The sequence below is a fragment of the Neobacillus sp. PVCKKU3 genome (genome assembly GCF_058323225.1).
In genome coordinates this window covers 57672-115342 of sequence record NZ_JBLVQN010000002.1, presented here as the reverse complement: position 1 = coordinate 115342, position 57671 = coordinate 57672, and the positions used below count along the sequence as shown (strand labels likewise).

52 protein-coding genes and 1 pseudogene (2 of these 53 cut by a window edge) are annotated in these 57671 nt (G+C 42.3%); 10 read left to right on the top strand and 43 right to left on the bottom strand.

Going from position 1 to position 57671, the window contains the following annotated elements:
• The 6 genes and pseudogenes from ACNQGS_RS02175 to ACNQGS_RS02150 form a co-directional block, all read right to left on the bottom strand.
• A protein-coding gene (locus tag ACNQGS_RS02175; RefSeq protein ID WP_491485917.1) for a malate synthase G crosses the window boundary here: on the bottom strand, positions 1-2080 show its 5' portion. It extends 98 nt beyond the left edge of the window; only the first 2080 of its 2178 coding nucleotides appear in the window; it begins with the start codon at positions 2078-2080; the stop codon falls past the left edge of the window.
• A gap of 220 nt (positions 2081-2300) precedes the next feature.
• Positions 2301-3206 (bottom strand): fumarylacetoacetate hydrolase family protein, encoded by a 906-nt coding sequence (locus ACNQGS_RS02170; RefSeq protein ID WP_491485916.1) that lies wholly within the window; start codon positions 3204-3206, stop codon positions 2301-2303.
• A gap of 252 nt (positions 3207-3458) precedes the next feature.
• A complete protein-coding gene (locus tag ACNQGS_RS02165; protein WP_491485915.1) occupies positions 3459-4199 on the bottom strand; it encodes a maleate cis-trans isomerase family protein in 741 nt (246 codons plus the stop codon).
• Positions 4200-4219: 20 nt separating this feature from the next.
• The gene (locus ACNQGS_RS02160) at positions 4220-5554 is read right to left on the bottom strand and encodes an MFS transporter (protein ID WP_491485914.1); all 1335 of its coding nucleotides are present in this window, start codon (positions 5552-5554) and stop codon (positions 4220-4222) included.
• Positions 5555-5698: 144 nt separating this feature from the next.
• Positions 5699-7104: pseudogene (gene hydA, locus ACNQGS_RS02155) on the bottom strand (dihydropyrimidinase).
• A gap of 178 nt (positions 7105-7282) precedes the next feature.
• A complete protein-coding gene (locus tag ACNQGS_RS02150; protein ID WP_491485913.1) occupies positions 7283-7963 on the bottom strand; it encodes a GntR family transcriptional regulator in 681 nt (226 codons plus the stop codon).
• 318 nt (positions 7964-8281) lie between these two features.
• On the opposite strand from ACNQGS_RS02150, the gene ACNQGS_RS02145 reads away from it, so the two are divergent.
• From ACNQGS_RS02145 to ACNQGS_RS02135, 3 genes are all read left to right on the top strand, one after another.
• Positions 8282-9670, top strand: coding sequence for a TldD/PmbA family protein (locus ACNQGS_RS02145; RefSeq protein WP_491485912.1), 1389 nt, complete (start codon positions 8282-8284; stop codon positions 9668-9670).
• A gap of 3 nt (positions 9671-9673) precedes the next feature.
• The gene (locus ACNQGS_RS02140) at positions 9674-11017 is read left to right on the top strand and encodes a TldD/PmbA family protein (protein WP_491485911.1); all 1344 of its coding nucleotides are present in this window, start codon (positions 9674-9676) and stop codon (positions 11015-11017) included.
• Positions 11018-11160: 143 nt separating this feature from the next.
• Complete coding sequence (locus ACNQGS_RS02135; protein ID WP_491486047.1) at positions 11161-12297, top strand: SLC13 family permease; 1137 nt, start codon at positions 11161-11163, stop codon at positions 12295-12297.
• 47 nt (positions 12298-12344) lie between these two features.
• On the opposite strand, the gene ACNQGS_RS02130 is transcribed toward ACNQGS_RS02135, so the two are convergent.
• Complete coding sequence (locus ACNQGS_RS02130; protein WP_491485910.1) at positions 12345-12884, bottom strand: NADPH-dependent FMN reductase; 540 nt, start codon at positions 12882-12884, stop codon at positions 12345-12347.
• Positions 12885-13289: 405 nt separating this feature from the next.
• On the opposite strand from ACNQGS_RS02130, the gene ACNQGS_RS02125 reads away from it, so the two are divergent.
• From ACNQGS_RS02125 to pabB, 3 genes are all read left to right on the top strand, one after another.
• Positions 13290-13712, top strand: a complete 423-nt coding sequence (locus ACNQGS_RS02125) for a hypothetical protein (RefSeq protein ID WP_491485909.1) — start codon at positions 13290-13292, stop codon at positions 13710-13712.
• A 338-nt stretch (positions 13713-14050) separates the two neighbouring features.
• The gene (locus ACNQGS_RS02120) at positions 14051-14632 is read left to right on the top strand and encodes an anthranilate synthase component II (protein WP_491486046.1); all 582 of its coding nucleotides are present in this window, start codon (positions 14051-14053) and stop codon (positions 14630-14632) included.
• Positions 14622-16364 carry an aminodeoxychorismate synthase component I gene (gene pabB / locus ACNQGS_RS02115; RefSeq protein ID WP_491485908.1) on the top strand — a complete coding sequence of 581 codons (1743 nt, stop codon included), beginning with the start codon at positions 14622-14624 and terminating at the stop codon, positions 16362-16364. The genes ACNQGS_RS02120 and pabB overlap by 11 nt, the downstream gene beginning before the upstream one ends.
• Positions 16365-16412: 48 nt before the next feature.
• Here the strand turns inward: pabB and ACNQGS_RS02110 are convergent, their stop codons facing one another.
• The 20 genes from ACNQGS_RS02110 to ACNQGS_RS02015 all read right to left on the bottom strand — a co-directional run bounded on the left by ACNQGS_RS02110 (position 16413) and on the right by ACNQGS_RS02015 (position 36880).
• A complete protein-coding gene (locus ACNQGS_RS02110; protein ID WP_491485907.1) occupies positions 16413-17513 on the bottom strand; it encodes a DmpA family aminopeptidase in 1101 nt (366 codons plus the stop codon).
• Positions 17514-17600: 87 nt separating this feature from the next.
• The gene (locus ACNQGS_RS02105; RefSeq protein ID WP_491485906.1) at positions 17601-18500 is read right to left on the bottom strand and encodes an acetamidase/formamidase family protein; all 900 of its coding nucleotides are present in this window, start codon (positions 18498-18500) and stop codon (positions 17601-17603) included.
• Between the two features lie 22 nt (positions 18501-18522).
• Positions 18523-19455: a metallophosphoesterase family protein gene (locus ACNQGS_RS02100; RefSeq protein WP_491485905.1), complete on the bottom strand. Its 933-nt coding sequence runs from the start codon at positions 19453-19455 to the stop codon at positions 18523-18525.
• A 38-nt stretch (positions 19456-19493) separates the two neighbouring features.
• A complete protein-coding gene (locus tag ACNQGS_RS02095) occupies positions 19494-21095 on the bottom strand; it encodes an APC family permease (protein WP_491485904.1) in 1602 nt (533 codons plus the stop codon).
• Between the two features lie 155 nt (positions 21096-21250).
• Complete coding sequence (gene mdh, locus ACNQGS_RS02090) at positions 21251-22189, bottom strand: malate dehydrogenase (RefSeq protein ID WP_491485903.1); 939 nt, start codon at positions 22187-22189, stop codon at positions 21251-21253.
• A 69-nt stretch (positions 22190-22258) separates the two neighbouring features.
• Positions 22259-22543 (bottom strand): BMC domain-containing protein, encoded by a 285-nt coding sequence (locus tag ACNQGS_RS02085; protein ID WP_491485902.1) that lies wholly within the window; start codon positions 22541-22543, stop codon positions 22259-22261.
• A 1-nt stretch (position 22544) separates the two neighbouring features.
• Positions 22545-23207 (bottom strand): phosphate propanoyltransferase, encoded by a 663-nt coding sequence (gene pduL / locus ACNQGS_RS02080; protein ID WP_491485901.1) that lies wholly within the window; start codon positions 23205-23207, stop codon positions 22545-22547.
• Between the two features lie 38 nt (positions 23208-23245).
• Complete coding sequence (locus ACNQGS_RS02075; protein ID WP_213115508.1) at positions 23246-23530, bottom strand: BMC domain-containing protein; 285 nt, start codon at positions 23528-23530, stop codon at positions 23246-23248.
• Between the two features lie 21 nt (positions 23531-23551).
• Complete coding sequence (locus ACNQGS_RS02070) at positions 23552-25057, bottom strand: aldehyde dehydrogenase family protein (protein WP_491485900.1); 1506 nt, start codon at positions 25055-25057, stop codon at positions 23552-23554.
• Positions 25058-25092: 35 nt separating this feature from the next.
• Positions 25093-25554, bottom strand: coding sequence for a hypothetical protein (locus ACNQGS_RS02065; protein ID WP_491485899.1), 462 nt, complete (start codon positions 25552-25554; stop codon positions 25093-25095).
• Complete coding sequence (locus ACNQGS_RS02060) at positions 25541-26554, bottom strand: phosphotransferase enzyme family protein (RefSeq protein WP_491485898.1); 1014 nt, start codon at positions 26552-26554, stop codon at positions 25541-25543. The genes ACNQGS_RS02065 and ACNQGS_RS02060 overlap by 14 nt, the downstream gene beginning before the upstream one ends.
• A 22-nt stretch (positions 26555-26576) precedes the next feature.
• Complete coding sequence (locus tag ACNQGS_RS02055; RefSeq protein ID WP_491485897.1) at positions 26577-27839, bottom strand: class-III pyridoxal-phosphate-dependent aminotransferase; 1263 nt, start codon at positions 27837-27839, stop codon at positions 26577-26579.
• A 77-nt stretch (positions 27840-27916) separates the two neighbouring features.
• Positions 27917-28693: a DeoR/GlpR family DNA-binding transcription regulator gene (locus ACNQGS_RS02050; protein WP_491485896.1), complete on the bottom strand. Its 777-nt coding sequence runs from the start codon at positions 28691-28693 to the stop codon at positions 27917-27919.
• Positions 28694-28772: 79 nt separating this feature from the next.
• A complete protein-coding gene (fabG, locus tag ACNQGS_RS02045; RefSeq protein WP_491485895.1) occupies positions 28773-29531 on the bottom strand; it encodes a 3-oxoacyl-ACP reductase FabG in 759 nt (252 codons plus the stop codon).
• A 231-nt stretch (positions 29532-29762) separates the two neighbouring features.
• Positions 29763-31082 (bottom strand): DUF2254 domain-containing protein, encoded by a 1320-nt coding sequence (locus ACNQGS_RS02040; RefSeq protein ID WP_491485894.1) that lies wholly within the window; start codon positions 31080-31082, stop codon positions 29763-29765.
• Between the two features lie 126 nt (positions 31083-31208).
• A complete protein-coding gene (locus tag ACNQGS_RS02035) occupies positions 31209-32840 on the bottom strand; it encodes an ABC transporter substrate-binding protein (protein WP_491485893.1) in 1632 nt (543 codons plus the stop codon).
• 123 nt (positions 32841-32963) lie between these two features.
• Positions 32964-33878: an oligopeptide ABC transporter permease gene (opp4C, locus tag ACNQGS_RS02030; RefSeq protein ID WP_491485892.1), complete on the bottom strand. Its 915-nt coding sequence runs from the start codon at positions 33876-33878 to the stop codon at positions 32964-32966.
• 17 nt (positions 33879-33895) lie between these two features.
• Positions 33896-34846: an ABC transporter permease gene (locus tag ACNQGS_RS02025; protein WP_491485891.1), complete on the bottom strand. Its 951-nt coding sequence runs from the start codon at positions 34844-34846 to the stop codon at positions 33896-33898.
• Between the two features lie 28 nt (positions 34847-34874).
• Positions 34875-35867, bottom strand: a complete 993-nt coding sequence (locus tag ACNQGS_RS02020; RefSeq protein WP_491485890.1) for an ABC transporter ATP-binding protein — start codon at positions 35865-35867, stop codon at positions 34875-34877.
• Entirely contained in the window at positions 35864-36880 is a 1017-nt protein-coding gene (locus tag ACNQGS_RS02015; protein WP_491485889.1) for an ABC transporter ATP-binding protein, read from the bottom strand. The genes ACNQGS_RS02020 and ACNQGS_RS02015 overlap by 4 nt, the downstream gene beginning before the upstream one ends.
• 216 nt (positions 36881-37096) lie before the next feature.
• On the opposite strand from ACNQGS_RS02015, the gene ACNQGS_RS02010 reads away from it, so the two are divergent.
• Both ACNQGS_RS02010 and ACNQGS_RS02005 read left to right on the top strand, forming a co-directional pair.
• Complete coding sequence (locus ACNQGS_RS02010; protein WP_491485888.1) at positions 37097-37837, top strand: response regulator transcription factor; 741 nt, start codon at positions 37097-37099, stop codon at positions 37835-37837.
• An 18-nt stretch (positions 37838-37855) separates the two neighbouring features.
• A complete protein-coding gene (locus ACNQGS_RS02005; RefSeq protein ID WP_491485887.1) occupies positions 37856-39625 on the top strand; it encodes a sensor histidine kinase in 1770 nt (589 codons plus the stop codon).
• 44 nt (positions 39626-39669) lie between these two features.
• Here the strand turns inward: ACNQGS_RS02005 and ACNQGS_RS02000 are convergent, their stop codons facing one another.
• From ACNQGS_RS02000 to ACNQGS_RS01970, 7 genes are all read right to left on the bottom strand, one after another.
• On the bottom strand, positions 39670-40863 hold the full coding sequence (locus ACNQGS_RS02000) for a M20 metallopeptidase family protein (RefSeq protein ID WP_491485886.1): 1194 nt from the start codon (positions 40861-40863) through the stop codon (positions 39670-39672).
• 41 nt (positions 40864-40904) lie between these two features.
• A complete protein-coding gene (locus tag ACNQGS_RS01995) occupies positions 40905-42092 on the bottom strand; it encodes a M20 metallopeptidase family protein (protein WP_491485885.1) in 1188 nt (395 codons plus the stop codon).
• Positions 42093-42307: 215 nt separating this feature from the next.
• Positions 42308-42778 carry an SRPBCC family protein gene (locus ACNQGS_RS01990; RefSeq protein ID WP_491485884.1) on the bottom strand — a complete coding sequence of 157 codons (471 nt, stop codon included), beginning with the start codon at positions 42776-42778 and terminating at the stop codon, positions 42308-42310.
• A gap of 161 nt (positions 42779-42939) precedes the next feature.
• Entirely contained in the window at positions 42940-44205 is a 1266-nt protein-coding gene (locus ACNQGS_RS01985; RefSeq protein WP_491486045.1) for an MFS transporter, read from the bottom strand.
• Between the two features lie 69 nt (positions 44206-44274).
• Entirely contained in the window at positions 44275-44835 is a 561-nt protein-coding gene (locus ACNQGS_RS01980) for a class I SAM-dependent methyltransferase (RefSeq protein WP_491485883.1), read from the bottom strand.
• A 107-nt stretch (positions 44836-44942) separates the two neighbouring features.
• Positions 44943-45602, bottom strand: a complete 660-nt coding sequence (locus ACNQGS_RS01975) for a class D sortase (RefSeq protein ID WP_491485882.1) — start codon at positions 45600-45602, stop codon at positions 44943-44945.
• A 56-nt stretch (positions 45603-45658) separates the two neighbouring features.
• The gene (locus tag ACNQGS_RS01970; RefSeq protein WP_491485881.1) at positions 45659-46531 is read right to left on the bottom strand and encodes an LPXTG cell wall anchor domain-containing protein; all 873 of its coding nucleotides are present in this window, start codon (positions 46529-46531) and stop codon (positions 45659-45661) included.
• Positions 46532-46767: 236 nt separating this feature from the next.
• On the opposite strand from ACNQGS_RS01970, the gene ACNQGS_RS01965 reads away from it, so the two are divergent.
• The gene (locus ACNQGS_RS01965) at positions 46768-47760 is read left to right on the top strand and encodes an NADPH:quinone oxidoreductase family protein (protein WP_491485880.1); all 993 of its coding nucleotides are present in this window, start codon (positions 46768-46770) and stop codon (positions 47758-47760) included.
• 58 nt (positions 47761-47818) lie between these two features.
• Here the strand turns inward: ACNQGS_RS01965 and ACNQGS_RS01960 are convergent, their stop codons facing one another.
• From ACNQGS_RS01960 to ACNQGS_RS01940, 5 genes are all read right to left on the bottom strand, one after another.
• A complete protein-coding gene (locus ACNQGS_RS01960; protein WP_491485879.1) occupies positions 47819-48754 on the bottom strand; it encodes an aldo/keto reductase in 936 nt (311 codons plus the stop codon).
• Between the two features lie 41 nt (positions 48755-48795).
• The gene (locus ACNQGS_RS01955; protein ID WP_491485878.1) at positions 48796-49740 is read right to left on the bottom strand and encodes a phosphotriesterase family protein; all 945 of its coding nucleotides are present in this window, start codon (positions 49738-49740) and stop codon (positions 48796-48798) included.
• Between the two features lie 16 nt (positions 49741-49756).
• Complete coding sequence (locus tag ACNQGS_RS01950; RefSeq protein WP_491485877.1) at positions 49757-50077, bottom strand: carboxymuconolactone decarboxylase family protein; 321 nt, start codon at positions 50075-50077, stop codon at positions 49757-49759.
• Between the two features lie 15 nt (positions 50078-50092).
• Positions 50093-50341: a hypothetical protein gene (locus tag ACNQGS_RS01945; RefSeq protein ID WP_491485876.1), complete on the bottom strand. Its 249-nt coding sequence runs from the start codon at positions 50339-50341 to the stop codon at positions 50093-50095.
• 133 nt (positions 50342-50474) lie between these two features.
• Positions 50475-51671: a CaiB/BaiF CoA transferase family protein gene (locus ACNQGS_RS01940; RefSeq protein ID WP_491485875.1), complete on the bottom strand. Its 1197-nt coding sequence runs from the start codon at positions 51669-51671 to the stop codon at positions 50475-50477.
• Between the two features lie 146 nt (positions 51672-51817).
• Here ACNQGS_RS01940 and ACNQGS_RS01935 point away from each other — a divergent pair, with 146 nt between their 5' ends.
• A complete protein-coding gene (locus tag ACNQGS_RS01935) occupies positions 51818-52615 on the top strand; it encodes a Cof-type HAD-IIB family hydrolase (RefSeq protein WP_491485874.1) in 798 nt (265 codons plus the stop codon).
• 110 nt (positions 52616-52725) lie between these two features.
• On the opposite strand, the gene ACNQGS_RS01930 is transcribed toward ACNQGS_RS01935, so the two are convergent.
• The 4 genes from ACNQGS_RS01930 to ACNQGS_RS01915 form a co-directional block, all read right to left on the bottom strand.
• Positions 52726-54468: an acetolactate synthase catalytic subunit gene (locus ACNQGS_RS01930; protein ID WP_491485873.1), complete on the bottom strand. Its 1743-nt coding sequence runs from the start codon at positions 54466-54468 to the stop codon at positions 52726-52728.
• A 15-nt stretch (positions 54469-54483) separates the two neighbouring features.
• Entirely contained in the window at positions 54484-55461 is a 978-nt protein-coding gene (locus ACNQGS_RS01925; protein ID WP_491485872.1) for an NAD(P)H-quinone oxidoreductase, read from the bottom strand.
• Between the two features lie 22 nt (positions 55462-55483).
• Positions 55484-56503 (bottom strand): zinc-dependent alcohol dehydrogenase, encoded by a 1020-nt coding sequence (locus tag ACNQGS_RS01920; protein WP_491485871.1) that lies wholly within the window; start codon positions 56501-56503, stop codon positions 55484-55486.
• 84 nt (positions 56504-56587) lie between these two features.
• Positions 56588-57671, bottom strand: the 3' portion of a protein-coding gene (locus ACNQGS_RS01915; protein WP_491485870.1) for a CocE/NonD family hydrolase. The gene runs 644 nt beyond the window's last position; the window shows 1084 of its 1728 coding nt (coding positions 645-1728); the start codon falls outside the window, past its right edge; it ends in the stop codon at positions 56588-56590.

Genomic DNA, 57671 nt, shown 5'->3' with positions numbered 1-57671 from the left:
GGTCACAAGCAGCCTGGAAAGCAACTGAGTCCTCATAGTTAGGCGCCATCGGACGGTAGTTGGCATCACCAGCATTTTGGGCATCAACCACTTTTGCCATCCGCTTAAGTGTCTCTACTACTTGCTCTTTCTTACAGATTCCATGATGAAGCCAGTTGGCAATATGCTGACTGGAGATCCTTAGTGTCGCACGGTCTTCCATTAAACCTATATCATTAATATCAGGTACCTTGGAACAGCCAACTCCTTGGTCAATCCAGCGGACAACATAACCGAGGATTCCTTGAGCGTTGTTGTCAAGCTCTTGCTGGATTTCCTCAGCGGTCCAATTACGGCTCGGCGAGACAGGAATTTCTAAAATATCGTCTCGTAGATCCTTAATCTCATTTTTTAATTGTTCCTGAACGCTTGTAACGTCTACTTGGTGGTAATGCAGCACATGCAGGGTGGCAGCTGTTGGCGACGGAACCCATGCCGTATTGGCGCCTGCTTTCGGATGGCCGATTTTTTGCTTCAACATTTCTGCCATTAAATCTGGCATTGCCCACATTCCTTTACCGATTTGCGCGCGGCCTTGCAGTCCTGTAGCTAGGCCATTATAGACATTTGACTTTTCATAGCTTTGCAGCCATAGCGATGACTTCATATCATTTTTGCGAATCATCGGACCGATTTCCATCGAAGTATGCATCTCGTCACCTGTTCTGTCCAGGAAGCCTGTATTAATGAAGACGATTCTTTCTTTTACTGCATAAATACTATTCTTTAAGTTTAAAGATGTGCGGCGCTCTTCGTCCATTACACCAATTTTTAAGGTATTCTTTTTAAGGCCGAGAATTTCTTCTACACGGTCAAAAAGTTCATTTGCGAATGCTACCTCTGCGGATCCATGCATCTTCGGCTTTACAATATAAATGGAACCTTTGTTGGAATTTTGATAAGTTCCGTTCCCTAGCAATGTATGCTTGGCAAGCAAACTTGTCACTACTGCATCCATGATGCCTTCAGGCACTTCATTGCCGTCCTTATCCAAGATTGCATTGTTGGTCATTAAGTGGCCCACGTTCCTTACAAACATTAGGGAACGACCCTTAAGTGAGATGATTTTTCCATCTGGCGAAGTATATTCTCTGTCGGGGTTTAATTTGCGAGTGAGTGTCTTATCACCCTTTTGGAAACTTGCTGTTAAATCACCTTTCATCAACCCAAGCCAGTTTCGGTAAACGCCAACCTTGTCTTCTGCATCAACCGCCGCTACCGAATCCTCACAATCCATTATGGTGGTTAAAGCTGATTCTAACAGGATATCTTTGACTCCTGCTTTATCAGTTTTACCGACCGGATGGCTGCGGTCCACTTGAATTTCAAAATAAAGGCCATTATTTTTCAAAAGGATTGCGTATGGCGCAACAGAGTTTCCCTGATAGCCCGCAAATTTAGCTTCATCTTGAAGGCCAACAGTAGTTCCATTGGTTAAAGCTACAGCTAATTTCCCTGATTCAACTGCATATAGAACAGCATCTTTGTGGCTTCCGCCATTCAAAGGAACGCACTTGTCAAGGAATTCTCTTGCGAATGTAATAACCTTTTCACCACGAACAGGATTATAACTTCCTTCACGTGTTGCTCCGCCGTCTTCGCTAATTGCATCTGTTCCGTATAGCGCATCATACAGGCTTCCCCAACGTGCATTTGCTGCATTAAGAGCGTATCTGGCATTATCCACCGGCACCACTAGCTGAGGGCCTGCTTTAAGTGCCACTTCTTCATCAACGTTTTCTGTTGTAACCTGAAAATCTTCCACTTCAGGCTCTATGTAGCCAATTTCTTTTAAAAATTGTTTGTAGCTTTCGGCATCAAAGTCTTTGTTTTCCTTATGCCATTTATTAATTTTGTCTTGGATTACATCCCGCTTGGCAAGTAATTCACGATTTTTTGGTGCCAGTTCTTCGATAATTTTTTCGAAATTGGACCAAAATGCAGCAGCTTCAAGATTGGTTCCCGGAAGTGCCTCATCATTGATAAATCGATAAAGGATATCAGCAACCTGTAGATTGCCCACCTTAACATAGTTGGACATGCTATAATTCCTCCTTAAAACTAGTAGTTATTTAAAATCCTAAACTATAAATGTTTGGATTAACAACCATAAATTTGAAATTAACCATTTACAGAAACCTTTATTAATACAGTCTATAATTATAAAATCTGTTATATTACACAATAAAAGATTAGCATTTTCAGAGAGTATATTCAATATTTATTTATAAATTTTCCAACAATTCAATTTCTTCATATTATTATTCTACTATGGAACTGCTATATCCTTCAGATTTAAACTTATTCTTCAAAGTGCCCAATTTGTCTATCTCAATTGAGATTTCATCGCTATCCTTTAGCCATACCTGCTGTTCTTCTGGTTTACCGAGAATGACTCCCGCTGGTGTACCTGTTAAAATGACGTCACCCGGATGAAGAGTAAAATGGTCAGAAATATAGCTTATAAGTTCCTCGCATGGAAAAATCATATTGGAAGTGGTGGAATCCTGACAAACCTCTCCATTAAGCTTCGTGACAATCCTTAAATTATTGGGATTTTCCACTTCTTCCTTACTGACAAGATACGGACCAAGCGGGCAAAATCCGTCACAGGATTTGCCTAACAGCCACTGTCCGGTTACCTTTTGAAGGTCGCGGGCCGTTAAATCATTGGTAATACAATATCCATAGATAACGGAAAGGGCTTCATCCTTCTTCACATTTTTGGCCTTTTCACCAATAATAATCGCTATTTCACCTTCATAATCCACTTGCTTTGTATTTTTTGGCAACAAGATGTCTTGCCCGTGGGACCGGATGGCTGTATTAAATTTGCTAAAGATAATTGGGACAGGCGGTAATGGAAGCCCGCACTCTGCTGCATGATCCTTGTAATTAAGACCAACGCCAATGATTTTTTGCGGTTCAGTAACACAAGGGCCAAAGGTCAATGACTCCTCTTCTAAGAATAGCGAATCCTCCATGTTAGACAAATCTAATAACTCTCGAAGCTTTTTTGGCCCAAAAGCAATTAATTCAGCCGTTGTTTTCGGCGCAGATTGAATATGGGGGAGTTTATTAACTGCTGCCTCTACGTCCAAGATTCCTCTTTCTGTTTTAATACCCAGGCACAGCTGTTCTTCTTTATAAAAATTTAATGAGATCATTGCTTTCCCTCCGTTTTTGTGAAAAATGAATTTATTTTCCAAAAAATTTTCAAGCGTTCCTTATTGTTGTATAATTTATATTGGTACTGTCATTGAAAGTGGTATACATCGGGGTTGGGGCGCCAAACTTCTGTCCCGTAAAATGTATGGAGTCGTCAGTGAAGACGAAAAAACACCATGCAGCACCCAATTTCTTCTTTAAAAATAAAGAGCATTCCAACCCCGCCAGGTTGAAATGCTCATGAAAAAGTATTAGTTGTTTACTGTTACCCTTGAAAACAGTTTTCCCCAACCCTTTACTTTGGCAGGATCGACATTGACCATTTTTAAACACTCCCAGATTAGCACGTTGATCGTGTCATACATTGGGATTTCATACTTTTCCTCATAGTATTCTACTTTTCCAACCGCTGGGAAGTTTGTACATACCACGCTTAGAGCATCTGCAGGCGTTACACACACTTCCTTAATCTGCTCCTCAATTCTTTCCTGTGAAACTTGACTGAAAGAACGGTTGAAAGTTTGGGCAAGTCCAGAAATATTAACCGTCTCTACATTACAATGCTTTTTATATTGTTCAACAATTAATTTATTGATTTCTGGGATATATGGCGTAACCATGTGGATCGTTTTAATATTATGTTCTTTAAATGCTCTTACCTGTGACAACATGGAAGTTGTGGCCGGGATACCTGTTCTTTTTGTAATTTCTTCACAAAGCTTATAATCCATATCAAAGCCAAGCCATCCGCCAGATGTCCCGTTCCAGGCAATCACATCTACTTCCGCATGGGCCAATAGTTCTGCTGCTTGCAGCATCGGTTCAAAATTAAATTGACTGAGAGCATCCTGTTCCAGTGAGATTTTTGTTACCTCAAAACGGCCATAATGGCAGGTCACTTCCGGTACATTGTATAACATCCTTGAGCAGATAGGCTCTAAAACTGTATTGGACGATGGTGTAAGCATCCCAATTTTCTTTGGTTCTGACATAATTACTTTTTCCTCCTTCATTAATTGACTGTGCCAATTTTCTTATTGTAGTTAATTAAGCTAGATACGGTTGCCAAGAGAATTCCGGCAAAGACGAATACCATAAGGGCTAAGAAATAGGAACCTGTTGTCGATACAATAATACCGATATAAATAGGTGTGATGACACCAGCAATATTTCCGGCAAAGTTCATACATCCGCCGACAGTTCCGACATGCTCGCGCTGTGAAATGGCTGCAGGAACACTCCAATATAAACCGCCCCAGCGCAGGAAGAATAGTGCAAAGGAAAGGGTCGTAATCGCCATGGTTACCGAAGTTGACTTAGATAATAGGAAAATCGAAATCGCAGTCATAATACCGGCAATGGAAAGCATGGTTCGCATAACGGTATTGTCATTGCCACCCTTTTCGCGCCACTTATCCGTAATCAAACCGCCGATAATTTCACCAATAAACCCGGCACCAAAAATGATTAAAATCGATCCGCCAATCGCTTTAATATCCAGGTTTTGTGTTTGTGCCAGATAAGATGGTCCCCAAGTCATCAGCCCGTAGAAAACGGTATTAAACGAAAACCAGCCTAGGCACATGCACCAGAAATTTCTTGCGGCTAAGTAGTCCTTTGGACCGATCTTTAGACCAGTGGCATTACGCTTATGCTCCTCATATTCTTCTTCAAGTGCTTTTCTGATATATTCGCGCTCTGCTTCATTGACTTTTGGGTTGGCATTAGGTCCGCCTTTGATAACCCTCCAGACAAGATAGGCAACAACAATAGTCAAAATACCGGCACCGATCAATGCACCGCGCCAGCCGCCAAACCAGGCCATAAAGGCAACAATAATCGGTCCGCCTACAGCTGTTCCCAGTGGTGCACCACTATCAATGATGGTAGCGCCGCGGCCACGTTCGCTTTTGCTCAGCCAAATCGCCTGCAATTTTGATGATCCTGGCATTACAGGTGCTTCCGTTATGCCCAATAACACACGGAGTGTCATCAGCATTTTCGGTCCATTGATGAACCCTGTTAATGTTTGGACAATACCCCAGCCAAGTGCTGCCCCGAACACGACTTTATCCGGACGGATTTTATCGGACAGCCAGCCAGAGGGAATTTGCATGAGGGCATATCCCCAGAAAAATGAACTTAAGATGACTCCGACGAGTGCTGGGTCTAGCGCTAGATCCTTTTGAATAGCCGGCATCGCAATCGATAAAACTGCGCGGTCCACATAGTTGATTGTGACAAGGGCTAAAAGCATAATAAAAACGCGCCAACGGACATTCGTTGGTTTTGCTGCGAGTGCCGCATTTGGATTTTTTGAAACTTTAAGACCAGTTCCACCTTGCATAAAAATCCCCCTTTAATAGATTTCATTGATTTTTCCCAAAAAACGAAACCAATGTACGATGTGTTTTGCGACTATCGAATTACTTGCGAGCCCTCACCTCCTTTCATATTCGATAACACATCGTAGGGGGTTAATTAATAAGTTTTATATTGCTGATACTGTAGACTGAACTTTTGAAAACTTATTTCTGAACAGAAACTTTCCACGGCCTTGTTCCCCAATGACATATCCGTCGCGGACAATTTCCTCGCCACGTGACAGCACCCGAGTAATGGTACCCTTGATTTCCATACCTTCGTAAAGATTGTAATCAACATTTTGATATTGTCTTTTATGAGTAATGACCCTTGAAGCATTTGGATTGAATAGAACAAGATCTGCATCGAAACCAATTCCGATACTTCCTTTCTTTGGGTAGAGGCCAAATGTTTTGGCCGGCCCAGTGGAGATGACCTCGACAAATTTTTGGAGTGATATTCTTCCCTCATTAACTCCGAAATGATAAACGATGGAGAAAATATCCTCGAGGCCAGGTACACCGTTAGGAATCTTTGCAAAATTATCTCTTCCCAAAGTCTTCTGTCCTTCAAAAAGGAATGGACAATGGTCTGACCCTACCGTTGAAATTAGACCGGCGGCAATACCGTTCCAAAGATGCTCCTGATTCCATTTTTCACGAAGCGGCGGGGAACAGACATATTTTCCACTTTCAAAATCCTGAAGTTCTAAATAGCTTTCATCAAGGACAAGATAATGAGGGCATGTTTCCGCAGTTACTTGCACCCCGCGTTTTTTTGCCTCTGCTACTTTTTGCAGTGCATCAGCACAGCTAACATGAACGATGTAAATAGGAGCCTTGGCTGCTTCTGCGATGGCAAGCGCTCTTCCGGTTGCCTCTGATTCAGTAATCGGCGGTCTTGTGTAGGCATGATAGATAGGCTCGGTATTTCCTATCGCGAGAGACTCCACAATTAATTCATCAATAATATCGCCGTTTTCCGCATGGACATTTGTGATAATCCCTGCTTCCCCCTTTTTTTCAAAATTTTATACATTTCACGGTCATTCACCATCAGCTCACCCTTGTAGGCCATAAATAGTTTAATAGAAGTAACACCTTCTTTATCTGCGAGGATTGGGAGTTCCTCCAAAACCTGATCGTTGTATTCGCTAATAATGGAATGAAAACCGTAGTCGATTAGCGACGACTCCCCCTTTTTCTTCCATTCTTGTAAATTATCAAGGAGTGACTGGCCTTTTTTAGGATTAGTAAAATTAATAATGCTGGTAATCCCGCCTGCCGCTGCCGCTCTGGTTCCGCTTACAAAATCGTCAGCCGTTCCAGTGCTTTGGAATGGCCAAGCAAGATGAGTATGTACATCTATTCCTTCGGGAAACACATATTGCCCGCTTGCATCAATGACATTGGCATCTTGGGCTGCTGCATAATGGCTTGAAATTCCGGTAATCACCCCGTTCTCAATAAGGATATCTGCCTTATAAATGTCAGTAGCTGTTACAATCGTTCCATTTTGAATAATGGTTTTCAACTTTTCTTCAATCCTTTCATGTGGATTTTTTTCAAAAAAATATTAAATGCCGACTGTCGACAGTTTATATCACCAGATTCAGCTTAAAATCTTCTGTTGCCTAGAGCAATAATATTCTGTAGTCTGTCGACAGTTTAAAATATGAGGCATTTTTTCTTGTGATGACCTTCCTATTTTTCTATTCTTTCGTGTAACTTGAGAAAATTTCCTTCAGATGCTCCAAGTCGGTTTCGAGATGTTTGTTCATCATAAATGCTGCCTTGTCTTCATCTCTTCTTTTCATTTGCGCTAAAATATCCTGATGTTCGTTATACACAATCCATTCCCTATTCTCACCTTGGAAGTTAAGGGTTCTAAAATAGTGACTTAATGAATGTAGATCTCTCAGCTGTTTCTTTAATCTTCTATTTTGGCTGTATTGAATGATTAATTCGTGAAAACGGCCATTTTCTGCAATCAAAGCCTGTCTGTTCCGCTCCCCTTCTACATCCAAATATTGCTTCGAATCAATAACTGTTTTTTCGATATTCTGCAGTTCCTGAGTTGTAGCAAGCCTTGTTGTCAATCTAGCTGCCAAGGACTCTAAAACCATCCGGCATTCGTAAATATCAACGATATCCTTTAAAGTTGGTTTATAGACAGTGATTCTTGACTTTTCATCAATGGCTAATAACCCTTCTTTTTCTAAAGCGCGGACCGCTTCCCTGACAGGACTTCTGCTGATATTTAAATCTCTGGCGATTCTCGCTTCAAATATACTATCACCAGGTTTTAAGTCCCCTTGAACAATCATTTCTCTTAGCGTGTTATAAACTTGATCGTAATATCTGACAGGTTTTTCAATTGAAAATGAATCCATTTTACTCACCACCTTCTGTAGTCTGTCGACACTTAAAAATTCATAAAACTATCAAATTTTATTACACATTGTTTATTCGTTAATCAAACTGTTATTATCCACAAAAATATAGTATCACTTTTAATTGGTAAATCCAATAACTATTATTAAAATTTTCCCAAAATTCCATCAGTTTTAAATAGATTTTTGTCGACAAAAAAATTGAAATAATTGTCGATAAAAAAACATCTTAAATGCGAAACGAAGACATACCCTCTTCCGACTATTACATTGTAGTTTGATAATAACGTAGAAAAATAAAATACATAGGAGGTCATCATGCTAAATCAATCATTAATTGAGGACGTACTGACAGCAGCTTTATCCACTGGCGGCGATTTTTCTGAGATTTTCGTAGAGGATCGGTTTACCAATAATATCACCCTTAGAAGCAGTAAAATTGAAACCGCTCTCTCCGGACGTGATTTTGGGGTTGGAATCCGTGTATTTAAGGGATTGCAAAGTGTTTATGCGTATACCACCGATTTCAGTAAGGACGGTCTGGTGAAGGCTGCGAAAAATGCGGCACAAGCCATTAAAGGAAACGGTGTCATCTCCCCTGCCCCATTTGTTCGAGAGTCGTATAGCACACTTCATCCAATCCAATTGCTGCCGCAAGAAGTAGTTAAATCTAGAAAAATTGCCGTCATGAAAAATGCTTCAGATATGGCTAAAAGCTATCACTCTAGTATTTCTCAGGTAACCGTGCGTGTAATGGATGAGGAGCAGAATGTGCTTATTGCCAATTCTGAAGGAAAATATATCGAAGACAAACGAGTCCGCTCAAGACTGGCGATACAAGCCGTTGCTGTAAGCGGCAATAAAATGGAAACTGGCTTTTACGGACCGGGTGCCCATAGCGGCTTTGAATTTATCGAAAACTTAAATCTTGATCTTTATGCCAATGAAGCAGCCAGGATTGCCGTAACCATGCTCGATGCCAACCCATGCCCGAGCGGCAAATTCCCGGTGATTATTGATAATGAGTTTGGCGGAGTCATTTTTCATGAGGCCTGCGGACATGGCTTGGAGGCTACCGCCGTCGCGAAAAACAATTCTGTATTCGCTAATCGCATCGGGGAAAGAGTTGCTCCGGAAATCGTTACGTACATTGATGATGGCACAATTCCAAATGAATGGGGATCCATTAACATCGACGATGAGGGTGAAAAGGCACGAAAAAATGTGTTAATCGAAAATGGGATTTTAACAGGCTATTTAATTGATAAATTTAATTCACGCCGGATGGGAATGGATTCTACCGGTTCCGGCAGAAGGCAGTCCTTCCGCTTTGCCCCTACCTCAAGGATGACCAATACGTATATCGCCCCAGGCAAATCAAGACCGGGAGAAATCATCGCGGCGACTGAGAATGGAATATATGCCAAGTACATGGGCGGCGGCCAGGTCAACCCAGCAACAGGCGATTACAACTTTGCCATCATGGAAGCGTACGAGGTAAAAAACGGAAAAATCGGAAAGCCATTAAAGGGTGCCACTTTAATTGGGAATGGCCCGAAAACCTTGCAGCTTGTCGATATGGTCGGGAACAATCTCGGGCATGGTGCGGGAATGTGCGGTTCCTTGAGCGGCAGTATCCCGGTAAACGTCGGCCAGCCAATGATTCGGGTAAGTGAAATCACCGTTGGCGGGACAAAGGGGGAATAAAAGATGAATATACAGGATTTTCAGGTGAAACTTTTTAAAGAAGCCGCCTCAACTGGTTTTACAGATGTTGAGGTTTACTATGAAATGAAAGAAGTTTTTGGCTGCCAAATTTTTAAGGGCGAAATCGACCAATACGAAATTGCCGAGGACGGCGGTGTTTCTTTCCGTGGTATCATTGACGGGAAAATGGGCTACGCCTATACGGAAAAATTAGATGATGCCTCTATCCCCTTCCTATTAAAAAATGCAAAAGAAAATGCTGAGTTCATGAATGACGAGGATGTGGAAGAAATATTTGCGGGCAGCAGCTTTTATGAGAACCGGAATTTTTATTCCGCAGCCTTAAATGAAGTAACCATTCCTGAAAAAATTCAATTTATCAAAGATGTGGAACGTGAATTACTGGCAATGGATCCGAGGATTGTGGCGACAGATTATTGTTTGATACGTACGACATCGGTAACCAAAAGCCTTTCCAATAATAAAGGACTGTCCTTGAGTGATCAGGTGAATTATTTGTATGTCATGGTGGAAGCGATTGTGAAAGATGGAGAGGAAACCAAGACATCCTTTGAATTTAAAGTAACAAAGGACTTTCAAAGTCTGGATGCCAAAGAGATTGCTACAAGAGCAGCTGAGGAAGCCTTATCACAGTTGGGTTCGAGAAATATTACGAGCAAGGATTACCCTGTCCTGTTACGTAATGATGCGGCCGCAAGCCTGCTAGCTACTTTTGCCGACAATTTTTCGGCGGAAAACACTCAAGCGGGATTATCTTCGCTTAAAGATAAACTGGGTAAGCAAATAGCGAGTTCGATGGTGACAATCATCGATGATCCATTCCTTGAAGATGGCCTTGGCAGCAGGAATTTTGACAGTGAGGGAGTAGCAACGGAGAAACTTACCTTGGTGGAATCAGGTGTGTTGCATTCCTTCCTCCATAATCTAAAAACAGCTAAAAAGGACCAAACAGCCACAACCGGTCATGCCCAGAAAGATTCCTATAAAGGTGCCGTCAAGGTTGGGCCTTCCAATCTTTATATTGTTCCTTCAGCATCATCTTTGGAAGAGTTGGTCTTTGCGATGGACGAAGGCGTGTTGATTACCGGTTTATCCGGCTTACATTCAGGTGCGAACCAAATATCCGGTGACTTCTCGGTTGCTGCCAATGGGTTTTATGTAAAGGACAGAAAGATCCAATTTCCAGTTAATCTTATGACGATCGCGGGGAATTTCTATCAGCTTTTGACTGATGTCGAAAAAGTAGGATCCGACCTAACCTTCCCACTCTCACCAGTTGGTTCGCCGTCACTACTTATTAAGTCCTTATCCGTTACAGTAGAATAAAGTGGTGTTTTTATAGGGGGGCTGTCTCTCACTTTGGGGGTCAGTCCCCGTTGCTTTAAAGCTTTAAAATTTAATTGACAGGAATCGGATTTAATCATAATGTTATCATTGTTGAAAAAATCCTAACCTTTTTGGTGATCATTGTGAAAGAATTGGTTGTTGTTCGAAAACAGAAAAGACTAAGTTTGCCCGTTTCTTTTTTTAAAAAAGACATCGTATTCACGGTTTCACTTATATTAGCATTGGCAAGCTGCTTTCTGCATCCTCCAAAGCTTGAATATATAAATCTCAAGGTTATTATAAGTTTATTTAACCTAATGCTAGTCATTAAGGCCTTCGAGGAACTGAAACTATTAGATAAATTCGCAATTTCTATCTTGAATAAATGCCATACAAGCAAAAAAGTATCCGCGATTCTCGTTTTCTTATGCTTCTTTAGCTCAATGTTCGTCACCAACGATGTTGCCTTAATAACATTTGTACCGTTAACACTGATTATAAGCAAAAAGATGAAGATCAACATGATGGAGACGATTATCCTGCAAACGATCGCGGCTAATCTAGGCAGCAGTTTGACACCAATGGGAAATCCACAGAACCTGTTCATCTTTACTTATTACGGAATAAAACCTTTGCAGTTTTTCGGGACGGTTTTTCTATTAGCTATTTTGGGAATTGTTTTACTTGGAATTCTTTTGATAAGACTAAAAGGGAAAAATTTAAATGTGGTGTTTCCGTCTTCTACTTTAAATGGAAGAAAAAAAGCGGTTGCTTGGGGAGTAGTCTTCGCCGTTATTATTGCCTCTATCTTTGGTGTGGTTAGTGACAAACTCGCCTTATTCCTGACGTTAGCGGCAGTTTGTTTGCTAGATATTCATTTATTGAGAAAAATAGATTATACCCTGCTGTTTACGTTTATTTGCTTTTTTGTTTTCATCGGAAATATATCGAATACCAGCATCGTAAACACGTTTGCAAATGAAAGTCTCGACAGTTCACATTCTGTTTTCTTTACGTCGATTCTTTTAAGCCAACTGATCAGCAATGTCCCTGCCACCCTCCTGCTGGCAAAATTTACGCCAGATTGGCAGCCGTTATTAATGGGCGTCAACATTGGGGGACTTGGCACTATTATTGCTTCACTGGCAAGTGTTATTTCATATAAACTATTCATTAGGGAGTTTCCGGAGGAAAATAAGAAATACTTAATAAAATTCAGCATTTATAATTTTTCGTTTTTAGCAGGAATAACCCTTATACAGTACTTAATTGGTGTATGAATCAGCGCCGGGAGCCGTGCCCCCGGCGTTTTACGGTTTAAATGAGTTTATTCTTTAACGAAAGCGACGAATCTTTCGACGACATCATCGACGAATTTCAACGTTGCTTCTTCTTTCAGAAGGCCTGTTTCTTCATCAAATTTCGTATGTGCCTGGCTAATCAGGATTTCGTTTCCTGCCGGCGGCAATAGCTTTGCCTGAAGTGATGCTAAGATTTCACGTATATGCAGTTGGGCTCGCAGTGTTCCTGCTATGCCCATAGTTGCACCGCCGGTCATAACCGGTTTTCCAATCAATACTTTATCGACCCGAGACAACCAATCAAGCGCATTTTTTAACACGCCAGGAATCGACCAGTTGAATTCAGGAGTAATAATAATAACACCGTCAGCTTCTTTAACCTTTCTCTTGAATTCCAATACAAGCTCAGAAGGGTTAAATTCATCATCTTGGTTATAATGCGGAAGTTGTCCGATTTCAAGAATCTCTAATTCAAATTTTTGAACGAACCTCTGCTTAATCGTTTCTACCAAACCCCTATTATAAGAATCTTTCCGTAAACTTCCCACGATTGCTACTAATTTCATTTTTGTCACACCTCTTTATGTAATAATAAAAAACGTTTACTTAAAAGATTATAGGTATAAAAAAGTTAACTTTCAACAAAGGTGCCTATCAGCAAAATCCACTTTTCGGGGACTAACAGGACCAATTGCTCATTTTAATATTTAACAACACCTTTCTTTTATAAGAAAGACTTTCACATTTCGGAAAAATATCTCTTATAATAAAACTAAAAAAACAGGACAAGTTTACTAATTCCTCCATGTGAATGTATACTAATATTTGAATTTTGTTTATTATTTAAGTGGTTTTCGTAAACTTTGTATTTTTAAATTGCAACCAGGTTGGTGAATTTCTCCGATCCCTTGAGCACTTATTGGTTACCGTACCGGTGGATTTTGCTCGGTTTCAGTCACCAATACCCTTTATTGGCTACCGTACCGATGGATTTTGTTCGGTTTCGGGTACCAATACCCTTTATTGGCTACCGTACCGTTGGATTTTGCACAGTTTCGGTCGCCAATACCCTTTATTGGCTACCGTACCGATGGATTTTGCACAGTTTCGGTCGCCAATACCCTTTATTGGCTACCGTACCGATGGATTTTGTTCGGTTTCGGTCACCAATACGCTTTATTGGTGACCGTACCGTTGGATTTTGTTCGGTTTCGGGTACCAATACCCTTTATTGGCTACCGTACCGATGGATTTTGTTTGGTTTCGGTCACCAATACCCTTTATTGGTGACCGTACCGTTGGACTTTGCACAGTTTCGGTCGCCAATACCCTTTATTGGCTACCGTACCGATGGATTTTGTTTGGTTTCGGTCACCAATACCCTTTATTGGTGACCGTACCGTTGGATTTTGCACAGTTTCGGTCGCCAATACCCTTTATTGGCTACCGTACCGATGGATTTTGTTCGGTTTCGGTCACCAATACTCTTTAGTGGTAACCGTACCGTTGGATTTTGTTCGGTTTCGGGTACCAATACCCTTAATTGGTTGCCAAACTGGTGATTTTTCAAGTGTTGTGTGTAGAAAGGCTTTTATTACCTCAAGTTTTCAATCAATTAGAGTTTATAAGAGGAAATAAGCTATTTTTTCCTAAAGTAGTGCTTTAATATGGAAAAACAAATGTTTTAGAAAAAAGAGATATTATTTAGATCTAGGTGGTGACAGTAGTTACAGTGATTTTAGTTATCGACAACTATGATTCATTCACGTATAACTTAGTTCAATACATACGCAAGTTCGGTGAGGAAGTAGTAGTGATTCGGAACGACCAGTTAACCTTGGAAACAATAGAAATCATGCAGCCTGATTCTATTTTGATTTCTCCCGGACCGGGTAATCCCGGTACCGCTGGTCTATGTTTAGATGTTGTGAAAAGATTTCATCAGGAAATTCCTATATTGGGTGTCTGCCTCGGTCAGCAAATCATTGCCCAAGCTTTTGGTGGAAACATTATAAAAGCGGCGAAGCCAATGCATGGAAAAATTTCTTCCATCAGGCATGACAAGCGTGGTGTCTTCACGGGATTGCCTTCACCGTTTCAAGTCACACGATATCATTCATTAATAGTCGAAGAATCCTCCCTTCCTTCCTGCTTAAAGATTAGCGCCAGAAGTGAGGGCGGGGAAATTATGGCCCTCCGCCATAAGGAATATAAAGTGGAAGGCGTTCAATTCCATCCGGAATCCATCTTAACGGAAAACGGAATGGATATGCTGCGAAATTTTTTTATAAAGGAAAAGATAAATGAAACATAGAGCACCTCTATTAGTCTTCGAATTTGCCGATTTATCCGGGAACATTAAGCCTTATACTTTTCAAAATCCTATTGAGGTAATTACTGCTCGTACAGTTGAGGAAGTATTACCATGCTTTCAACACCTGCAAGAATGGGTGGACAACGGTTATTATGCAGCGGGGTTTCTTTCATATGAAAGTGCGCCAGCCTTTGATTCGGCTTTCAAAGTGGCGAATGGCGGTACCTTCCCTCTGCTTTGGTTTGGTATATTTCAAGAGCCTTTGAATGAGCAGGTCAACAGTACCGGCTCCTATACCTATACGGAGTGGGCAGCATCAGTTACGATGGATCAGTATTATCAAGCGATTGATTTCATTAAGCAATCCATTGAATGCGGCGATACATACCAGACCAACTATACCATTCGGTTAAACTCTCACTTTCAAGGAGACGACCTTGCTTTTTATGGAAAACTTAAAAAAGCCCAGTCTTCGAATTACTGTACGTACATTAATACAGGTGAACATAGTATTTTATCAGCCTCTCCTGAATTGTTTTTTCACTGGAATGGCAGCGATATCGCCACCCGGCCGATGAAAGGTACGATAAAAAGAGGAAAAACATTGGAGGAAGATAAAGCAAATTCGAACTGGCTTTTTGATTCAGAAAAAAACCGGGCCGAGAACCTGATGATTGTTGACCTATTGCGAAATGATTTAGGGGTGATCGCTGAACCTGGCACGGTTTCAGTTCCAAAGCTTTTTGAAATTGAACATTATCCGACCGTACATCAAATGACCTCAACGATAACAGCAGAGTTGGCTGATCATATCAAACTTGTTGATATATTTAAGGCCCTTTTTCCATGCGGGTCTATAACAGGCGCACCGAAGATTAGCACGATGAAAATCATTTCCGACTTGGAAACGGAACCGCGTGATGTTTATTGCGGTGCGATTGGATATATCACCCCGAACAAGGAAGCTGTTTTTAATGTGCCAATTAGAACCGTTTTGATTGATCATCTTTCAGGGAGGGCCACCTACGGTGTGGGTGGTGGAATCACTTGGGATTCTACCTCTGAGGGTGAATATGAAGAAATTCTCACTAAAGCAAGTCTGCTTGAAGCGGACAATCCGGAGTTTCAATTGCTTGAAAGCTTGTTATTAGTGGATGGAGGCTATTTTCTGTTAGATGAGCACCTTACCCGTCTGAAAAATTCAGCGGAATATTTTGATTTCCAGTTTGATTGGGATGGCGTCCAAAAGGCTTTGGATGATTTTGTTAGCAGGCATAATACTGGTCAATGGAAGGTTCGGCTCTTATTGGATAAGATCGGGCGGATAACAATTGAAGGTAATCCTGTAAACCAAATGGGGCCGATTGTGAAGGCAGTCCTTGCTGATAAACCAGTAAACCGGGATCATCTTTTCCTATACCATAAAACAACCAATCGCGATATCTATAGCCAATTCCAAAATCGGAAGCCTGCTGAAGCTTTTGATGTCCTCCTTTGGAATGGAGATGGTGAGCTGACGGAGTTTACGAATGGAAATATTGTTTTGGAAATGGACGGAAGGTTTTATACTCCTCCTGTAAATAGCGGCTTACTGGCAGGAACTTATCGAAATGAACTACTAAAAAATGGTGAAATCCATGAAAAGATTTTAACCACTGCTGACCTTAAAAAAAGCACAAAGGTCTGGTTTATCAATAGTGTAAGAAAATGGCTGGAAGTACAATTTTTATAAAGTATTAAAGCAGCGAAGGTCATGCCGTCCGCTGCTTTTTCTTATTGGTTAGACTCTATTATAGTCCTTCATTATCCGCAATAGTTCCTGCTGGTCAATCGCTTCCACCTTTTGTCCATAAGGTTTAACGGTCGTCATTGTTTCCGCTGCAATTAGGGCGTTCACGACAGATTCATCAACTGCTTGGCATACGGCTTCATAAATTGGGTCAAATACCTCGTCATTTACAAACTCCATTTTCAGTTTTTCCGGTGATGATTGGGGAATCTCCATTTCATTTGCTGTTGAAAATGCAAGAAAAATATCTCCTGAACTGTTTCCTCCAGGACTTCCACTTCTACCAATGCCAATCGCCGCACGTTTGGCAACGCGCCGCAGTTGGTGTGGAAGCATCGGGATATCAGTCCCAATAATGACAATAATGGAGCCCTGCTCTTTATCTAATAGTTTTTCCTTCATCATATGTTTTCCAACCGGGACGCCTAAAATGGTTAGCCACTCACGCAATCCAAAATTGGCTTGGACAAGAACTCCTATATGATGCGTCTGACCATCGATGTTAACAACGCGAGATGATGTACCTGTTCCACCCTTAAACTCGTAGCAAATCATTCCCGTTCCACCGCCAACATTCCCTTCAGCAACGGGACCCGTTTTTGCATTATTAATCGCCGAAAGCACATGCTCTTCAGAAATATGCTGACCGTTTATGTCATTAAGGACGCCATCATAGGTTTCGGCAATGACGGGCATTGACCATAAATGGTCATTACTGAACTGTTCACCATAATGGTTTATCATCCATTTTGTGGTGGCATGATGAGCCATTCCTACCGAGTGAGTATTGGTGATGCAGATGGGGCTAAGAAAGTAGCCGGCATCGTTCACCCAATGTACCCCAGTCATCTCGCCATTTCCATTTAAACTGTAAAATCCGGCCCAAATGGGCTGCATCGTATTCTTTTTTCCTCTTGGCAGGATGGCCGTCACTCCAGTACGGATGGGCCCTTTACCGATTTGAACCGGCCCTTCTCCTTCAATAATGGTCGTAAAACCAATTTCTACTCCCGGTACATCGGTTAAGGCATTATTTTCTCCTGTCACACCAGGGAATGGCAAGCCGAGATCACGGGCACGCTTTTTACCCAAATTACAACTCCTCCTTACTGCGAACAAAAGAGGGCTCAACCCACTCCATCAAGATTTACAGAGTGAAGCGGCCCTCTCAACTTGTTCTTACTTTATTTTGTATTCGTATTTATCTAGGATCCATTGTGGGAGTTCCATCCGTGCTGTCATGAGCGGATCCACTATTTGGCAGATTCGCAAGTCACCCACAAGGGATAACAGCATTCCGGCTTCATCGGTATCAAATTCAAGCTGCTTGACAAGAAATTGATGCATATTGATTGTGGCTTGTTGGGCCGCCTCATCTAAAGTTTCAGCAGATGCAATTGTGATTAGCTTTTCTTCGCTGACAAGCATCGGCAATGGATACGATTCTCCTTTTAGAACATCGACCTTGACGGTTACTTCTCCAGGTATTTCCAATCCGCAAATAACAATTTCTCCATCAGCCATCACGGCATGCAAGTCTCCCATTGAAAGAAGGGCGCCTGGAACATTTACCGGTAAATAAAGAGTAGAGCCCTTTATGATCTGCTTGCAATCCATATTGCCGCCATGTTCGCCTGGTGTACCAGTCGGAATTTCCTCCCCGCCAGGAGCGGTACCGATAACACCAATCATCGGTTTAATAGGAATATGAATTTTATCATTGAAAATAGCTTTACCTTCCCGAATTGGAATAACTTTTGTCGTTTCGCCCGACACATAATCCCGTAAAACACCAAGCTTTGGTGTCGTCGTCATGACACCTTTTTGGTCTATTTTAATATCCAATATCTCTACTTTTAGAATATCCCCCTGCTCCGCCCCTTCTACATACAAAGGACCTGTGGCGGGGTTGATCTGGTCCCAGCCGACCGAGCTGAACAGCTGATCCTCCCGCTGGATTTGATTGCTAAAGCAGTCATACGTTTCGAACAACACCGTGCTGCCAGCCTGAACTTTTTTAACAGGCTTATTGTTCGGTGACATCGTCAGTACGCCTTGTTCCTTGCGAATGATTTCCATGGTTACAACTCCCTTAAAAAAATTACCCCGCTGTCAGTGTATAGGACACCTGTCCATCAGCACCGACATCCACCAACGCGCCCCTTAGCAGGCCTTGGTCATAGTCTGTTCCGGCGTTAATGCATATGGTTTTCCCTAATGTCGTTACACCGCGGCTTTCATGAACATTTCCGTGCAAAGATAGGAGCGGCTGATATTTTTCAATCGCCTCGCGCACCGCTTTGCTTCCTGCTGGACCGGTTGCCAGGGAATCCCCATCAAGTACAGGCTTTAACTCATCATCATATAAGGTCCCTTGATCTAAGTCAGTATCATAAGGAGGGATATGAATATTAAAAATGCAGCGATTCATGTCCTTCACCTGCGCGGCCAATTGTTCGATTTTCTCTGCCAGCTCTTCCTCGCTAAATTCACGCGGGTACTTAAACACACTAGGCTTTCCGCCACCCACAGAGAGAATCTCAAACCCATTTACTTCAATAATTTTCCCATCACCGTTTGCGACAAAACTTCCCGCGTTGATCAGTTCATCTAAATAAAAATCATCGACACTTCCAGGAATCAAGATACAGGGAATTCCTGCCGCCGAAAATCGCTCATCTGCCAACCGAATCCACTCCCGCAGGACTTCAATCTGCTTCTCTTTGATGATCAGCTCGGCATCATTTTCATTTAAACGATTTAATTCATCCTCTGAAACTAAGAAGGGATAGAATCCGGCATCCCTAAGATTTCGCTCCAGGTCTGGCAATTCCCTCTCTTTTTTCACTTTAACGGTTGAGCCGTAATACCGGCAAGTATAAACGCCGTTTTTTTCCACAATTGGAACAACCATTTTTCCGGTTAAATCCCCTCCAAAAATAACTAAGTCAGCTTTATAAAACTTCCCGGCATTAGTGAATTTTCGGAAGGCTGTTTCACCGCCATGCAGGTCTGCTGCATAAAAAATTTTCACTTAGCTCACCCCACTACATTTTTTAAAAAATGGTTTATTTAATCCGAAGGTATCTCTTGGAACTGAATATCGATATCGATTCCCTTCTTCGCATGGGACCGTTTCATCACGAAATAGACGATAATTGGGATAAACATTAAGCAGAGCGAAACCACAATCATTGTAAATGGCAAATCGCCTCTCAAAAACGGAATCAAAAGATAGTAACAAATCGAAACACTGATTGCCAGGGTTAACCAGCCTAGAATGGTGATTAAATGTATTCCTAAAAATTTAGTTTTTACAATTGGCGGTGAGGAGTTGAACAAAATCTTCTTGCGGGTTGAAAAGACAATTCCGGAAATCCCGAGGAAAATCCAAGCTAAGAACCAAGTGAAAATGGTGTACGCAATATTAGCCGTCCAAGAAGGCATGAAAATATCCAGCATTAAGAAAAACCAGGCACCGATGATGACCGTTCTCAAGGCGTACGTTGGGGAATTCGTTTTCTTGTTGAGTTCCATAAATTTACTAGGAATCAAGCGGTCAAACGACCAAGCGACAATATTACGGGAAGGACCGAAGCCAAGGCCTGCCGCTGACCCAAAGGTGGCCACCGCGAAACAGATTGCAATCAAAAAGACAAACACAGGGCTCTTCGTCATAATTCCAATCATGATCGTGATAAATGGATCATAGCCCTTAAATGGATAGGCCTCATGGCCAGCATTGTAAAGATAATACAAGCTATTGGACCAGATATCGCCAAAGTTAATATAAGACATCGCATAGAAAATCGCCCAAACGACCATTAAAATGGCAAGCGAGCCAAATAAGGCCAGAAGCTGTGATTTCTGCACGTTACGGACTTCGCCAGCGAGGTTTGCCCCAAAGGTGGAGCCTAGGGTGTTCAGAATAATGTAAGTGGAACCGGCCATGACTGTTGCTCCAAAAAGGAACTTTGTTGTGTAGCCATCTGCTTCAGCTAATTTAATGACATCGCCATAGGCCAAGCCTGTCAGATCAGTAAAATTAGCCGCAAACGTTCCCTGCCCGGTAATCAGGTTTGCAATGATAAAGACAACCGCCCCTACCAGCGTTGCACCGAGCGTTAAATAGGCCAGCCTAACCATCCACTTTGTCCCTTTATAATAGATAAAGTAGATGAACGCTAACAGTGCGGTACCAATTATTGCATGCATGATATTGCTGTTGAAAAACTCAGCCAGCCCCAGCCATGTTGCGTCATTTCCGTTAATGAGTGCTATCGAATAGAAGAATTCAACGATCGACCATTTGATAATCCAATTTAACAGAATTCCAGTCCAAGAAATGGATGTAAACGTTATCATAAAACTCGCCATCAGTCCAAGCGATGGATGCAGAATCCTACTTATATAAATATATTCTCCGCCGGAGCGCGGCATCGAGACCGATAGCAGCCAATAAAGGCCGGCAATTATAAACATCTGCGCTACCGTCAAAATCGCCCAAACCATATGGGCACCCGGATATAAAAATGGTGCCCACATAATATACACGAGTGCGAACATCAAACCCGGGTTGGCAGCAGAATAAATCATTGTGTCAATTGGGCTGATCTGTCTGGCAATTCCACCTGTTGACTTTTGTTCAAATAATGCTAGACCTGCTTTAGACATCTTTTCACCCTTCTTTCCTTAAAAATAAAAGAAAAATCACAGTGACGAGACATTCTTCACCAAAGACAATTTGCTTTCTCTAAGAAAAGAGGCTTCTTCCGCCAGTCACCCCCTCTAGATAATTAACAATATTCTGAAAAATAATTTCAAAAAAATTAATTTAACAAACACAGCAAGGATTTTACGGCTTGAGCAGATACATCGAGCCCCTCTTTTTCCTCAAGTGTGAGCGGCAATTCTATAATACTCTCAATGCCATTCCCGCCAAGAACCGCAGGGACCCCCAAATATATGTCCTGATACCCATATTCCCCATCTAAATAGGCAATCGAAGGGAGAATTCTCTTTTTGTCCTTTACGATCGCCTCGGCCATTTCTATGATTGCTGCGGCGGGGGCATAATATGCACTGCCCTGACCTAAAAGTTGAACAATCTCACCGCCGCCGTTGCGTGTCCGTTCCACAATTTTATCGATTTTTTCCTTAGAAAGGATCCTTTCCAATGGAATCCCCCCAGCATACGAAAACCTGACCAACGGCACCATCGTATCGCCATGCCCGCCCAAGACAAAGCTAGATATATCCTCTATCGACACATTTAATTCTTGAGCAACAAAGGTATTAAACCTAGCCGTATCAAGTACCCCCGACTGCCCAATCACCCTGTTTTTAGGGAATCCAGTTGTTTTGTAGCAAAGATAGGACATCGCATCAACCGGATTGCTAAGGACTAACACATAACTATTCGGAGAATAGTAGGCGATATCTTCAGATACTTCCTTGATGATTTTTGCATTTATTGAGACTAAGTCATCCCTGCTCATCCCAGGCTTACGGGGGGTTCCGGCAGTAATAATGACGAGGTCTGCGTCTTTCATATCTTCATAGTTTGAGCTGCCTTTTATGATAGAATTATATTTCTGCACGGGGCCTGCTTGGAGTAGATCTAATGCCTTCCCCTTTGTCGGATTTTCCTGAGAAGGAATATCCAACAGGACAATGTCTCCCAACTCCCTTTGGGCGAGCATCAAAGCGATTGTCGTCCCGGTATGGCCTGCCCCGATGACGGCAATCTTTATTCGTTTGAAGGACATAATCATCCTCCTTTCTTGCATCTAGTCCGTTTAAGATTTTTTCTCTGAATTGTCTTTAATCTTCTCTTGTTATTTAACGTTAGACTTCTCCATAAATAACTGCGGCAGGCTTTCATCAGGATGTGGAATGACATGAAATGCAATTAAAGAACCTTTTTTTCTGGCCATATCCGCCCCTGCTTCGACCGCTGCCTTTACGGCACTGACATCCCCTTCTACTACGATCGTAACGAGAGCCGGGTCGACCATATTTTGTTTGACAAGCTGGACAAATGAGGTTTTTACCATCACATCTAATGCTTCAATGGAGGTAGCCAGCCCTCTTGTTTCAATCATTCCTAAAGCTTTTGCCAACTCACCTCACCTCTTCCACGTCTCTTTTCACCAGTTTCCCTGTCTGCCCGCTTACAATTAACCCAGCATTCGCTTCATCGGTATCGATATGCATTTCCAAAATATACTTAGGTGAAACTCGAATCTGCACCCTTTCATATCTGATCGGCCGAATTAGATGACCAACCTCCACGGCAACATATTCCCCGTCCTCCACACTAAATTGGATTGCTTGTTCTGGCGGCATATGGATATGTGCTTGGGCGATAATCAATCCTTTTTCCAAAAATAAACTGCCATTTGGCCCAATAATGGTTACCGGCGAAGACCCTTCCAAGTCCCCTGATTCTCGGATTGGCGGTTTCAATCCAAGCTTAATCGCGTCAGTTTGACTTACCTCTACCTGTGTTTCCCTCCGTAATGGCCCAAGAATCCGAACTCTTTCAATGCTCCCCTTCGGTCCGGCAATGATGACGGTCTCATTTGTAGCGAATTGCCCGGGTTGCGACAAATCAGCCTTTTTCGTTAACTGATAACCCTTGCCAAAAAGGAATTCCAAATCCTTTTCCTTTAAATGACAATGCCGTGCCGATACACCAATAGGAATACAGGCACCATCATGAGGACTCTGCTGCAGCCGCCTTATTACTTCCTCAACAATCCGTTTTGTTAGTTCTTCCTTCATCCTCTTAACCTCATTTTTTCATCTCTGGAATTAAAGGTCTATCCCTCAATCTTCGGTAATACGAGCTGCAATTCAGTATGCGGCCTTGGAATGACATGAACTGAGAGAAGTTCGCCCACCCGCTGTGCCGCTTCACTGCCTGCTTCTGTCGCGGCTTTAACCGCGCCGACATCACCTGTTACTAACACAGTCACAATTCCGCCGCCAACATGGACTTTCCCTACAAGATTTACGTTCGCTGCTTTTACCATCGCGTCGGCCGCTTCCAATGAAGCTACCAAACCTCTTGTTTCAATCATGCCAAGTGCACCATTTATCGCCATACACTATTCCTCCTAAATGTACTAAGATTTTTGATATTGTTCTATTACACTCTTAACTAACTGGGTAATCATCTCTTTGTCTATCTCCATCCGGTTCTTGCTTGCTTTATCCAAGACCTGTTCGACGATTTTGTCACTGCTGTCGATTTTTTCAATCGATTGTGCAGGCTTTGGAATTGGTACATCCTTTATTCCGTAAGCGATTCGTTTAATATTAATCAAATGCCTTGCTGTGATGTTGTCTCCCGTGATGTTGCCGCCGTATGACCCGCACCCTAGTGTAAGCGAGGCGGTCAATCCTGTCGTTGCACCTGCAGCGCCAATCGATGCCAGTGTGTTTACTAAAATTCTAGAGACGGGCATTTCAAGGCCAAACATTTTGGCGACATTCTCATCATTGGTATGAAGGGCGAGGCTATGGCCCCTGCCTCCAATATTCAACAATTCCTTGCAGATTCTTTTCGCCTCTTCCACATCCGCAGCTGTATATAGAGCAAAAATCGGAGCAAGTTTTTCAATTGAAAAAGGGATTTCCTTCCCAATCGATTCTTCCTCAGCAATTAACAATCGTGTCCCACTTGGTACCGTTAGGCCAGCCATGGCGGCAATTTTTACGGCAGACCTTCCAACAATCGCTGGATTCAATTTTCCTCGTGTTGGAGAAATCACGTTTTCGACCAATGACTTTTCTGAGTCAGTTAAAAAGTAGGCACCATTGTTTTTTAATTCTCTTATCGTCATTTCTTTCACGTTTTTGTGGACGACAATCGCCTGCTCGGTCGCACAAATCGTGCCATTATCAAACGTTTTGCTGTCAACAATCATCTTGACTGCTTTGTTGATATTCGCGGAACGATCAATATAAACCGGAACATTCCCTGGTCCGACACCGTAGGCAGGTTTTCCAGAACTGTACGCTGCCCGGACCAGCCCGCCGCCGCCTGTTGCTAGGATTAATTGGATATCTTGATGGTGCATCAGTTCCGTTGTTGCCGGCATTGTCGGTCTGCTGATCCAGCCGATTAACGCTTCAGGTGCGCCTGCCTCGGTGGCGGCATCTCGGCATACCCGAAGCGCCTCCACTGTACACTTTACCGCCGAAGGATGCGGGCTGACGACAATCGCATTTTGCGATTTTAATGAAATAAGTGTTTTAAAAAATGCCGTCGAGGTTGGGTTCGTCGTTGGGATGATCCCGGCAATAACACCGAACGGGTAGGCGATTTCCGTGATTTTTTCTTTTTTGTCTGTTCTGATGATACCTACCGTTTTTTCTTCCTTGATAGATTCATAGACTCCCAGTGAGCCTAAGTCGTTTTTAATTTTTTTATGTTCAACCACACCCATTCCTGTTTCCTCAACGGCCATTTGCGCTAATCTTTCAGAAGCTTGATAGGCAGCTTGTGCGGTTTGCTTGACGATGCGGTCGACCTGTTCCTGGGAAAATTCCTGAAACCTTGCTTGCGCTTCCTTTGCCCTGCTGACAGCTTCCTTCATTTCTTGAATAGAATTCAAATCTGTATCCATTTGCAAAAACATTCTCCCTCCCTTCATCTATCTTGTTAATCATGATGCGGGAAAAATTTCACCTGCCCTTGTCCCTCTTCCAAACTTTCAGTCTTAGTCCCTAAACGTTTCCAGCTCGATAATTCCTCTTTTGTTAGTGGAGGATAATCAGACTGCCCGCCTGCATCTGCCTGTGGTCTCCTGTTAAAGCCAATTGACGCGGAAATATTCTTCCAGTTGTTGATTTCTTCCTCTGACAGGGGAGCGAGGTGAGTTCTTTCCTTAGAAAAACCTATAACTGAAGAAATTTCTTTCCATTTTTTAAAATCATAATCTGACAACGGCGGATATTCCGGGCTTTTGTTTTCTTCATGAGGACTTGTGTTCCAATCGTTGGATTGGGACGGACCCGCGTATTCTTCCAGCTTCGAAAGTACTAATCTGGTAATCTTTTCGACCAATTCGGCATCCATTGTATCACCACCTAAAACTGCCACAGGTTTCTTATATTTTTCCATCTCGTAAATACTTTTCTGCTAATCCATCGGTATCTTCTGTAAAGCCACTGCCCAATTCTCGTGTTGTCTCATTATCTCGGCTGCCAACCCAGGCAATCAGCTGAAGCCGCCGCATCAGTATAAAAGAAGGGATTTCTTGTTCTTCTTCCTCCGAAAGAGGGCGGACACTTCGATAGCCTTTTAACCATGAAGCAATGAGTTCCGGGACATATGGCTTATGTTCAATAAAGCTTAAGGATGTTGCAAGATCATATAAATACCAGCCAAAACCACAATCATCAAAATCAATTACTTTGATTTGATCCCTTTCAACTAAAAGATTTGCAAGTCGTAAATCAGAATGGATGAGGCCGTAACGGGTTGGGGCTTTGCCAAATCGTTCTAATCTCGTTTTGATCTTATCGGATACCTTAGTGAATAATTCTGCCCGCTCTGGCGTTATCCCTAGCCCATCCTGCCATTTTCCCCACTTTGGCGAATGGCCAAGGATGGTATCGTAATCCCAAGTAAGCCTTCGTACATGAAGTAGTTGTTCCCAATTGGCAATACTGTGTTCATGCAGCTGGGCTGTAATCGCACCAAGCATTTCAAATTGGCTGATCAGCTCCTGCTGATTATCTTCATTAGGTGCCTCACCTTCCAAAAACGTGAAAAGCGTACAGTGGTAGTCCGTGTTGTCATAGTTAACGACTTGAATATATTCCCCATTTCCTCCAGATACCGGCAAGGAGACCTGGATAGACGAATGCTGGTCAATCGACCTTAACCACTCCAGTTCACTTTCTACTTCTATTATAGTGTGATACCCGGGGCGTCCCACACGCAGAATATATTTTTCTCCTTTGACAGAATCTGTAACAAGATAGGTAGCATTCTCGGAATAGTTTAATAGTTGAATAGAAGCTTGCGATAAAAAGGGATAATAAGGAATAGCGGCTTTGGCAATTTGATTAAATTTTTCCATGGATTCCTGTAAAGGATCAATTGAGGAGCTGCCCATATTCATTACTCCTTTCGAGTTGTTAACTGTAGCTGAAAACCGATTTAGCTGCTTGTTCGATGCTTGCCTCGCATTTTGACAGTAACTCATCACAATATTCTTTATCGCAAAGCAAACCAGGTTTAAATTGCAGTACCCTATTATCGAGCATCGAGTAAATAGCCCACACGCCATTTTTGTAAAGTTCCTGCATGACATAAAGGGCGCCTTGCGGATGATTGAACTCAAGCCCCATCACCACGCCCAGTTGGCGGATGCCGACAAAAAAGTCTGGATGCTGCTTCTTGATGGTTTCTAATCCTGTCCGCAAGTAGCGGGCCACAAAATCAACGTTTTGCTGAACTTCTTTCCGCTGTGAGATTTCAAGCACCTTCATCGCCACAATACAGCCCAGCTCCGAGCCGCCAAAAGTCGAGATATGGGCAAAGCCATCTTCATTCATCCAATTCCCAGCTTGTTTGCTGACGACGGTTGCGGCAATTGGATAAATTCCGCCGCTAAAGCCTTTAGAGGTCACGAGAATATCTGGTTCAACCCCATAATGTTCAATACCCCAGAGCTTACCAGTCCGCATTAAACCAGTTTGCACTTCATCGGCGATATATAAAGTCCCGAATCTTTCACACAACCTTTTTACAGCGGATAAATAGCCACGTTCCGGCATCGGGAACCCATAGGTTGCAGGGATGGTTTCGATAATGACACAGGCGACATCTTCATTTCTGAGTGCCTGTTCCATGGCATCCAAATCATTGAAGGGAACATGAATAAATTCCGACGGGTCACCCTCACTTAGAAACATTCGAGAATACCGTTCATTTCCCAAAGAGACGGCGAGGCCTGTGTGACCGTGATAGCCATTTATAATAGAAACAATTTTCTTCCGTTTCGTTGCATAGCGGGCACATTTCAAGGCCACATCAATAGCCTCGCTTCCTCCAGCAGATAAAATGGAATAATGAAGGCTGTCAGGTGTACATTGTGAGAGTTTTTCCGAGAGGCGTGCACGCGTCATGGCCGGAAAGTGGTGATTACCAATATCAAATTCATCCAATGCTTCTTTCAAAGTGGCAATAATTTCTGGATTGCGGTGACCGAGATTATAAGTTCCTCCATTTAAATGGACATCCATTAATTTCTTGCCTTCCATATCATAAAAGTAATATCCTTCCCGTTTCCCCATCACCAAGTCAATGCCATCTTTTTGCCATTGGCTGGTTTTTCCCGGGTTCCACCATTTAATAGAGCGGTCAAGGATTGCATTTTTACTGCCAAATTCAATCATATTCGTTTCTCCTTATCTCTCAAAGCGTTTAGTTATGATGGTTATCACATCTTTAATTTTTGAAATTCAGGATTTCTCTATATCTCATCAGCCACAATTAATTCAACGCCACGGGCCGCTACTATTTTCTTCCACTCTTCTGGGCAGCTTTGGTCTGTGATAATCCTGGATGCATCCGTAATGGAGCACATATATGCAAAGGTAGTTTTTCCAAACTTGGATTGATCAGCAAGGACAATGACTTCTTCGGCGCGCTCCATCATTTTCCGAGAAATGCTTGATCCGCTGATATCATAATCTGTAATTCCGTTGGCAATGGAAATCCCGCCTGCACAAACAAAGGCTTTATCGGCACGAAGCATTTCGAGCATCCGTTCGGACAGCGGCCCGCTCATATATTTCTGGTTTCTTTCAATTTCGCCGCCGATAAAAATGACTCGGCCCTTAAAACTGTCCATAGCCGCAAGCATGACTGGAACAGAATGGGTAATCAGAGTAATATCCTGCTTATCTGCAAGGAACGGAATCATGTCCAGCGGAGTCGTTCCGTTGCCAATCATAATGACGTCGCCGTCTTCCACTAGGTCTGCGGCCGCCTTACAAATGGCTTGTTTCTCTTTTTGGTTAATCGTTGTTTTTTCATCAAAAGGCAGTTCCCAGCTATGAATCTTATTTTTGACGGCACCACCATATACTTTTTTTAAATAACCTTCCTTTTCAAGCCGGTCTAGGTCGCGGCGAATTGTTTCATCGGAAACATGGAGAAGGTTGGCCAAGACGCGCACCTGGACCTTTTCTTCCTTTTCTAAAGATTCCATAATGGTTGTTTTTCGTTCTTCATAGGATAAAGACATATCTAGTACCACCTACTAAGCACAGAATTGGAACCTTTATTCTAGTAAAGGTGTTAGTTTTTCAAAAAATAACTCGTAATTAATTTTCAGGTAATATTTGTCCGCCATCGACTATGATCGATTGTCCAGTGATAAAGCCTGCTTCTTTAGTGGCCAAGAACAGGGCTGCATAGCCAATGTCTTCAACGGTGCCAAGCTTTTTCATTGGGATGGCCGAGGCCATTTCTTCTAGGTAGTCATCACCTAGACCTTCGAGTCCTTCTGTTAAGACATTCCCTGGCAGCACAGCATTCACGGTAATTTGTTCGCCAGCCAGCTCTAAGGCGGCAGTTCGCATGAACCCCAATTGCGCCGCTTTACTAGCCGCATAATGAGACCAACCCGGATAGCCGGTAACAGGACCAGTAATCGACGAGGTAATGACAATTCGTCCGTATTCAGCTTGCTTGAGATATGGGATGCACGCTTGTACAGCGTGGAATGTACCCTTCGCGTTGGTATTCATGACAGTATCCCAATCTTCATTTGTCATCGTCTCCAGCGGAGCAGATGGAAAAATCCCGGCATTGGCGCACAATACATCAATACCGCCAAATGTTTCATGGACCTCTTTCACTACAGCCTTCATCGAGTCACGATTTTGGACGTCACCTTGGAATGCCACAACTTTTACATTTTTGCTGTCTAATTCTGCTGCACATGCTTTGGCGGCCTCTAAATTTCTTGCGACAACCGCAACATTGGCACCGTGCTTGGCAAACACGCGGGCAATCCCTTTCCCAATCCCCTTACTGCCACCCGTAACGATAACCGTCTTACCCTGCAATGAACTATACATCTTAACAGCTCCTCTACCATTTAAATATGAATGGGCTATTTTATAAAACAACAACAAACCAATATTCATTTTGAATGAAGGTGTGGGATGTTCTGTGAGATCTTGTGGATTTTAAGATAGTAAATATGTATGAGAACTGGGGACAGAATATTCAGTTTATAAAAAATAGTTGTCTCATTAAAAAAAGCCCATTGACTGGGCTCTTTGATTTAATAATATGTAGAGGTTTTTTTAAAGAACTTTAAATTCTTGCTGTCGTTTGCATGCCTTAGCAAGTTTCAAAAGCAAGTCATTTAGGTAGCGGCGGTCAAGTGAAATTAATGTTTCATTTTGAATCCCTTCCAAAATATAAGAGGTAAATTCCCAAACGGTATTTTTAACAGTAGATTCATTGGTTTCAGCAATAATAGTCAGGGCTTTTAGAATGGCACGGATGATTGAAATATCTTTTTGACCATAGTGACGTATTTGATAAAAGCTTAGGTATAAATAATCTGAAAATAGCAGCTCCCTAGTAAGGAGCCTTACGGTGCCTTGTTCATCATATTTTATGGGCTTTGGTAGTTGTTTTTGGCCTAACTCTTCCAAAATACTGCCAATCTGTTCAATACAATTAACAGCGGTATTTGGATCGTTCACAGCAGGCGAAATGGCACGCAAAGCGATTTCAACTAGCTTTTTTAGGCCAAATTCAACATTATGGTAAGGTGACCGAGTGGGACCGATAGAAAAGCAAGGGGACAGTTCATTTATGAGCCCCTCTTCTCTCATGTTCCATACTGAAAACAAAGGTGAACCTTGGTTAACGAAATCAGCCTGTTTTTTTTCGATTCGAATAATACCATTATTACGAACTGCCACTTCCAATAAGGCATCTTCATTAATATCCTCTAAATATCCAGTTTCCGTGGCTTGTATTATAATTGGATCATGTTTTTCGAGAGATTTAAAATCGTATTCCTCTCTTTGATCATCCACATTTTCGCCTATTGAGTATTTTTCTTTAATCACCTGTTTTGCTTCAGAAGAAATTCGAAATATTAAATGACCGACTTGAATCCAATTGGAGGTATGATGGACAAAAAAGATGAAAGCGGCTAAGCAGATTATGGTTACAAGTATCGCGAATGAAGGCGACAGGAATGTGGTCTTTTCCTCTGTTTCTCTTAACAACAAAAGAAGGATGACAGAATATACAAAACCACCGACAAAACTTCCCAAAACACGCTGCGTGCTGTGGTCGGTAATAAAATTTTGCAATGTCCGTGGTGAGAAGTTGGACAAAAACGTCGTTAGAACAACTAATATCGAGGAGAACGTAATAGTTGTCATCGTTAAAAGCGCCGAGGAAATGGAACCCAGTACGGTTTGAGCTAATCCCTTATCGGAAAGTAAAAGATTTGGTACATATTTTGAAATATCAGGGTGGTCCGATAAAAAATAGTCAAAACGAATCGTCAGAATGGCCAATAAAAAGGCGGCCAAGCTATAAAGAGCTGGTAAATACCAGAAACTGCCACGAATATGTCTCCATAAAGTTAATAGTTTCATCATTTCTACCTCTACTTCTGTAAAACAAGTTTTATCATATCTAGTCTTGCCAAAAGGTTGGTATCGTAAAATAGGTAAAAACGTAGAAAACCAGCAGAGGACTGACCCCCGCTGGTTTTCTTGGTGTTATTTCTCAATCTGCCATTCATTCACATTATAGAACATGCCGAATTGTTTAGGTTGTCCAACTTTGACCTTCTTGTTTACAGCACCCATTAGGTAGTCTGCATACAATGAGAGCGTAGGCAGATCTTCGTGCAAAATTTCTTGGACTTTGTCATAAATCACTCTGCGCTTTTCTGGATCTGGTTCTGATTTACCTTGAGTTAACAAATTATCAAGCTCAGGATTACTATAGTCAGCAAAATTATAGGTTGCACCAGTAGCATAGAATGTACTTACATCCGGATCAATTTGGTACGGAATTCCTAGGAACATAATATCAAAGTCATGCTTAGCACCTTTTTGCATATGAGTTGGGAAATCGAACTTTTGAACCTGAATGTTTAACCCTACTGCTTTTAAATTTTCTGCAATAATAACAGCGGATTGCTCACGAACTTGGTTGCCGATTGGAACATTGACTCGAATTGGCTTGCTCTTATCCCAGCCTGATTCTGCAATGAGCTTCTTTGCTTTTTCTGGATCATACTGGTAATTCTTAATGTTTTTATCAAAGTATGGATGGATCTTTGTGTATGGTCCATCAATGATTTCTGCTTTTCCTTTTAAAAGCTTCTCAACAATTTGCGGACGGTTAATCGCATAAGCGATCGCTTGGCGCATCTTAGCATCAAATGTTTTTGTATTCAGGTAGATTTCCTGCCAATCATAGCCCTTTGGATCATTTGTTGTGACATTTGCCATATTTTTCACTTTTTCAATATCTTGAATGGCGATTGCACCGGTAGAAGGATAGTTGATATGAATTTCGCCAGTCTGCAGCTGCGCTGTAATGTTTGCTTGTGGAACCACCTTAAAGAAAAGCTTTGCTGTCTTCGGTGCACCACGATAATAATTTGGGTTCGCCTTAAGTTCTACACTGGATTCCCCGCTGAAGTTAACAAGGGTATAGGCACCGTTGGAAACGGTTGGTTTTAACATAAATGGATCTTGATGAAGTGTTGCCGGATCCTTATCCTTTAGGATATGGCTTGGTACAGCTCGGAAATTGATTAAGCTCCCTTTTAGATAGTTCGGGTCCGTCGGTTTTTTGGTATGAATGATAAAAGTTTTCTCATCGACGATTTCGATTCCCTTAACAGTCTTTTCTCCTTTAGCCAGCTGGCCATTTTCATCCAAGCCATCAATCACATTAAGAGTTTTCAAGCCGGAACTTTGAACCGCAGGATTGGCTAGAAGGTCAAACGTAAATTTAACATCTTCAGACGTAACAGGCTTCCCATCTGTCCAATTTGCTTTAGAATTGATTTTAATCGTAAACGCTTGGTTATCCTTTGTTTCAAAGCTTTCTGCCAGCTTATTTTGAAAATTCATGTTTTCATCTGGCTCAAAGAAAGGATCAAATAGAATATTTGCCAGTGTAATGGCACCCAAGTCACGGGTATTAATCGGATTTATCGCACCGATAGCGTTTGAAACACCTACAACAATGGTATCACCAAATTGTGCTGAGCCGCCGCTCTTCCCATTTTCCTTCGGTGTGCTTGATGCACTGTTAGAACCTGAACATGCGCTTAAAAATAATAGCAAAGCAATTGATAATAACGTTAAAAACTTTCCTTTCAGCTTCTTCATTCCCGTCCCTCTTTTCATTTATTATTGGAATGCTATATTATTGGGGGCTGTGCCCCCAATTGTGTAACGCGTTAATGTGATGGGGGTCTGACCCCCACTGCGTTAATGCGCTAGTACCTATTGTTATTTCAATGTTTTCGGATCGAGAGCATCCCTAAGGCCATCACCGATAAAATTGATAGCTAACACAACAATGACAATCATTACCCCGGGAGGAACCCATAGCCATGGCTGGTCGGTTAAGACCGTTAATGATTGGGCATCTGTCAGCATGTTGCCCCAGCTTGCTGTCGGCGGTTGTACCCCCATCCCGAGGAAGCTTAGAGATGCTTCTACGATAATGGCTGCTGCTATGCCAAATGTAGCTTGGACAAGAATTGGAGCAATTGCATTCGGCAAAATATGCTGGAATAAAATCCTTGGTGTACTTAACCCAAGCACAACCCCCGAATTGACATAATCAACATGTTTCAGCGAAAGGACCGTTCCGCGAACCAATCTGGCAACGGCCGGCCAGCCTAAAAGCCCCAAAATCCAGATGATATTAAACAGGCTTGGCCCCAAAATACTAACCACCACAAGAATTAACATCAATCCTGGGAATGACATGAAGACGTCTGTCAACCGCATTAACAAAATATCGACCCATCCGCCAAAATAGCCGGAAACCGCACCTAAGATTGTTCCAATAAGGGTGTATATAAGAACTGCTCCTAGTCCGACTGCCATCGAAACCCTTGAAGCATAGATAAGGCGTGTGAAAAGATCTCGTCCGACTTGGTCGGTTCCTAACCAGTGCTCAGCAGATGGTGCTGCAGAGAATTCGTCATAAACCTGATATGGGTCCTTTGGTGCAATAGCCGGTGCAAAAATAGCTATCAGGATGATTAACAACATCAAAATACTGCCTGCTACGGCCAAGCGATGTTTCATAAAGCGTTTAAGTATTAGTTGTAAAGGAGTTTCCTCTCCACCAGTCTCTGTATGAGAAATGGGAGGTTCAACGTCCTTCTTAATATTTGTTTCAAGCATTGGCATACCGTGTTCCTCCTTTCCTATTTATACTTAATGCGCGGGTCAACAAACGAATAGACAATATCTGTTACTAGATTGGCAAACAGAACCATAAATGCAGTTAATAGATTAAGAGCCATCAAAGTTGGATAATCCCTAGACATAATCGACTGGATGGTCAACTGACCCATTCCCGGCCACTGAAATATCTGTTCGGTGATGACCGCTCCGCCTAGCAAGAAAGGAATCTCCATACCAATGATCGTAATAATCGGAATCAAAGCATTTTTTAAAGCATGTTTATTGGTGACAACAAATTCCTTTAATCCCTTCGCTCTCGCCGTCCTTAAATAATCCTGCCCCATTACCTCCAAGAGACTTGCCCGGACATAGCGGACATATTGTCCGGAAATTCCGACAGCGAGCACGATAACCGGAAGAATTAAATGCTGCACCTTATCCAGGAAATTTTCTTCACTGCCGAGGGTGGACATGCCCCCAGCCGGCAGGACCTGCAGTTGTACAGCAAAAATATAAATGAGACCCAATCCCAGGAAGAAATGCGGGATGGAAATTCCAAAAAACGAAGTCCCTGTCGCCAAATAGTCAAGTTTGCTATATTGCTTGACAGCACTTAATATCCCAATCGGAAGGGCAATAATTAATCCGACTATAAGGGCTAGTCCCATTAATTCAAATGTCGGGCCAAGCCTTTCGAAAATCATCTTCGATACTGGTTCATAGGTTGAAAATGAATAGCCTAAATTGCCTTGCGCAAGATTACCAAGCCAGTGGAAAAATTGGATGTAAAGCGGATCATTCAAGCCAAGCTGCTCCTTCCTCATTTCCAGCAGCTCAGGTGATGAATTGGGGTCGACGTACATATCAACCGGGTTTCCCGGTGCCATATTAATGATGATAAAGTTGACAACCATAACCCCGAATAAAACAGGGATGGCAATTAAAAGCCTGCGGATAATATAGGGAACCAAATTTTCACCCTCTTTCAAAAACTAGAATTTATGCATCGTTAACCGCGAAGCAGGCAACGCTATGTTCCTTTCCTTTGAGAACAGGTCTTTGCTCCCGGCAAATCGCCGTTGCAATTGGGCAGCGTGTATGAAAACTGCAGCCGCTCGGCGGGTTGGCCGGACTTGGCACATCGCCTGCAATAATGATTCTTTCCTTCGACCTTAATTCAGGGTTTGGAATCGGATAAGAGCTTAACAATGCTTTTGTATAAGGATGCTGGGGATTTCGGAAAATATCTTCCGTTTTTGCTACTTCCACAATTCTCCCCAAATACATGACAGCAATCCGGTCACTAATATACTTTACAGCTCCTAAACCATGGGCAATAAATAAATAGGTTAAGTTGAATTCTTTTTGCAAATCCTTTAACAGGTTTAAGATTTGCGCCTGAATGGACACGTCCAAAGCGGATACCGGCTCATCGCAAATGATCAGTTTGGGATTTAGGGATAAGGCCTTGGCAATCCCGATCCGCTGCCGCTGGCCTCCAGAAAATTCATGCGGGTACCGATTTTTATAGCTTTTTGGCAAACCAACCAATTCTAAAAGCTCGTCCACCCGTTTATGAATGTTTTCTTTTTCTACCACTTGATGAATTCTCATCGGTTCTTCAAGAAGGTCTTTGATTCTTTTCCTTGGATTAAGTGAAGAATATGGGTCTTGAAAGATAATCTGCAGGTCCCGGCGCAGCCCTTTCATCGTAGCCCTGTCAGCAGCAGTGATTTCTTTTTCCTGAAAATACACCTTACCCTCTGAAGCATTTTCGAGCCTCACCAGCGTTTTCCCAATGGTTGATTTCCCGCAGCCCGACTCTCCTACCAAACCGAGTGTTTCACCTTCGTTAATATAAAAGTCGACCCCATCTACCGCCTTCACGTGACCAACCGTTTTTGAGAAAACACCCTTTTTAATAGGGTAATAGGTTTTTAATTTTTCTACTTTTAGTAAAGGAGTCATTTCTTTTTCAATCATGGTGGTCATGTGAATATTTCCTCCTTTGGTTTATCGGAGTTTGCCCTTAAATCGTCTTCCTCGGTTAACCAGCACCTTACTTTATGCCCTACTTGAACATCCTTTAATTTTGGCTGTTCCTGTTTGCACCGTTCCGTTGCATACGGGCATCTTGTATGGAACCGGCAGCCTGCCGGCATATGCTTGATGCTAGGCACTGAACCTGGGATTGATGCGAGGCGTTCTTCACTTTCATATTCCAAATGTGGAATGGAGGCCATTAACCCTTGGGTATATGGATGCTTTGGCTCCTTAAACAGTGTGAATACATCAGCTTCCTCCACAACTTGGCCGGCATACATGACAATCACGCGGTCTGCCATTTCCGCTATCACCCCTAAATCATGGGTAATCATCATTATGGCGGTATTGGAATCCTTTTGCAGGGTTTTCATCAATTGGAGAATTTGCGCCTGAATCGTTACGTCCAGGGCGGTTGTCGGCTCATCCGCAATCAACAGCTTTGGTTTGCAGGCAAGCGCCATCGCAATCATCACCCGCTGCCGCATTCCTCCTGACAACGCATGCGGGTATTCCTTCATGATCTCATTCGCCCTTGGAATTCCAACCTTTTTTAACATTTCAATGGCGTATTCCTTTGCGTCCTTTGGATTCATTTTTAAGTGAAGCTTGATTCCTTCCATCATTTGGTTACCAATTGTAAAAACGGGATTTAATGAGGTCATCGGTTCCTGAAAGATCATCGATATCTCATTTCCCCTGATATCTCTTAAACGCTGATTGGACACTTTTGTCAGGTCTTCATCTCCGAAAAGAATCTGGCCCTTTTTTACTTTTCCATTTTTTCCGAGCAATCCCATGATTGATAAGGATGTGACACTTTTTCCACAGCCTGACTCACCCACGATGCCGATCGTTTCTCCAGGCTTGACTGAAAAACTCACCTCTTCAACTGAAATCACTTCTTCATGTTCTGATTCAAATGCAATTTGTACATGGTTTACTTCCAGTAAAGGTTTCATTCCTTCACCCCTCTTTCTAAAAACTATCAATTTTGAAAATTTTCGGAACATTCCAATCGGTTAACATAATTTTAATAAAAGTAGTTGTATAAAAAAAAGGGACCTACATTGACATTTCGTATCATTAATTGACAAACAATATTAGAATTTTGCTTGTGGATATTGTCAAAGTATAGTATATTTCGAATATTAGAATAATATTTTAGGGGGTGCCAAATGTACCAATTAGTAATTGCGGATGATGAATTTGAAATCCGGCACGGCCTAGTAAACTATTTTCCATGGAATGAACTTGGGTTCGAAGTGATTGGCGAAGCAGCAAATGGGAAAGAAGCATTGGAACTCGTTTCCGAGGGTAATGCAGACGTTTTGCTTTGCGATATCCAAATGCCCATCATGACCGGCATTGAGGTCATAAAGGAAATACATGAGCAAAACTCCCCTGTCCTGACTGTTTTTTTAAGCGGATACCAGGAGTTTCAATATGCCCAGTCTGCCATTAAGTACGGGGTAAAAAATTATATTTTAAAACCAACCAATTTCTCTGAAATAACCGAAGCGTTTATACAAATCAAAAAAGAATTGGACCAAAGAAATTCAGCCTCCTCCCCAACAGCTTTAGTGAAATTGAAAGACGATGACGATGATCCAATTATTAATAAAATTAAAGATTATGTGAAATCCAATTTTAAAAATGCCAGCTTAGATGAGGCCGCCCAAGTCGTTTATATGAACCCCCATTATGTAAGCAAATATTTTAAACAAAAAACAGATGTCAATTTCTCTGATTTTCTTTTTCAAATAAAAATGGAAGAAGCAGCTAAATTAATAAAAGAAGTGAAATATAAAGCCTATGAGGTGAGTGAAATGGTCGGTTACAGCAACGCCAAGAATTTCACTCGGGCGTTCCGGAAGTATTTTGGGGTCAGTCCTAAGGAATATCGGCTGTTAAACTAAGGGAAGGGTTCGCTTTACATGGATACTTTAAAACGCTCTTTTTACATAAAAAATTTAACCAAACTGCTGATTCCGATGCTGATTCCTGTCCTCATTCTAAGTTCACTTGCCATTACATTCATCCATTTATACCTGAAGGAAAAAATTAATCAGGAAAACCTGAATCTTCTCAATCAAATCCAAATGAACGTGGAAATGATTTTCGATGAGTTGAATTCTATTAACCTAACCATTGCGGCAAGCGCCAAGGAATTTCTGGATTTGCAAAACATGCTCGAGAAAAAATGGCTGGATCCTGAGGATTTTGTTAAACTGGCGTCGTTAAAAAATACCATCGACTCTCCCGCTATTGCTCATCCGTACATTGATTCGATTTATATTTATATTAAGAATGACAAACAACGTTTTTTAACATCGACAACAGGCGGTGTAGTAGACCTCCGTCATTTCGATGATGTTTCCTGGTACAAGGGGATCGACAAGGTAAAAAGCGCTGATACTGTTTGGACCCAAAAAAGAACAGTCATTCGAAAGCTCGTAGATTTTCCTGACCAGAAGATTGATGTCATTTCCTTGTATCGAAGCTTTACTCTCGCAAACGGTAACATGGGTTATATTATTTTGAATGTAAACACTGATTATGTAAAGGATAATCTAAACAGCTTATATAAAATGAGCGGTCAAAATATTTTGGTCATGGATAAAAGTAACCAAGTCCTGTTTGTAAATCATCCAGTCCATTTAACGTCATTCGAAAAGAAGGAAATGATTTCCTCCTCTAATGAAATTAACATATTGAAAATAGGAAACGACCCTTCTGCTGTCTTTAAACTGGACTCAAAAAAATATGGCTGGGTGTTTTTTTCGACGATCCCGAGGAGTTCCCTTTATAAGCTGCCATATCAATTAAGCATGGTTACGTTAATTCTTTTACTCTCGTCGGTTATCGTCGGAGGGATTATTGCTTATTTCCTAACAAAAAGGAATTTTGCCGAAATTGATTCGATTGTTAACATCTTAAATAATGCGGAAAAGGGTGAACCACTCCCCCATTTGCCAACCGCCGTAACGGATGTCCACAGCCTAATCATTCATAAGATTTTGACCAATTTTATGGAGCAATCCTATATGAAGGTGCTCCTTTCTGAGAGAAAGTATAAAATGCAGGCCCTTGAACTCTCTGTCCATCAGTCTCAATTAAATCCGCATTTTTTGTATAACACACTAGAAACGATAAATTGGAAGGTAATCAGTCTGACCAATCGGCCAAACGAGATCAACCAAATGATTGATAATCTCGGGAATATCCTTCGCTACTCCTTAAATGCAAAGGATAGTTTAGTTGTTTTAAAGGATGAAATTAAACATACGAAAAGCTATGTGGATATACAGAAAATCAGGCACAAGGATCAATTTGCGTTTTATTTGGAATGTGATGAGGGTGTTGAAAACTATTATGTTGTTAAACTGTTCCTGCAGCCTCTGATTGAGAATTCCCTTCAACATGGTCTGCCTGACTTGGAAAGAAAGCTTTCGATTAAAGTGAAAATAAGAGTTTTTCCATCACACCTTTATGTAGTCGTCATCGATAATGGCAAGGGAATCGGGAAGGCAATGCTTGAGGAAATCCGCTCGAAGTTGAAATCTAATTATACAGCATCCGAGCACATTGGCCTTTATAATACCCATAAACGTCTGCAGCTAACCTATGGAGATAAATATGGTCTGACGATCCGCAGCAAACCTAATTTTGGAACCACTATTTCTGTAAAAATCCCTATCAACTAAAAAGGGCCCCTATCCTGTGCAAAGGGGCCCTTTCTATATCTCTCTTAATTTTCATTTTCATTTAAGTACTTTAATGCGCTTCTTACAAAGTACTGAACGCCGAGAATGAATGCTTCTTCTTTTACATCAAATTTAGGATGATGATGCGGGTAATTGTCAGCAGGATTTTCACTTCCTGCTCCCAAGAAGGCGAAGCATCCAGGTGCTGCCTCTGCAAAGGCGGAGAAGTCTTCGCTGCCCATCATCGCTTTACCTACGACGAAATTATTTTCACCAAAGGTTTCCACGATAGATTGTTCTACGAGTTTGGTAATCTTTTCCTCATTAATCGTTGGACTATAGCCGAAGTCATAGTTAAATTCATAGGTTGCACCGTGTGCTTCGGTGAGTCCCTTTGTCAACTTTTCCATCCAGATAGGAATTTGTTTGCGAACTTCCGGATCAAAGGTACGGACAGTACCCCCTAAGGACACTTTATCAGGAATGATATTGTTAGCAGTTCCCCCGTGGAACTGGGCAACCGTTATAACAGCCCGATGACTGGCATCGACTTTTCTGGAGATAAATTGATTGATCCCATTTACAAGCTGAACACCGATGGCAATAGGGTCAACGGTTTCTTCCGGTGCCGAACCATGCCCGCCTTTACCTTGAATGACAATATCAAAATCATCACACGCTGCGGTTACATGTCCGTAACAGAGCGAGAATTTGCCCAACGGCCCCTGTGAACCAAGGTGAAGTCCGATTACGCCATCAATGCCGTCTGCTGCCCCTGCTTTGACCATTTCCTGTGCACCGCCAGGATTTAGTTCCTCGGCATGCTGAAAGAAAAAGCGGATTTCCCCTTTGATTTCGTCCTTTAATTGCGACAAAACTTTGGCTGCGCCAAGGAGCATCGCCGTATGTCCATCATGGCCGCAGGCATGCATCACACCTGTATTTTTGGAGGCAAATGGAAGTCCTGTTTCCTCAACTATGGGCAGGGCATCCATATCTGCCCTGAGACCCAAGACTTTGCCAGGCTGGCTGCCAAACAGGCGTCCCATGACACTGGTTGGTGTGACCCTGGAAACTTCAATATTACCAAAAGATTGTAATTTATCATAAACATAATTTGAGGTCTTTATCTCTTCAAAAGACAGGTCCGGATTTTCATGAAAATGTCTGCGCCATTCAATTACTTCTTTTTCAACTGCTTCTATCAGCTTCTGGATATTGACTACTTTTTCAATCACAATATCCCTCCTCTAATCGATAGCGAAAACTATCTATCAATTTATTTATCATTTAAAAAATTCAATGCTGAACGAACGAAATAATTTACACCCTTAATCAAGGCATCTTCCTTCACATCAAATTTTGGATGATGATGTGGGTAGTTCTCAGCAGGGTTTTCGCTTCCAGCACCTAGGAAAACAAAACATCCAGGGGCTTCCGCGGAAAATGCGGAGAAATCCTCCCCTCCCATAATCCCATTCGCAATTATTCGACTGCTTTCTCCGAATGTGTCTACAATGGTTTCCTCCACCAGTTTGGTGATATTTTCCTCATTTATGACTGGTGAGTATCCCAGCATATAATTGAGTTCATAGGAAGCGTCATGGGCTTCAGTGATCCCTTTTGCAATTTTTTCAATCCAGACAGGAATTTGTTTACGTACCTCTGGATCAAACGTACGGACAGTCCCTCCTAGGCTTACGCGGTCAGGAATAATATTATTGGCTGTTCCGCCATTGAATTTGGTAACAGAAATGACAGCGCGCTGTGCTGCATCCACTTTCCGTGAAATAATTTGGTTGATTCCGTTAATAATTTGAACACCGATCGCAATTGGATCAATCGTTGCATTTGGCGCAGAACCATGTCCGCCCTTGCCTTGAATATCGATATCAAATGCATCAGTCGCTGCAGTGACCGGTCCATAACAAACAGTAAAGATCCCAGAAGGAATTTGCGAACCAAGGTGAGCGCCGATGACCCCATCAATCCCCTCTGTTACACCTGCCTTGACCATTTCTGAAGCGCCGCCAGGGAACAATTCCTCAGCATGCTGGAAGAAAAAGCGGATTTCCCCTTCTAATTCATCCTTTAATTGGGACAAGACCTTTGCCGCTCCTAAAAGCATGGCAGTATGTCCATCATGGCCGCATGCATGCATTACACCGTCATTTTTTGAGGCAAATGGCAGCCCGGTTTCTTCTTGAATGGGAAGCGCGTCCATGTCAGCACGTAAAGCAACAACTTTACCAGGCTTAGCACCGACAATCCGTCCTAATACGCTTGTTGGCGTTGGACGGGATAACTCGATATTGCCAAAAGACTCCAGCTTCTCATATACATACCTGGATGTTTCTACCTCTTGAAATGAAAGTTCAGGATTTTCATGGAGATGCCGGCGCCACTCCACAACCTCTTTTTCCACTGCTTCTACTAATTTCTGAAGATCCAGCGTTTTCTCGACCATAAATTAAGCCTCCCCAAAATTCTTTTATTCAAGATAATTTTAGAGAATAAGTACACTGAAATACAACAAAAATATAGAATATTCTAATAACGGTCAATATAAGAGTATTTTCTGAATCTAAGAAACCTTTTTCTTCCACTTTATTTATCATTTCAATAAGAAAAAACATCCAGGCTTATTTCAAGCTTGGATGCTGTTTTTAAATCTATGGGGACTCAAGTACGAAATTTCTTTCTGGACTGATAGACTGCCTTTTTAATTTCCTTCTCCAGGTTTTGGAATAGGTTTTCAATCACTTTGATTGCTGCTCCATTTAGTAACCGATCTGGGGTCACTTCCATAGTCCCTGTTATCACTACATCCGCTTTAATAGTTAATTTGCAATCCCCTTGCCAATCTCTTAGAAATAAATCAGACTGCGCCTGAATATTTCCAAGTTTGCTTTTTGCATTTATTTTCAGGCGGTAAAATGATGGATTTTTCTCTTCCAAACGTCGTATGTCGATTGCAAATACATCGTTGATTGGACCAATCCGGATATCAATTTCGCCTCGGTAGACACCACTTGAAGTTTCAACAAACGACTTGCAGTTAGGAATCGAGTTTTTTAGGACTGTTTCATCTTTTAGCCATTTCCATACTAAATTTCTCGGCAAACCAAAGGCATGATTGTACTCAATCTTCAACCTTATCCCCCCGTTGGGCATCAGTATTAGAACTCTATGTCAATCATTGTATTCATTGGTTACCAGTCATGTTAAAGTAGTTTTGTGGTGTCTGGCCCATTCATGAAAATTTTCCAAACACGAAAAAAATTCCAAGCCAATATAGGCATGGAACTTTTATGCTATTCATTCGGTTGTTTTCTCCTGGACCAAACGACAACAGGGATGAGCAGCAAAGATAAAATGCCCCCAGCTAGTGAAAGAATCGTGTAACTTGTCTGCGCAACTACCATCCCGGAAAGTGCCCCGCCTGAAGCACCGGCAAGAGCAACCAAAACATCTAAGGTCCCCTGTGTTTTTGCACGCGTGGACACATCCGTTGCGTCGACGATAAGCGCCGTACCGCTAATCAACCCGAAGTTCCAGCCAAGCCCTAGAAGCGCAAGTGCAACTATAAGGACAAGCATTGAATCAGCCGGTGCAAAAGCAGCAAGGACACCAGCCGCAAGTAAAGTGGCACCTGCAACAATGGACATTGCCGTACGGCCAATTTTGTCAGCAAGTATTCCGGTCCCCAAAGATGGAAGATACATGGCGCCAATATGAATACTAATAATTAATCCGATATCACTCAGATCGTGTCCATGATTCCTCATATGGACAGGTGTCATGGTCATGATGGCAACCATCACAAGCTGGGTAAGGACCATGACGGAGGCCCCAACTACGAGTTCCCGCTTGTTCTTAAGAGGAATATCAAGGACTTGGTTTGATAGGTTTTCTTTGGTACTTGCATCCGACAATATTTTAGCAACCTTAAGCGGGTCGGGACGCAGTAGCACTAATAGTACTGTACCGGCCAAAAGGAAAGCAGCAGCCCCTAAAATAAACGGGCCGGCCAAAGCTGGAACACCAATCGTCATTGCAAATCGTCCCATTACATCAACAAGATTAGGCCCGGAAACAGCCCCGAATGTCGTCGCTAACATGGTGATACTGATAGCGGTTGCCCGCTGTGTAGGACTGGCTAGATCGGTACCTGCATAGCGGGTTTGCAGGTTAGCTGCGGTTCCGGCACCATAGATTAATAGTGATGCAAACAGCAGCATAATAGAATTGATGACAGCAGCCGTCACCACTCCAATTGCGCCGATACCTCCGGCCAAAAAACCCGCTGCCAGTCCAAGCCTGCGGCCGTATCGCTGCGACACTCTTCCTATCAGAAGTGCTGCACCTGCGGAACCAAGAGTTAACAATGCAACAGGCAGTCCGGCAAACCGGTCAGTTCCCAGCATATTTTTGGCTAACAGTGCCCCGACCGTTACACCAGCAGCAAGTCCTGCCCCACCGAGCATCTGGGAAATAACCGCTACTCCCAAAGTCCGCTTATATAACCGTTTTTGCCTTTCAGGGGAATCGATGTAAAGATGTAATCCACCCACTGGAATTTCTAAAACTTTGGCATTATCATCAACTTTTGGGTCAATCACCTTTTCACCCCCTTTATTTTTAAATAGCTAAACCTTTTGACAAAATACCGTTTGCCGTCCTTCTTGGTCGTTCTCTTCAAAAAAGAGGACTTTCCATCCACTGAATTCGTTTATAAGCTCTTTTGGCTTCAATTTATATTGATCGGATATCGTTTGGTTTGCTGTCTTGGGTGACTGATAATAGGTTTCCATAAAGAAAAATCCGTTCTTTTTTACCATGCTTTTGACAAATGGAAAGAGGGATCGGTCTAGGTAGTAGGAAATTACGATAAGGTCGATTGCGCTTTGCTCCATATTAAACTTTGTGACATCCGTCAAATCACAGACTCGCGGATTAATACTGAGATGCTGTTTGACAGCTTGTTCCTGAAGAAAGTGGATGGCAATCTCTGATATATCAAGAGCCTCTACATGATAGTTTAATTGAGCGAGATAAATACTGTTTCCGCCTAAACCGCAGGCAAGGTCAAGGGCATTCCCGCCGTGAAGATGTACGGAAAGATCTTTCAATCGGGGATTAGGAACAGGCTCCTTTAACTCAGTCAATCGCTCTTTGTATTTGGCGTTCCATTTAGATTTCATATCCATTTTATAACACCACATCCATCTTCTATAAATGCCTAAATTCTATCATACAAAAACCCCACTAAAAAGGGGGCAAAATGAAAAATGAGGCCTGAATACGTAAAAAAGAATCAGGCCCCTTTTAATTTGGCGTGGATGATTAGGCGGTGGGTTCCTGTGGTGATGGGGTCGCAGGTGATCAATGTCAAGATTCGGTCTTGACCATTGGGATTTAAAACAGATAAATCATCAGGTTTTACAATTAAAACATTGTAAATATCGTAGGTATAGGCTTGTTTTTTGTCCTCCACTACAATTTCATCGCCAGGCTTTAGTTCATTCAAGCGGTTAAACATCCTTCCATATGATCGGCTGCGATGGGCTGCAATCGCGGCGTTACCGATTTCACCGGGAAGGGCCGTACCCTCCAAATGGCTAGCACCAATTTTTAAATTTGCTTGACTTGCCCCTTCTAAAATGGGCAGAGTTAGGTCTATCTTTGGTATTTTTATAATACCGGTCAGGCCGTCCGTTTCTAAATTTTTATTTATCTGGGCAGACTCCTGGATTGTTCCATGCTCAGGAATAGGCTCCCTTTCCAGGCTTTCATCAAATGCCTTATTAAGACGTTGATAATTATTTTCCAGAGAGGTTTTGTTTCCTTGCTTTTTTTGATCCCATTTCTTTAATAGTAAATTTTGTTCATGGTTATGAAAAAACTCTGTAATTTTTGGATAAAACATAATCATAATGCCTAAAAGAATTAAAAGGCCAGCAGTTAACTTTTTCATATATGCACCTCAATAAAAAATTGAGAGAGATTTTAATCTCCCTCAAAGCTTTGATTCTAGTTGTTTAGCTTTTTTCGTCTTAATAAATACACACCGGAAGCGGTAACGAGAAGTCCGATTAAATAATAGCCATATGGGCTTGACTCTCCTGTTTTTGGAAGAACCCCAGTTGTTGTAGTTTGTTTAATAGTTTCTTGTGCCGGAGGATTCTGATTTCCTTGATTTTGTGGAGGCGGGGTATTATGATCCGTACCTCCCGGATTTGGCCCTGGTTGATTTGGATTATCTGAATCTCCTGGTTTATCCCCTGGATTGTCGCCCGGCTTATCTCCCGGATTATCGCCTGGCTTATCTCCTGGATTATCGCCCGGCTTATCTCCCGGATTGTCGCCTGGCTTATCTCCCGGATTGTCGCCTGGCTTATCTCCCGGATTATCCCCTGGATTGCCATGATCATCGTCATTGTCACCCGGCGGAGGTGGTGGCGGATAACATTTTTCCTGCCAATAGTTGATGGTACCGTTTGCTTCTACACCGACTCTTACGTCACTTACGGGAATGATGACCGGATCCCGGTCCTTTATAATCAGCTTGAAGGCAGTGATATCATCCGTTACATATTCAGCATTATCTTTTAATTTAAAATTCGGGGAATTTCCTGGTGCTTCCATCTTAGTCCAAACGCCTTTCCAAAGTACATAAACCTCTACTACGTCTTCCTTACAGTCATTTTTTAAATGAAAATGTATTTCCGTACTCTTATTGCCATTTTTACCTTGTTCGCCCTGATTCCCGTTTGAATTGCCGTTATTCCCCTCCTGCTGTCCCCCGTTATTGTTACCGTTTTCATTTCCACTCCCTTGACCGTTTGCGGCAACATAAGAAGCGGGAATGATTAGTAGGAAAATTAGTGCATACATGGATGCCATTAACAACATCCTTTTTAGGCTAACCGTCTGCAATGCGCCACCTCTTTCCTAATTGAAAAACAAGTTGAATGCAGTTCTATCCTATTCAACATTTTCCTCAATAAGTACGATTCCTTTTTCCTATTTCTTTTCACGGATAACTAAATGAATATTTTGATAAGTCCGAATTTGTTTTACAAAAAAGGCTTTTCCATGTAAAATGGCTTCAATAGTAAAAAAGTGGGAGGGGAATAAATATGAGCGAATTGTTTAAAGCATTAGTGGTTGATAAGACGGAGACCGATTTTTCAGTTGAGGTTAAAGAAGTTTCTTTTGACAACCTTCCTGAAGCGGAAGTACTAATCAAAGTTGCTTATTCCAGCATAAATTATAAGGATGGACTCGCCAGCATCGCAGATGGCAAAATAGTCAGGACATATCCGTTTATCCCAGGTATTGATTTAGCGGGAGTTGTTGTATCGTCTCAGGACCCGCGCTTTCAAGAAGGTGATAAAGTTATCGCGACAAGCTATGAAATTGGGGTTTCCCATTATGGCGGATTTAGTGAATATGCTCGTATTCCCGGCGATTGGGTTGTTCCGCTCCCGGAAAATCTTTCACTCAAAGAAGCGATGGTTTTGGGAACAGCTGGCTTTACCGCTGCCCTTTCTGTGCAAAGGCTGGAAGAAAACGGCGTTACTCCTGAAAAGGGAAAGGTTTTGGTAACTGGAGCAACTGGCGGTGTTGGAAGTATTGCTGTCTCGATGCTAGCTAAACGGGGCTACGAGGTAGTTGCAAGTACTGGAAAAGATGCTGAACATGATTATTTACATAACCTTGGTGCGTCCGAAGTGATTTCCCGTGAAGAGGTTTATAATGGAAAAGTCAAAGTATTGGATAAGCAGCTTTGGGCTGGTGCGGTTGATCCTGTTGGCGGCGAATCCTTAGCGTCTGTATTAAGTAAAATTCACTATGGCGGATCGGTAGCTGTAAGTGGATTAACTGGTGGTGGAAACGTCCCAACTAGCGTGTTTCCTTTTATTTTGCGCGGTGTAAACCTACTGGGGATCGATTCGGTCTATTGCCCAATGGAAGTACGCAAAAAGCTGTGGGATCGAATGGCCACAGACTTAAAGCCGTCCACGCTATTGGATTCCATTGCAGTTGAAATTTCGCTTGACGACCTGCCTGAAACTTTGCCTATCATTTTGAAAGGGCAGGCTAAAGGGAGATTCGTAGTAAAAATTTAAGCTTTAAAAAATAGAAGGACCCATTGGAATTAAGTTTCCAAAGGGTCCTTTTTCTGATTTATAATTGGAATATCTGGTCAATGCTTTGAATCTCTTGTAATGAAAGCTCCACATCTAGCGTTTTTAAATTATGAAGCACTTGGTCGGCCGTCTTTGCTCCCGGTATAATGACGTCAATCCCATCACGAGTTAAATACCAAGCGAGTACAACATGAGCAACCTCTACCCCTTTTGCTTCGGCTATTTCTCTTACCTTCTCAATTTTAGCTAAGTTTTGCTCATACACTTCTTTCTGGAATTGCGGCCGTTTTCGATTCTTTTCACTAATCACTGTATTTATATTATATTTTCCCGTCAAAAACCCGGAGGCAAGCGGGTAGAAAGGAACAAAAGAAATATCATGTTCAATCGTGTATGGGAATAATTCTTTCTCTGCTTCTCTGCTTAATAAGTTATAACCCCCTTGATATACGTCGACATAGCCGTCTTTATTCGCCTCCTTTAACTGCTCGAGGGAAAAATTAGAGACCCCAATCGCCCTGATCTTCCCTTCATCCTTTAGCTGCTTCAAGGCCCCGACCGCTTCATCCTTAGGTGTATCTTGATCAGGGAAATGAATATAAAATAAATCTATGTAATCCGTTTGCAGGCGCGTTAGGCTCTCTTCTACTGCCTGCTTTAAAAAGCTTGGGGAATTATCGAGCACCACTTCACCCCCAACAAATTTATGGGCGGCTTTTGTGGCAATCACAATCTCTGAACGATTTCCCCGTTCCTTGACCACTTCCCCGACGATTTCTTCAGAACGCTTTGGACCATAGATAAACGCAGTATCCAAAAAGTTAATTCCCTGTTCCAATCCTGCCCGTACTAAATCCCTTCCTGCTTCCTCATCCAGGTTGGGGAATAGATTATGTCCGCCTACGGCATTGGTTCCCAAGCCGATTGGGTTCACATATAAATCAGTTTTTCCAATTTGAATTTGCTTTACCATGCACCATTCATCTCCCAGTTTTTTACTTTGTTACCAGTTTCCTAGTTTCCCATAAACCACCGGCGAGCATTATCAACCATCATATCGGTAACCTGCTCTTCCGTTACACCGTTTTTCTTCAATTCTGGAATCACTTCTTCTAACACAAAACTCATGCTCCATTTCGGAAATGTTTTTGCAGATGTTCCATCAGGATACCAGTCATACGAACAGCAATAATCTTGTGATAGGAACATGCGGTCTGCATAACCTAGTTTGGCCAACGCAATCACGGTATCGTTTCGGGATTCGTTTGAACATACTCTAGTTATTCCGTATCGATCCATGCCAATAAATGGCCCCCGCTCCAGTACCTGCAGGATGTACTCCTGATTGTCGGTATCCCCAGTATGTCCAATTAATACCCGTTTTGGATCCACTCCCTCTTCTTGTAAAATATCAAGCTGTTTTAGGCCCGTTCCACTCGCCGGGTGGGAATGAGTCATAATCGGTACACCGGTCATTTTATGGGCCCGCGCTGCAGCACGGATCACTTTTTCAACATCCTTGGTAACCCCTTGTGCATCGGTGGCACATTTTAAAAAGCCAGCCTTGATGGATGTGTTTTGAATGCCGACCTCGATGTCTCTGACAAATAATTCCGCCATATAGTCAATGCTTCGATTTTGGAAGTGAGGCGGGATGTAATGGTAAGAATAAATACCAGTAGCAGCGATAATTTGCACACCCGTTTCACGGGCCACTCTCTCAATAAAGCGGATATCCCGGCCAAGTTCCATCACCGTTGGGTCACAAATGGTTTTAACACCAAGTTCCTTCACTTTATTTACCTGCTCTAACGCTTTGGCAAATTCCTTTTCCTCGTCATATAAATGGGGAAATTGTACAAAGACAGCTTCTGAGCGGACACGCATATGTTCATGAATCAGCGTAACCCCAAGTTCAGAAGACTCAACTGGTCCAGTTACAGTATTTATTAATGTCATAGCCTAGTCTCCTTCTTTATTTTTCTAGTAATTTATCCAAACTCTCTTGTACTTTTGGTCTTGATGAAGTGAATTCTTCTAATTCCGTTTTGAAGGTACCATGAATACGATTGATCATTCCTGCTACCCCAACAGTAGTACAAAGGACGAGTATTTGCCTTGGGGTAAAGTGTTCTCTAAGTCGGGCATATAATTCATCCTCAATTCGAACCTCCGTAGCCAGCCTCTCCGTATATTCAAGTACAAGCCGTTCTATATCGGTATAAACAGTACTTTCCCTCCAGTGACGGAGGTGATCCACTTTATCTTTAGATAGTCCAATGCCCCGACCGAGCATAATATGGGTCGGTACTCAGTAATGACACTTGTATAATGTGGAGGTATAAAGATAAGCAAGTTCAGTCAGCTGAACATCTACCTCACCGGAACGGTACGCACCAAAGATAAGATCCGAAACTCCTTCCAATACCTTAGGCTGATTGGCCAGCACCTTGAAAACGTTCATTACGTGTCCCCCGGACGCATCCTGAATGAAATCTAAAGACTCCTTGACTTCGGGACTTGCCTGGTCATACTCTATCAATTCAATACGTTCCATCATCTACCAACTTTCTATTTCCATTTTATTGATAGTTTATAATTTTCCGACAATAATTGCAAAGCCAGGGTATTTCCTGGGTTTGTTAATAGTGTTCTTAAACTTTTCACTAGTCGACAAATTGTATTCTAGCAATTTATTTTTCAGAAGTGCTAACAATTCCAAGCGTCAAATATCTTTCTATTTCCTCCATGGAATAACCTAATTCCGCCAGTATTTCAACGGAATGTTCGCCTATTTCTGGTGGAGCTGAAAACTTCTGAGCATTGGTATCTTTGATTTTAATAGGAACTCCGGTAACAAATACAGCATCACTCTGTTCACCCATATTCATTTCCCGTACCATGTTCCTGTCCTGAACCTGGGGATTATTTATAATGTCCTTTAATGTGTTGACCGGGCCGCACGCAATCCCAGCCTGTTGAAGAAGCTCGAACACTTCCCCTTTTGTATACTGGATGGTCCACTCTCCAACCATCTTTTCCAATACATCACGATTGGCCATTCGTCTCTCCTTCTCATAAAAGGGTGAATCACTATTCAGCCATTCGTCTCTTCCTATGATTCTGCAAAGCTTTTCCCACATATGCTGTGCAGCAGGTGCAATAAATATATAACCATCCTTGGTCGGATACGTATTACAAAATGCGAGAGGGTCACGATTGCCAATCCTATCCGGCTCTATTCCCTTTAATATGACTTCGGAAAAATGGTATCCAAGTAAGGAGAGCATTCCATCGAGCATGCTTACATCAACATATTTTCCTGTGCCGGTACGTTCCTTGTGCACTAAAGCCAGCATGGCACCCATCGCCGCTTGCAATCCTGAGAGATGGTCTGCTATATAGAAGCCGACATTGGTAGGAGGCCCGTCCAGATGTCCAGTAAGCCCGGCCAATCCACTCATAGCCTGTATGGTCCCATCGTATGCTCCATAGTTTTTATAAGGCCCTGTCAAGCCAAAACCTGTAATATGGACCATGCTTATTTTGGGGTTTATCTCCGAAATGGTCTGATAGTCTATTCCTAAACGCTCCGGTACGCCGGCACCATAATTAGTAATTAAAAGGTCGGCTGTTTTTATAAGCCTATGAATGATTTCCCTGCCTTGTTCGGATTTCAAATCGATCGAAAGTCCGCGTTTATTACGGTTTTGGGCAGCAAAATACAGACTTGTATCCTCATGGAAAGGTCCAGCCATCCTGCCAACTTCTCCCTCAATCCGCTCTATTTTTATGACATCAGCACCGTGGTCGCTAAGGATTTGACTGCAATATGGCCCAGAAATGTAATGCGTAAAATCTAAAACCCGAATTCCAGATAGAATTGACACAGCGGACACCTCATTTTATTTTTTAAAAGATATAGAATAGGACATTTCCAACACTTATTATTTTTATATGTTTGCTTTTTGAAAAATTGTTTTATTAAAATGGTATATTGAACATAGTAACCATAAAAAAAGAGAGGAAATATCAAATGAAATGTTTTTCGATTGATCTGGATGGAACGTTATTAAACTCAAAACATGAAATATCAGATGAAAGTTTCAAGGTACTAAAGGAATTACGGGAACAAGGGCATCAGATTATCTTTAACACAGGCCGGGCTTTTGATGATGTGATCAAATATGATCATGTGCAAAAAATAGCTGCTCCCATTTTTACTATTAATGGGACTGTTCTATACTCTGAAAAAAGAGATGTCCTATACGAAGCATCTTTATCGGTTTCCATCTATAAAGAACTCATGCAAATTTTAAAAGAAATTGGCATGTGGATCATGGTCTATACCAATAAAGGTGGTTTTCCATGTCGATATCCAGCTCTTCAAGATAAAGATCCTGAAGAAATCGCGAAAATTTTCCATCAGTATGATTACGATCAAATTCTTGAACAGGATGATATTAAAATTTACAAAATTATGGTCGTCGCACCCGGGAATCAACTTGAAAAGATTGACCAAGTCAAACAAGCAATCGAGGGGAAATTTGCAGTCTCCATGGCCTCTTCTTACGTTCATGTAGTCGAAATTACCTCTATTGAGGCAAATAAAGGAGAAGCACTGCGACGCTACCAACAATTAATGAATGTACAGTTTGATGAAATTTTTGCGTTTGGAGACGGTGGGAATGATATCTCTCAATTTAAAGTAGCAACTACTTCTGTTGCAATGGCCAACGCCCCCTTATATGTTCAAAAGGAGGCAGATTTAATCTCTAAGACAAATGATGAAGATGGATTTGCCTATGCAGTCCGGCACTTATTAAATATTTAGCATTTCATATAAGGCATCATGGCAAAAACCAAACAAATTCGGGGCGTGCTTTTTACGCCCCTCCTTATTTTCTTGATCAAAACTTTAAATTAGGACGAGCTTTTTGTTAGTTAAATATTATTTAATACGCTCAAAAAAGGAAGAGGCGGAAAAGAAGCAGGATCTGCTATTAAATCAATAACCACTGATCCTTCTGTTGCAAAGGCCTCGTTCAAAGTTTCTTCGATTTTTTCTGGAGAACTCACTCTAATACCTTTTACGCCGCATGCTTCCGCCACTTTGGCATGGTCAACGGCAGTCAGGTCACAAGCAGATGTATTTCTTCCCCAGCGGGCCTGCTCAGCCCATTTTTGATAGGCCAGAACTTCATTGTTTATGACGGCAAGCACCACATCTATTCCGTGCCGTTTACATGTTTCCAGTTCACTCCAAACATGAGCAAAGCCGCCATCTCCTGATAAACAAAAGACCTTTTGATTTGGTTGTGCTACCTTTGCACCCATTGCCATCGGAAGCCCCCAGCCAAGACCTGCAATTCCCCGTGGAAAAATAAATTTCCGCCTTCCTTTTGCCTTGATATAATTGGCCAGCCAAACAGACGAGAAGCTTGCATCCGCCACAATAATATGGTCATCTGTTAATTGTTTTTCAAGTTCGGCTAAAAATCTTTCCACTCTAATCGGCGATTGGTCTGTGTTTTGGATTTTTTCTGCTTCCTCGGTATGAGCTTTTCTCGCTTTGGCAATTGCTTCTACCAGACTAGGACGCTGTTTATCTCTTTTTTCGAGATTCTTGCGCAAAAGGGCGTTTCTCAATGCTTCCAATGTTAATTTTGCATCTCCTGCTAACCTTAAAGATTCATAGTTGCGGCCGATTTCCAATGGGTCAATATCGATGTGTATAAATCGTACGTCTTTAGAAAATAGTTTCCAAGAATCGGTTCCATTTTGGTTAGTGCGATTTCCTACCAATAAAATGACATCGGCCTCTTCAACCACTGGCCTCAAGAATTTTGTGGCGCCGCCTTTACCCATGTAGTAACCAATAGGTCCGATGGTTAACGGATGTTCTTCATCAACTGAGCCTTTACCCATCGTCGTTGTCGCGACAGGGATTGAACATTCTTCTTGAATTTGGCGAAGTTCGTCGATAGCCCCCGATGAAATGACACCTCCGCCTGCATAAATAAATGGACGTGCTGCATTTGCGAGCAGTTCAGCAGCCACTTCGATTCGGGACGGGTCTGCAATAGTCCGGTCCAAAGGGTAAGCAGACAGGCAAGCCTTTCTTTCTATTTGTACAGGGTTTTTCTTCGTATCGAAGGAAATATCTTTTGGAATAAGCAAAACGGCAGGGCCAGGCCGCCCGCTCGCTGCAGCGGTAAAAGCCATGTCCACGTAATCTTCGATTCTAGCTTCTGCTGGTACTTTCTTCACCCATTTGGCTACACCTGAGAAAAGCTTTACATGATCAAGCTCCTGAAAGGAGTTTTTTTCCTCCTCAGAAATCGGCACCTCATCAACGAGGGCCACCACGGGGTGAGAAGCTTTTAAGCATTCTGCCAGGCCGGGAACCAATAAGGTGGCAGCGGGTCCATTCTGTGCCGCTACAACCGCTACTGTGCCAGAACACATCGCGTACGCTTGCGCCATATAGGACCCCGCATTTTCCTGCCTGAATCCGATTTGCTTAATTCCAAGATCGGAACAGGCAAGCATAATCGTTTGCGGATTACTTTGTCCAAAAATATACTGAACACCATGGCGTTTTAATGCTAAAGCAAATCTCTCCGCATTCGTTAATTCCTTAGTCGAAATCTCAGTTTCTTTTTGTGTTTCTGTAACATTGGACATTCACAATTCCCCTCCTCACTCTACCTTTAAAACAATCTTTCCGGTATTTCGATTTTCCGCCATATACTGATGAGCTGAAGATACATCTTTCCAATCAAAAACTTGATCGATAATCGGAGCCAGTTTTCCGGCACTAAATTTCCCTCTCGAAAATTCTTCAAACTGACGGGTTAAATCAATTTTAAATGCTTTGGTCCTGGACCTAAGCGTTGACCCGATAAATTGGATCCTCTTCTGAAGGAATGGTCCTAAATGCGCTGAGGTCAATGCTTGTCCGCCCAGGGTCCCGATTAAAATCCATCTTCCATCAATCCCAATTGACTTTACATTTGCTTCCCAATAGGAAGCACCTATGAAGTCCAAGATTAGCTGGACACCTTCTCTATTCGTGATTTCATGGACTCTTTCCGAAAAATCTTCTTCCTTATAATTAACGGTATAGTTTGCGCCGAGAGAAATACAGCGGTCTAATTTTTCAGCAGAGCCAGCAGTCACGATACTTACCGCACCTATTTCCTTTGCAATCTGGATGGCAGCTGTTCCAACACCGCTAGCGCCGGCATGAATCAGCACATGTTCCCCCGCCTTTAAATTCCCTAATACAACCATGTTTAAATAGGCAGTCAGAAAGGCTTCTGGAATCGCTGCAGCTTCCTCAAACGTCATCTCGTCCGGTATTCTCATCCCCATATCTGCTGGAATGACCACCTTCTCTGCATAGCCGCCGCCAGGCAATAGGGCATAAACCCTGTCACCTTCCTTCCAGTCTGATACACCATGGCCAACTTTTTCAACCACACCAGCCATCTCCAAACCAATAATGGTTGATTCACCAGGAGGTGGCGGATATAACCCTTTTCGCTGCAGCAAATCGGCCCGGTTTATGGCTGTTGCTTTCACTTTTACAAGTAGGTCACCCTCGCTTAGGATCGGGTCATTTACTTCTCCGATATATAGATCATGATTTTTTTCGTTTACTAGAACAGCTTTCATCTAATCATTGCCTCTCTTTCATTTAAGTTTCTCTAGGGGTAAATAAAACTTTTGGGCCGCCATTGTTTAGGCATTCCTCAAAACCTTCTTTAAAATCCTTAAGTTCCAAGTATTTTTTTACAATTAAGAGGGCTTTGGTCTGCAATTTTTCCATTAATTTGATGGCTGTATGCCAATCTTCTTTAATGGCAGCGATACTGCCAGTCACTTTTAATTCCTTATAAGCGATGTCCATAAAAGATACATTTGTTAGTTTCGAGGATGTACCTATCTGGATAAATTGCCCTTTTGGACGCAGGACGGAAAGTCCTAAATTAACACCGTTTTCATTCCCTGAGCATTCGAAAACGATATCTATGTTCAACTTTTTCTCTTTTAACAGACTTGGAAAATCCCCGGACATGACTGTGGTATCCACGCCCATTTGCGAAGCGATTTCGAGGCGGTCTGCATCTGCTGGCGTCCCACAAACTAACACTGTTGCCCCAAATTGTTTTGCTACAAGAGCCGTAAATAGTCCGATGGTGCCCGGTCCAATAATTAAAACAGTATCTGTTGGTGTAATATCAGCCTTATACACACCTCTTACCGCTACAGACAGCGGTTCAATTAACGCACCCGCATCATCTGAAATCGTATCAGGGACAATATAAACCTGCTGTTCATGGAGTTTTACAAACTGGGCAAAGACTCCATTATAATCGAAACCAATCCGCTTACGATGAGAGCACAGATTAAATTCTCCACTGCTGCAGTAGGTACATTCTTGACAGCTGCTGTATGTAGGATGGGCCACAATCCGGTCCCCGATCACTGCATTAGTGACCTTTTCCCCCACTGCGACCACTTCTCCGATAAATTCGTGGCCCAGAACAACTGGCGGTGCATCATCATTAATGTGATAATTGCCTGTATATAATTTTAAATCGGTCCCACAAATACCTGCGCGCTTAACTTTGGCTAGTATTTCATGCTCACCAATATTTGGAATATCGACATCATCTAAGGCGACACTTCCATCCTTCAACACTACGCATTCCATTTTAGGCTATCCCCCCTTTGAAAAAAGCCCTCAGCTGAGGGCTTTTTCACCTAATATTCTGCATTTCTATTAAATTGACAAATCCTATCTTGGGATAACCGGGAGCAAGATATGGGATGGATATTCCTCACTATGAAATACTTTTTGCGAAGCGGTTATGAACTCCTTGCTATCAATTCCAGATTCACCCGTGTTCGTATTCCGGTCAAAACGCGGGAAATTGCTGCTAGAAATCTCCACTCTCATCTGGTGCCCTTTTTTAAATAAATTACTGGTTGACAGTAAATCAATTTCATAGCGGTACACTTCATTTGGCGTGATGAGGGAAGGTGGCTGATTTTTCTCTCTGTATTTGGCTCGGATAATGCCATCCGCTATGTTAAACGCTTTCCCATCTGGATGGACATCGACCAGTTTAGCGGTAAAGTCAGTGTCTACCGCGGAGCTTGATGCATATAAGACTACTTTTACCGGACCGGTTACCTCAATGTCTTCCTCTAAAACCTCACTCGTATAGACTAAAATATCATCGCGTGCTTCCAAATGCTGCTGGTCGATTGGTCCGCGAAGATAATTCGCCGGCATTAACAAGTTACCGCCAAGCGTTGGCACTGGATTGGCTGGGTCATAAACATAACTATCGTTTGTTTCCTCTAGCGGCGGTGTTGCGGATAGAGTACCGTCGCCAGCCTTCGTATTGGCCTTTCCATTACTTTGGAAATAGTAAGGTGTATATACGGTTCGTTTCAGCGGCCATTCCTGCTCACAGCGCCATTTATTTTCGCCCATAACAAATAGTTTGACTGGCGGCTCTTCCGTGATACCGTTTTCGATTCCCTTTAACCAATGGTCAAACCATTTTAATTGCAGGCTTGTTAAATCTGTTTTCAGTTCAAGCAGCAGGCTGGATGTGCTCATGCCAAAATTGAGATCCCCTACGATTGGAGCGAACCCTGCGTGTGCCCATGGACCAATCATAAGCTTCGTATTCTTCTTTTCTTTTAGTTTTTCATAATGCTCGAGATCCTGCCCTAATAAAAGATCGTACCAGCCAGCCATTCCAAAAATAGGTACATCAATATTATCTGACTTTTCCCTAACACTGATTTCCTGATGGTATTCGTCCCTTAAATCGTGATTCAAAATATCATGAACAAACGCGGCATAG

What these genes read in the sequence shown, in the direction of transcription:
- ACNQGS_RS02170 (WP_491485916.1), bottom strand. Translation starts at nt 3,206, where the DNA reads ATGATCTCATTAAATTTTTATAAAGAAGAACAGCTGTGCCTGGGTATT.
- ACNQGS_RS02165 (WP_491485915.1), bottom strand. Translation starts at nt 4,199, where the DNA reads ATGTCAGAACCAAAGAAAATTGGGATGCTTACACCATCGTCCAATACA.
- ACNQGS_RS02160 (WP_491485914.1), bottom strand. Translation starts at nt 5,554, where the DNA reads ATGCAAGGTGGAACTGGTCTTAAAGTTTCAAAAAATCCAAATGCGGCA.
- ACNQGS_RS02150 (WP_491485913.1), bottom strand. Translation starts at nt 7,963, where the DNA reads ATGGATTCATTTTCAATTGAAAAACCTGTCAGATATTACGATCAAGTT.
- ACNQGS_RS02145 (WP_491485912.1), top strand. Translation starts at nt 8,282, where the DNA reads ATGCTAAATCAATCATTAATTGAGGACGTACTGACAGCAGCTTTATCC.
- ACNQGS_RS02140 (WP_491485911.1), top strand. Translation starts at nt 9,674, where the DNA reads ATGAATATACAGGATTTTCAGGTGAAACTTTTTAAAGAAGCCGCCTCA.
- ACNQGS_RS02130 (WP_491485910.1), bottom strand. Translation starts at nt 12,884, where the DNA reads ATGAAATTAGTAGCAATCGTGGGAAGTTTACGGAAAGATTCTTATAAT.
- pabB (WP_491485908.1), top strand. Translation starts at nt 14,622, where the DNA reads ATGAAACATAGAGCACCTCTATTAGTCTTCGAATTTGCCGATTTATCC.
- ACNQGS_RS02105 (WP_491485906.1), bottom strand. Translation starts at nt 18,500, where the DNA reads ATGGAAATCATTCGCAAGGAACAAGGCGTACTGACGATGTCACCGAAC.
- ACNQGS_RS02095 (WP_491485904.1), bottom strand. Translation starts at nt 21,095, where the DNA reads ATGTCTAAAGCAGGTCTAGCATTATTTGAACAAAAGTCAACAGGTGGA.
- mdh (WP_491485903.1), bottom strand. Translation starts at nt 22,189, where the DNA reads ATGTCCTTCAAACGAATAAAGATTGCCGTCATCGGGGCAGGCCATACC.
- pduL (WP_491485901.1), bottom strand. Translation starts at nt 23,207, where the DNA reads ATGAAGGAAGAACTAACAAAACGGATTGTTGAGGAAGTAATAAGGCGG.
- ACNQGS_RS02075 (WP_213115508.1), bottom strand. Translation starts at nt 23,530, where the DNA reads ATGGCGATAAATGGTGCACTTGGCATGATTGAAACAAGAGGTTTGGTA.
- ACNQGS_RS02070 (WP_491485900.1), bottom strand. Translation starts at nt 25,057, where the DNA reads ATGGATACAGATTTGAATTCTATTCAAGAAATGAAGGAAGCTGTCAGC.
- ACNQGS_RS02065 (WP_491485899.1), bottom strand. Translation starts at nt 25,554, where the DNA reads ATGGAAAAATATAAGAAACCTGTGGCAGTTTTAGGTGGTGATACAATG.
- ACNQGS_RS02060 (WP_491485898.1), bottom strand. Translation starts at nt 26,554, where the DNA reads ATGGGCAGCTCCTCAATTGATCCTTTACAGGAATCCATGGAAAAATTT.
- ACNQGS_RS02055 (WP_491485897.1), bottom strand. Translation starts at nt 27,839, where the DNA reads ATGATTGAATTTGGCAGTAAAAATGCAATCCTTGACCGCTCTATTAAA.
- ACNQGS_RS02050 (WP_491485896.1), bottom strand. Translation starts at nt 28,693, where the DNA reads ATGTCTTTATCCTATGAAGAACGAAAAACAACCATTATGGAATCTTTA.
- fabG (WP_491485895.1), bottom strand. Translation starts at nt 29,531, where the DNA reads ATGTATAGTTCATTGCAGGGTAAGACGGTTATCGTTACGGGTGGCAGT.
- ACNQGS_RS02040 (WP_491485894.1), bottom strand. Translation starts at nt 31,082, where the DNA reads ATGAAACTATTAACTTTATGGAGACATATTCGTGGCAGTTTCTGGTAT.
- ACNQGS_RS02035 (WP_491485893.1), bottom strand. Translation starts at nt 32,840, where the DNA reads ATGAAGAAGCTGAAAGGAAAGTTTTTAACGTTATTATCAATTGCTTTG.
- opp4C (WP_491485892.1), bottom strand. Translation starts at nt 33,878, where the DNA reads ATGCCAATGCTTGAAACAAATATTAAGAAGGACGTTGAACCTCCCATT.
- ACNQGS_RS02020 (WP_491485890.1), bottom strand. Translation starts at nt 35,867, where the DNA reads ATGACCACCATGATTGAAAAAGAAATGACTCCTTTACTAAAAGTAGAA.
- ACNQGS_RS02015 (WP_491485889.1), bottom strand. Translation starts at nt 36,880, where the DNA reads ATGAAACCTTTACTGGAAGTAAACCATGTACAAATTGCATTTGAATCA.
- ACNQGS_RS02010 (WP_491485888.1), top strand. Translation starts at nt 37,097, where the DNA reads ATGTACCAATTAGTAATTGCGGATGATGAATTTGAAATCCGGCACGGC.
- ACNQGS_RS02005 (WP_491485887.1), top strand. Translation starts at nt 37,856, where the DNA reads ATGGATACTTTAAAACGCTCTTTTTACATAAAAAATTTAACCAAACTG.
- ACNQGS_RS01995 (WP_491485885.1), bottom strand. Translation starts at nt 42,092, where the DNA reads ATGGTCGAGAAAACGCTGGATCTTCAGAAATTAGTAGAAGCAGTGGAA.
- ACNQGS_RS01980 (WP_491485883.1), bottom strand. Translation starts at nt 44,835, where the DNA reads ATGGATATGAAATCTAAATGGAACGCCAAATACAAAGAGCGATTGACT.
- ACNQGS_RS01975 (WP_491485882.1), bottom strand. Translation starts at nt 45,602, where the DNA reads ATGAAAAAGTTAACTGCTGGCCTTTTAATTCTTTTAGGCATTATGATT.
- ACNQGS_RS01970 (WP_491485881.1), bottom strand. Translation starts at nt 46,531, where the DNA reads ATGGCATCCATGTATGCACTAATTTTCCTACTAATCATTCCCGCTTCT.
- ACNQGS_RS01965 (WP_491485880.1), top strand. Translation starts at nt 46,768, where the DNA reads ATGAGCGAATTGTTTAAAGCATTAGTGGTTGATAAGACGGAGACCGAT.
- ACNQGS_RS01960 (WP_491485879.1), bottom strand. Translation starts at nt 48,754, where the DNA reads ATGGTAAAGCAAATTCAAATTGGAAAAACTGATTTATATGTGAACCCA.
- ACNQGS_RS01955 (WP_491485878.1), bottom strand. Translation starts at nt 49,740, where the DNA reads ATGACATTAATAAATACTGTAACTGGACCAGTTGAGTCTTCTGAACTT.
- ACNQGS_RS01950 (WP_491485877.1), bottom strand. Translation starts at nt 50,077, where the DNA reads ATGCTCGGTCGGGGCATTGGACTATCTAAAGATAAAGTGGATCACCTC.
- ACNQGS_RS01945 (WP_491485876.1), bottom strand. Translation starts at nt 50,341, where the DNA reads ATGATGGAACGTATTGAATTGATAGAGTATGACCAGGCAAGTCCCGAA.
- ACNQGS_RS01935 (WP_491485874.1), top strand. Translation starts at nt 51,818, where the DNA reads ATGAAATGTTTTTCGATTGATCTGGATGGAACGTTATTAAACTCAAAA.
- ACNQGS_RS01930 (WP_491485873.1), bottom strand. Translation starts at nt 54,468, where the DNA reads ATGTCCAATGTTACAGAAACACAAAAAGAAACTGAGATTTCGACTAAG.
- ACNQGS_RS01925 (WP_491485872.1), bottom strand. Translation starts at nt 55,461, where the DNA reads ATGAAAGCTGTTCTAGTAAACGAAAAAAATCATGATCTATATATCGGA.
- ACNQGS_RS01920 (WP_491485871.1), bottom strand. Translation starts at nt 56,503, where the DNA reads ATGGAATGCGTAGTGTTGAAGGATGGAAGTGTCGCCTTAGATGATGTC.